Below are 57,265 nucleotides of genomic sequence, written 5' to 3'. Positions count from 1 at the left end.
GCCGGAGCGATGCTGACGCCTGAAGGACGAGAAATTCTTGAGCAAACCCGAAGCATACTATCTGATGTGATGGCCCTACAAGAAACACACAATCGGATGAAATCCGAACTTTCAGGAAGTTTTCGCCTTGGCTCATCCCCAACGCTGGGGCCCTATCTGTTGCCGCGCGTTTTTCTGCATTTGCATCAGAACCATCCGGATCTGAGATTGATCGTGCGTGACGGCCCCCCCTCAGAACTGCTGCAAGAACTGCTGAGCGGAATGCACGACGTTATTCTGACGCAACTGCCGGTGAAATCGGCCGATGTTTTTGTTCAGCGATTACTGCGAGAGCCTCTTCATCTGGCTGTGGCCCTCAGCCATCCACTGGCAAAAAAGGAATACGTAGAAGACGAAGATCTAAAGGGGGAAAACGTTTTGGTCCTGTCGCGGCGCTTCACCCTCCACAGCCAGATCGAAAACCTGACCAAGGAGGTCGGCGCAAATCTGCTGTATGACTATGAAGGCACCAGTTTGGATGCCATTCGTCAGATGACCGCTATGAATATCGGAATCTCATTCCTTCCATCACTTTATGTGGCGTCCGAAGTGCCCAAATTTGGCGGGGACGTGGCACTTGTGCCCTATCGGCCCGGCCGCCTGAATAGGTCGATTGGCCTTGTCTGGCGCGCCTCCAGTGGCCACCATCGCGCATTCAGCTTTATCTCAGACGCCATTCGCAGCGTTGCCAAGACAGATTATCCTGGATTGGTCAGCGTTGAAAAATAGTGGTGTTGACCTCTGGCCTCAAGCTACCGCATTAAGCAGCTGTACAATGGCCAGATCTAGCCAGCCGTTCTGTAGATGGTAAACAACTCTTTTGGTTCAGCCACGCCCCGCAACATATAGCGACCGACCGAGATCAGATCCTGATCGCAGGGATGGGCCGCGCGGGCTACATCGTCGGAAATCAGGATTCGCTGCCCCAGTGACCTGTGCATCCCCGCGATTCTCGACGTCTGGTTGACCGCCGGACCAATCACCGTGAAATCCAGCCGACTTTCGGAGCCGATGTTTCCATAGAGGATCTCACCAGAGTGCAATGCAAGCGTATAGTTCGAAACCGGTTGACCCCGTGAACTCCGCTGAGTGTTCAATTCGGCCATGCGCTCTTGCAGCATGGTCGCCGCAGCCAGCGCGGCGCGGGCATCGGCATCGATCTCGCCGACATCAAACATCGCCATGACACCGTCACCCATGAACTTCAGGATGTTGCCTTCGCATTGATGAACAACATCGACCACCACACCCAGGTAGTCATTTAGCATATCTATGACTTCGATCCCTGGCATCTCTTCTGACAGGCTGGTGAACCCTTCCAGATCGAAGTTCCAGATCACCGCATCAATCTGCTGCAGTGACCCGCGACGGATTTCACCGGACAAGACCCGACGACCGGCATCGCGCCCCAGATAAACCCGCATCAAATCTTTCGATACCCGCGCGTTCGAGGCTGACTTCAGAGCCAGCCCCAGATGCGGTAGCGCCGTATTGATCACATCCAGATCATCGTCGCAGAATCCTTCCGGCGCATTGCTGGACCAGGACATCAAGACGCCGTCGATTGCCTCTTTCGCATCATAGGGATTGCGTTGAGCCGGCACATCAAAGCTGATGCCAGTCGCGTAATAGTCCGTGGCTCCGTTTTCCCGCAACTCGTTTAGCAGAGGAAAGCGGCTGGGTTCGTTCTGGTCGACCAGCCGTTCACGGATAGCATCGATATCTTCGTGCAATACGGCATATAGCGGACTTTGTGTCCAAACTTCACTGGGCTCTTCGGAATACTCGAAGGTTTCCAGATTACTTCCTTTGCTGCGGTACCAGCTATAGCCCGTTCCGCCATAGACGGGATGCAAGGCCGGTTGCGCCGCATGAAAGCGCATCAAGGGCACACCAAGATCAACCAAACGGGTGCAATACCCGTCCAAAAGTTCTTGTTTGTCGGCCCCTTCCAGGCCTCGGGTCACCAACCAATCTATCAGATCATGGGATTTTGCCGTTGGGGAATCCGGCGCTGTCATGTGTCGTTCCTGTGTCCGTTATGACGTTGATCTGGGGGCAGCTGTACCGGATTACCAGTACCCTAATCCATTCCGGCCAGACGTCGCAGCATCATGCGCAGCAAAGCGGCCTCACCCGTGGTGAAACGCGATGCCAGTTTCTGATCATAATCCTGCGCGATACCGCTTAACTCGCGATAAACCTTCTGGCCAGCCGAGGTCAGCGATAGCCGCTCAACCCGCCGGTCACTTTCATCCCGCAACCTTTGCAAATATCGGCGCTGTTGCAATCGGCTGACCGCACGGCTGACCTTGGTTTTGTGGATTTTGGCACGCTCAACAATGTCGCGTGCGGTCATCTCACCATGATTGCCAAGATGAAACAGCACCCGCCATTCGGTGCGCAGCATTCCGTAGCGATCCTTGTAAACGCGCTGAAACTCAAGCGAACTTTCCTCGGCCGCCTGATTCAACAGGAACGGCAGGAAATTTCGCAAATCAAACTCATCTTTTTGGTCATTTTTAGGCTGGGTCATCCTTGTTAGTTACAAAATCAACTATTATTCGACAAGTGACAAGTTGAAGGATCACCGGAGACGAGATGAGTTTTGATATCTGGATCACCTATGTGGCGACGGTGTTGCTGCTGATGAGCACACCGGGGCCAAGCCAGTTGCTGATGCTGTCGAACTCGGCAACCAATGGGCTGCGGCGAGGTTTTTTTACCGCTGCGGGTGATTTGACGGCCAATTTCTTTCAAATGTTGGCCGCCGGTCTGGGTCTGGCTGCCCTGATCGCCACGTCCGGGACCGCCTTTACCGTGATCAAGTGGTTGGGCGTGGCCTATCTGGTCTATCTCGGCGTCAAGCAAATCGTGAAGGCACGCGTTGCCGAAACCAACGATGCGCCACGTGCCAGCCGCAAGGCGCTCTGGATGCAGGGCTTCATCACCTCTGCCGCGAATCCCAAGGCGGTGGTGTTCTTCGCCGCTCTGTTTCCGCTGTTCATCGATGGCGCGCTGCCATTCTGGCCGCAATTCGCCATCCTCTCGGCCACATATCTGATCATAGACGGGTTGTTTCTGATGGCCTATGGCTCCACTGCCAGTTGGCTGGCCCGGCGCCTGCAGGGGCCGGCAAGGCATTGGCTCGACCGGATCGGTGGCAGCTTCATGATATTGGCGGCAGCCCTGCTGGGCTTCAAATCCCTGCGCGCCGCCTCGTAACCGAAAGACATAAGGACGCAATATGCCTTTGAAGAAATCTTGGGTCGCATCGGCCAATTCCGCCGACCACCCCTTCCCGCTGAACAACCTGCCTTATGGCGTGTTCTCGACCGAAACCACCGAGCCCCGCTGCGGCGTCGCCATCGGCGACATGATCTTCGACGTGACTGCTGCCGAGGCTGATGGATTAATCGCGCTGTCGGATGAGCCGCTGTTCGATCTGCCCTTCTGGAATCCTCTGATGGAAGAAGGCCCTGCCGTATGGGCTGCATTGCGCGACCGCCTATCTACGCTATTGGCTGAAGATTCGGACGAACAGCACAAGATTGAAGGTCTGCTGATCCCGCAAGACGAGGCCGAGATGCACATGCCCTTTGCCGTCAGCGAGTACACCGATTTCTACGCGGGCCGCCACCATGCCCAGAACGTGGGCACCATGTTCCGCGGCCCGGAAAACGCGTTGCCGCCGAACTGGCTGCACATCCCCATCGGCTATAACGGCCGCGCGTCGTCTGTTGTCGTTTCAGGCACGGATATCCGTCGCCCCTGGGGTCAGTTGAAATCGCCCGATCAGGACCTGCCTGCTTTCCTGCCCAGCCGTCGATTTGATATCGAACTAGAGATGGGTGCAATCGTGGGCACACCGTCTGACGGCCCAATTTCAGTGCAGGAAGCCGATGACAACATCTTTGGCTATGTCCTGCTAAACGACTGGTCCGCACGCGATATTCAGGCCTGGGAATACCAGCCGCTGGGGCCATTTCAGGCCAAGGCGACCGCGACCTCGATCAGCCCCTGGATCGTGACCAAAGCGGCGCTGGAACCGTTCCGCTGCGATACGCCCGACCGTGAGTTTGCCCTGCTGGACCACCTGAAGGATTGCGGCCCGATGCTCTATGACATCGATTTGGCCGTGACGATGGCGCCCGAGAATAAAGACGCCACGACCATCGCACGGACCAATTATCGCGAGATGTACTACTCGGCGGCGCAGCAGTTGGCGCATCACTCGACGTCTGGGTGTCCGATGAACACGGGCGACCTGTTGGGGTCCGGCACCATTTCGGGACCGAACAAGCCAGAGCGCGGATCACTTCTGGAACTCAGCTGGGGCGGGAAAGAGCCGCTGACGCTGGACACAGGCGAGACCCGCACCTTCATCGAGAACGGCGACACGCTGACCCTGACCGGCGCAGCCAAGGGCGACGGCTATTCCATCGGGTTCGGCGATTGCACCGGCACTGTGCTGCCCGCACTCGAAAATCCATTCGCCAGAGATTGATGCAGGTCCAGTCCGCATATTCAGAGCGCGCTCTGCCAGTCCTTAACGGCCTCGATGGGATAAAGCAGCATCAGCACGTTCAGCGTCAGACCATCGCGGATCAGCGTGGTGGTCAGGATCTCGAATCCCAGCGCAATGGTGACCGTCATCCAGATCGGCAGGCGACGCGCCAACCAGAACCCCAGCATCATCGCGCCAATATCGGCGATCGAGTTGACGACACTGTCGCCGTAGTAATCCAGCGAGATCGTGACCGCGCGGTAGTGTTCGATCACGGCATTGGTGTTCTCGGAAATCTCCCACGCGACTTCTATCAAGGTGGCGATGAACAACCGCCAGCCAACGGCAAGGCGGCGCGCCACCAGCCACAGAAGACCGTAAAACAGAAAGCCATGAATGATGTGGCTGGGCGTGTACCAATCGGTCAGATGCTGCGAGCTTTCGGAACTGAAGGTTTCACCATGCCACAGCTTGACATAACCGCATTTGCAAATCGGTTCGCGGCCCATCCACAGCAGGATGATGGCGCAGGCAATGACAACACAAGCGGTTGCCCAATAAGGCAAAAATCGACGTTCAAACATATGGCGACAACATCATCAAAGCCAGTCGCTGTCCAGAAGGGAAATCACTGATATGGCCAAGGCATTTGCGTCCCAGGGGGACACGTCGGAAAAGAAAATCAGCTTCACCGAGGTGGGCGAAGGGCTCTATGCCTTCACCGCCGAAGGCGACCCGAACTCGGGCGTGATCATCGGCGATGACAGCGTTATGATTATCGAGGCACAGGCGACCCCGCGTCTCGCCAACAAGGTGATCGAATGCGTGCGGTCGGTGACTGACAAGCCGATCACCCATGTGGCGCTGACCCATTACCACGCAGTACGCGTGCTGGGCGCGAGCGCGTTTGGTGCGCAACAGATCCTGATGTCGGATATGGCGCGCGCAATGGTGGTTGAACGTGGTCAGGAAGACTGGGACAGCGAATTCCAACGCTTCCCGCGTCTCTTTGAAGGACACGAAAGCATCCCCGGCCTCACATGGCCCACCACCACCTTCAGCGACACAATGACGGTTTATCTGGGCAAGCGCCGGATCGACTTGATGCATCTGGGCCGCGCCCATACGGCAGGTGATATCGTCATCCATGTGCCCGATCAGAACGTTATGTTCACCGGTGACATCGTCGAATACCACTCGGCCTGCTATTGCGGCGACGGGCATTTCAGCGACTGGGGCGACACTCTGGACGAAATCAAGTGGTTCGACGTAGACGCTATCGCGCCGGGGCGCGGCGACGCTCTGGTCGGTAAAGACATGGTCAACGCGGCCATCGAAAACACCCGCGATTTCGTAGAAAGCACCTACCGACCGGCCGCCAAGGTTGCGGCGCGCGGCGGCAGTCTGAAAGAAGCATGGGACGCCGTGCGCGCAGAATGCGACCCAAAATTCGCCGACTATGCGATCTACGAACACTGCCTGCCCTTCAATGTTGCCCGCGCCTATGACGAGGCCCGCGGCATCGACACGCCCCGTATCTGGACCGCCCAGCGCGATCTGGAGATGTGGGAGGCCCTTCAGGGCTAAGAATTCCGGGCCGGATTTGATCCAGATCGTGGCGGCCCGGATTTGACGGTGAAACTCTAACGCAAGACCTCCGGCGCAACTGTGCCGGGGAACAGATGGGGTGCGCCCGATGCGCCAGAAATGGGAGAGAGAGAGTGAACAAGATTTTTGAAGTTCCACTTTATGCCTACGAGGCCAGCCCGGATCAATCCGCGCCAGCGCCCGTGCGTCACAAGGTCATCGTTGTTGGGGCTGGTCCGGTGGGTCTGGCCGCCGCCATCGATCTGGCCCAGCAAGGGGTCGAGGTGCTGGTGCTGGACGACAACGACAAGGTCAGCTTCGGCAGCCGCGCCATCTGTTTTGCCAAACGCCCGCTGGAAATCCTCGACCGACTTGGTTGCGGGCAGCCGATGGTCGACAAAGGCGTTCTTTGGAACAAGGGCAAAGTGTTCTTCGACGAACGTCAGGTTTACGAATTCGACCTGCAGCCCGACAGCGGCGATCAGCGCCCGGCCTTCATCAACCTGCAGCAATACTATTTCGAGCAGTTTCTGGTCGACCGCGTCCGCGAATTGCAAGCGCAGGGTGCACCGATCGAAATCCGCGGCCGCAACAAGGTCGAAGCCGTTGGAACCCACCCCGATCACGTCAAGCTTGAGGTCGAAACGCCCGAGGGATCATACACCATCGAAGCGGATTGGGTCATCGCCTGCGACGGCGCGGGCTCACCCATGCGCGCCATGATGGGTAAGGATTTTGTGGGCCGCGTGTTCGAAGACAACTTCCTGATCGCTGATGTGATTATGGAGGCCGATTTCCCCTCGGAACGCTGGTTCTGGTTCGATCCGCCGTTCAACAAAGGCCAATCTGCGTTGCTACATAAACAACCCGATGGCGTCTGGCGCATCGATCTGCAACTGGGATGGGATATCGACAAGGAACGCGAAAAGCGCCCGGAAAACGTGATCCCGCGCCTCAAGGCCATGCTGGGCGAGGAGGTAAATTTCGAGCTGGAATGGGTCAGCATCTACACCTTCCAGTGCCGCCGGATGGAGCAATTCCGCCATGGCCGCGTGATCTTTGCCGGTGACAGTGCCCATCAGGTCAGCCCGTTTGGCGCACGGGGCGCAAACTCGGGCGTGCAGGATACCGACAACCTGTGCTGGAAACTGAAACTGGTGATTGACGGCAAAGCGCCTGAGTCGCTGCTGGACAGCTACGATCAGGAACGCATTCACGGTGCGGACGAAAACATCCTGAACTCGACCCGCTCGACCGATTTCATCACCCCGAAATCGCAGATGTCCCGCATCCTGCGCGACGCGGTGCTGGACTTGAGCGAGCACTATGACTTCGCCCGCCCGATGGTGAATTCTGGCCGCCTGAGCGTACCTTGCGTCTATGACGGCTCGTCGTTGAATTCGGCGGATGCGTTGAACGGGCCGACGCAGACGCGTCCCGGAGCGTCCTGCCCCGATGCGCCTTTGGGTGACGGCTTTCTACTGCCTAAACTGGCTGGACAGTTCACGCTGCTGACCATCGACGCCGATGCACCAGATGAGATCGAGGTCGATGGCATCATCGTCAAACGCCTGGCACTCTCGGTCAAAGACGACCCGACCCTGACGCTGAAGCGCCGCTATCTGGGCGATGCCAGCGGAGCGGTCTATCTGATCCGTCCCGATCAGCACGTGGCCGCCCGCCGCGACACCTACGAAGAAAATGCATTCCGGCACGCGGTGCGCCGCGCCACAGGCAAGGAGTAAGCGACATGGCTGATCTGATCCTCTCATCCAATCTGACCCAGGCAGACGATTTCTATGCCGATCTGGTGGCCGCCCATGAAGGGCTTGAGAAAGCCGAAAGCGATGCGTTCAACGCGCGCCTTGTGCTGGTTCTGGCAAACCACATCGGCGACAACGCGGTGCTGAAGCAGGCGTTGGACGCCGCAGCCCTGAAACAGGAGTAAGCCCATGAAAATCGAACAGATTCACCACGTCGCCTATCGCTGCAAGGACGCGAAAGAGACCGTTGAATGGTATGGCAAGATGCTGAACATGGATTTCATTCTGGCGATTGCCGAAGACCATGTGCCCTCCACCCATGAACCTGATCCCTACATGCACCTGTTTCTGGATGCCGGAAATGGCAATGTGCTGGCGTTTTTTGAGCTGCCTACCAAGCCGGAAATGGGGCGCGATCCCAACACGCCGATTTGGGTGCAGCACATCGCATTCAAGGTGAAGGACCGTGATGAGCTGATCGCATTCAAGGACCATCTCGAAGCCAACGGCGTCGAGGTTCTGGGTGTCACGGATCATTCGATCTTTCATTCGATCTATTTCTTCGATCCGAACGGTCACCGGGTGGAACTGGCTTGCCCCGACCCCGAGGAAGAGGCCATGCTGGCCCGGCTGGATTCGGTCAAATGGGATATGCTCGAAGAATGGTCGCGCACCAAACGAGCCCCTCAGCATGCCGACTGGCTGCATGCCAAGGAACTAAGCAAAGGCTAACCATCGTATGTCCGAAGTGGTTCTGTTTGATTACTGGCGTTCGTCCGCCAGTTACCGGGTGCGGATTGCACTGAATCTGGCTGGGATCACCTACCGCCCGGTCGTCGTGGATCTGGTGAACGGGGCGCATCGCGCCCCGGATCATTTGGACCGCAACCCGCAAGGTCTGGTCCCGGTGCTGGATATCGATGGGGTTCGGTTGACCCAATCGCTGGCGATCCTCGATTATCTGGATGAGACCCGCGAACTGGGTCTGTTGCCAACCGATCCGGCCAAGCGAGCCGCGGCGCGGGCATTGGCGCACAGTATCGCGGTGGATATCCATCCGGTCTGCAATCTGTCGGTTGCCAAACATGCCACCGCGCTCAGCCAAGGTGCAGGCGACATGCCCGGCGACTGGATGCGTCACTTCATCCGGCCGGGCCTGCTGGCGTTTGAAACGCTTCTGGGTGGCTTTGATCAATCCCCGTTCTGTACCGGCGACACCCCCGGTCTGGCCGATATCTGCCTGATCCCGCAGCTTTATAATGCGCACCGGTGGGAAGTTGATCTATCCGATATGCCACGCCTGACAGCAGTCGAGGCCGTCTGTGCCGAGCATTCGGCCTTTGCCGCAGCCCATCCCGACCTGCACGCTCCGCTCTGAACCGGCGCACAGAGTCTGTGTGGCAGTGCGGGTGCACAAATCCTCGCGCCGTCCTTAGGTTTCTGCGCAACGACAGATGGAGAACCCCATGCCCAAGATCACCGGCTACCACGCCCATGTCTATTTCGACGCCGACACTCAGGACACGGCACGGCAGGTCTGTGAAGAGGCCGCGCGTCTGTTTCCCGCTGTCCAGATGGGCCACATGCATGCGCTCAATGTTGGCCCGCATCCGCGATGGAGTTGCCAGCTGGGCTTTCCAGCCGAAGCCTTTGATCAGGTCTTTCCCTGGCTGATCCTGAACCGGCAAGGGCTGACCATTTTCACCCATCCAGAAACCGGCGATCACTTGGCCGATCACCGGGATCGCGCTATATGGATGGGCGAGATGCTGCCGCTTGATTTGTCGATCTTCGATTAACCCAATTCACGCGCCCGGTCGCGCAGGATGAACTTCTGAATCTTCCCCGTCGACGTCTTGGGCAACGCCCCAAACACAACCGTCTTGGGTGCTTTGAAATGGGCCATATGATCCCGGCAGAAGGCAATAATTTCAGCTTCATTCGCCTCTGCCTGCGGTTTCAATTCAACAAATGCACACGGCGTTTCACCCCATTTCTCATCCGGGCGGGCCACCACCGCCGCCTCCATAACAGCCGGGTGTTTATAAAGCGTATCCTCAACCTCGACCGATGAAATATTCTCGCCGCCCGAGATGATGATGTCCTTGGACCGATCCTTCAGCGCGATGTAGCCATCCGGGTGCATCACGCCCAGATCGCCCGAGGCAAACCACCCGCCTTTGAAGGCTTTGTCGGTCGCCTCGGCGTTCTTGAGATAGCCCTTCATGACAATGTTGCCCTGCATGAATATCTCACCCATGGTTTCGCCATCCGAAGGAACAGGCTCCATGGTTTCAGGGTCTGCGACCATCAAGCCAGACAATGCCACGTATTTCACACCCTGACGCACCTTGAGCGCGGCGCGGTCTTCTGCACCCTTGTCGTTCCATTCGTCCTTCCACGCGCAGACGACGGATGGACCATAAGTCTCGGTCAACCCATAGACATGGGTAACCTCGACACCCATCCCTTCCATCGCTTCGATCACCTTGGCCGGCGGCGGAGCACCAGCGGTCATCGCCTTAATCTGCTGCGTGAAATCCTTGAGGTGATCCGGTGCATTGGCCAGCATGTTCAGCACGATCGGCGCGCCGCAGAAATGAGTTACGCCCTCTTCTCGGAAGGCGCGATAGATCGGTTCGTCCCGTACGGCGCGCAGGCAGACGGAGGTGCCCGCATTGGCCGCCATCGTCCACGGGAAACACCAGCCGTTGCAGTGGAACATCGGCAAGGTCCACAGATAGACCGAATGCTGCGGCATCCCCCAGGTCAGAATGTTCGATGTTGCATTCAGCGCCGCGCCGCGATGGTGATAGACTACACCTTTGGGGTTGCCGGTGGTGCCCGAGGTATAGTTCAGCGTGATCGCGTCCCATTCATCTACGGGCAAAGACCAGTCGAACTCTGGATCACCCTCGGCCAGCAGACCCTCATAGGTCAGATCTCCCAATCGCTCGCCACCGTCAAAACTGGCGTCTTCGATGTCAATCACCAGAATGTTGTGATCCACCTGCGCTAACGCCTGTTTCACGACGCCTGAAAACTCGGGATCGACCAGCAGAACCTTGGCTTCGGCATGGTTCAGAATGAAGGCGATGATCGGCGCATCCAACCGCGTGTTGATCGCGTTCAGCACCGCCCCTGCCATGGGCACGCCAAAATGCGCCTCATACAGCTCGGGGATATTGGCCGCGATGATCGAGACTGTATCGCCCACGCCTACGCCACGCGTAGTCAGCGCGCTGGCCAGACGTCGGCTCCGCGCATAGGTTTCTGCCCAGCTATACCGGCGCTCGCCATACACAACGGATGGGTAATCCGGATACACTGCCGCCGTCCGCTCAAGATAGCTCAGCGGAGACAACGGCGTGAAATTCGCCGGGGTTTTATCCAGATGTTGCTGGTAGATAGGTGTGGCTGTCATCCGGCGATCCTCCCAAACTCGTCAGATTGTCGTATTGAGCACAAAGTTTACGTCATAACAAACCCGTATTAATACGCGTTTGAGCTACACTGGAGATATCCTATGGGCTAATCTGGCCCTACTTCACGCGCACCATTCGCGTTGATCTGCAGTATCACGTCACTTTGCGCCCGCCGGGACCTACTGATTCCCCGCGCGCCCCACTTTTGAAAGGACATGTCATGGACGGCACGTTCAACGAAAACGATCTTTCCCGCGTCGTCGAAGCCGACCGCGCCCACCTCTGGCATCACCTGATCCAGCACAAGCCGTTTGAGACCAACGATCCCCGTATCATTGTCGAAGGCAAAGGCATGCGCGTGTGGGACCAAAAGGGCAAAGAGCACCTGGATGCCGTATCAGGCGGTGTCTGGACCGTGAACGTGGGCTATGGCCGCGAATCTATCTGTAAGGCGGTTTATGACCAGCTGATGAAGCTGTGCTACTTCGCCAACACCGCAGGCTCGATCCCCGGTTCGAATTTCGCGGAAATGCTGATCGACAAGATGCCGGGCATGAGCCGCGTGTACTACACCAATTCAGGTTCTGAGGCGAACGAGAAGGCGTTCAAGATGATCCGCCAGATCGCGCACAAGAAATATGGCGGCAAGAAAACCAAAATCCTGTACCGTGACCGCGACTATCACGGCTCCACCCTGGCGACCATGTCGGCAGGTGGTCAGGACGAGCGCACCGCGCAGTACGGTCCCTTTGCACCCGATTTCGTGCGCGTGCCTCATTGCATGGAGTACCGCAAGCACGAGCTGGACGGCGCACCGGAAGAGAACTTTGGCGAATGGGCTGCAGATCAGATCGAAGAGGTCATCCTGCGCGAAGGCCCCGACACTGTTGGTGCCCTGTGCCTTGAGCCCGTGACCGCAGGCGGTGGCGTCATCGAAGCGCCTGAAGGCTATTGGCCCCGCGTGCAAGAGATCTGCAAGAAATACGACATCCTGCTGCACATTGACGAGGTTGTCTGCGGCGTAGGTCGGACCGGCACGTGGTTCGGCTACCAGCAGTACGGCATCAAGCCGGACTTCGTGACCATGGCCAAGGGCGTTGCCTCGGGTTATGCCGCGATCGCCTGCATGGTCACCACCGAGGAAGTCTTTGACATGTTCAAAGACGACGCGGCAGACCCGATGAACTATTTCCGTGATATCTCGACCTTTGGTGGCTGCACTGCCGGTCCGGCGGCAGCGGTTGAAAACATGCGCATCATTCAGGATGAAAACCTGCTGCAGAACTGCGTCGACATGGGTGATCGCATGATGGGCAACCTGCAGGCGCTGATGGAAAAGCACAAAGTCATCGGCGACGTGCGCGGCAAGGGTCTGTTCCTTGGCGCTGAGCTGGTGACCGATCGGGCCACCAAGGACCCGATGGACGAAAAGCGCGTTCAGGCCGTTGTCGCAGATTGTATGGCGCAGGGCGTCATCATCGGTGCCACCAACCGCTCGATCCCCAGCCGCAACAACACGCTGTGCTTCTCACCGGCGCTGATCGCGACAGCGGACGACATCGATCAGATCACCGACGCCGTAGACGGCGCGCTGGGGCGTGTGTTCGGCTGATCTAGGCAACGAACTACCATTGAACCACATGAAACCCGCCAAATTTCGGCGGGTTTCTTTTCATGAGGACATCAGCCAAGCGTATGAGCTGATGCCAAAGATACTCAATTTTCATTCAAATGGCGGGAAAGAGTCCAAATTGGCCCTGAGCGCCGACGTTTTTTGCTGATGAAACGTCCCAAAATATCCATCTCAAAACTTACCTGCGTCCTATATTTCAGGAGGTTGGGAGGGAAATCGAATGGCGACGCACGGGTATTGTCTGTGTAAAAGAACGAGCTGGGCCTACCAGGGCGGTCAAACATGGGCATGCTATTGCCACTGCGATGATTGCCGTCGGAATTGTGCCGCGCCGGTGGTTGCCTGGTTAGGCGTGCCGATAGAGAACTTTGAATGGACCGGCGATAAACCCGGCACTTATGAAAGTTCCAAAGGCGTTTTCAGGCACTTTTGCGGGACGTGCGGATCACCTATTGGATTTGAAGCCGATCATTATCCGGGTGGTATGCACCTTTACGCAGCGTCGCTCGAAAACCCGGAAGATTTCAAACCGACTTTTCACGTCAACAAGCAAAGCAAATTGCCTTGGCTGCAAATGACTGATGATCTCGACGCGTTTGAAGGCACATTGCTACACACCCCTAACGACCCAGACGGATATCGTTAGATGAGGAAGCCAACTGGTTTTCAAGTGGCTGCTTTGCGCTGCCCTGCAGTCATTGATCATGTGTCAAAGTAAACATACCCGCCCCCGAACACACGCACCCGGATGACAGCGGCACGTCGGGCGCTCGGCTTCACCGTACCAGCTACCGGCCGGGGCGCGGAGAGCTCAGATTACTCACCAAAATTCGGATAGATAAACCCGTTCACCGGGTACGAACTGCCGTAACTGCCCGGCCGGCTTTCAACCCGGACAAGCGTCCAATCATTGTTTTTGGACACGTCCCTCACGCCCATCTGCAACGACACCTTATTCCGGAGCCAGTTTGCGTGGTTCACAATGACTTCCCGCTCGGTGACAATATCGGACACGACAGCCACATGTCCCAGGGGCATCCCTCTGGTGGCCCGAAACGACATCACCGCACCGACCTCCGGTTCATTACCCCGGTCAAATCCATTGCGGGCCTTGCCCCACCAATCCTTGGCATTGCCACGAATTTCGATGCCGCTGAGGTTGCGTGCGTAGGGCACGCACCACACCCTTTGTCCCAGCGCATGTTTTCTTGAGACCTCTTGCAACGCCATGGCCTGACGTTCGGGATCCAAGTCCACCTCATTCGGATTCTTAGCACAGGCCGAGATCAGACTGAAAAGTCCCAAAACAACGACAATTCGCGCGACGCCGGGCAGGCGCGACCAGATCGTATCGGTATTGCGTGCGTTGTACTGCAAGAAGGTTCTTTGCCGGTTTGAGTGGTGAAGCAGTTTTAATAATATCTTTAAGAAAAAGAAAAGAGCCCAGCTGCTCCCCGGCAGAATATTGCCAGTTCCTGCGCCACATTCCGGCCGTTGGCCGAGCGTGCGGTCACTTATGCAACAGGTTTCCTCCCTGTGCCGTCCCTGGGATTCCTGGCAGGCGAAGAGCCCGGCACAAGGTCACCTGACACATGAGCGCCAACCCGTCCCGCAGGTCGACGATCAAGCATCCGCTGGACAGTCGGGTTAGGCAGAATTACTTTGGCCGCAACTCAATCCAACAGGAGGTTTGTATCGGATGTCCAGGACAGTCTCGATCGCGGCAACTTCAATTCTGTTTTTGTCAACAGCAGCCTATGCACAAGACCAATGTGCGGCTGGCAAAACGCTGACAGACGGCAAATTCACCATCGCAACGGGCAACCCGGCCTACTATCCGTGGGTGATCGACGACGCGCCAGAAAGCGGCGAAGGGTTCGAGGCAGCCGTTGCTTATGCCGTGGCTGAAGAAATGGGGTTCGCGGCCGATGATGTGGTCTGGGTCCGATCCTCGTTCGATGAGGCGATCCAACCCGGCGCCAAGGAATTTGACGTCAACATGCAGCAATACTCGATCACGCCCGAACGGGATCAGGTGGTCGATTTCTCTACCCCTTACTACACCGCCCCGATGGCAGTTCTGGTCAGCCCCAATTCGACCGACACTGCCCCGACGCTTGAAGCGCTGAAAGGTTTGCAATGGGGGGCCGTTGGCTCGACCACGGCGGTGCCAAAACTGGCCAGCATCATCCAACCTGACAGTGATCCGCTGCTTTATGGTGACAATGCTGACGTTAACGCCGCCATGTCGGCCAACCAGATCGATGCGGCCCTGTTCGACCTGCCCACCGCCCTGTTCCTGAGCGCAGTGATGATCGAAGGCTCAAAGGTCATCGGTCAGTTCCCGGCGGATGAAAATGATAATCCGGATCATTTCGGCATGTTGATGGAAGAAGGCAACCCGCTGAAAGCCTGCGTGGACGAGGCGCTGGCGGCACTCGCAGCTAACGGCAAACTGGCCGAAATCGAAGCCGTATGGCTGCAGGACACCACTGGTGTCCCTCTGATCAAGTAACATGGCAGATCATAAGGCGGCGGGGATGACCCGCCGCGAACGGTACGAGGCGCACCAACGACGCAGGTCGTTGGTGATCGCCACGATAAGCACGGTCACAGTTGTGGCCGCGATTTACTTTCTGGTGCCGCTGGCTCCGGGCTGGTCGAAGGTTCAGCAGAGCTTTTTTAACGGCGAGACGCTTGTCAAAACCTTCCCGAAACTGCTTGAGGCGTTTCGGATCAACGTGATGATCTTTTTGTGGTCCGCACCGGCGATCGCCGTGCTTGGCCTGTTGATTGCCTTGGCGCGGGATGCCAAATCACCTGCCCTGTTTCCGCTGCGCATCTTTGGCGCGGCGTTCACCGACATTTTCCGCGGCGTGCCAGTGATCCTGACGGTCTATCTGATCGGCTTCGGCATTCCGGGGCTCGGCCTGCCGCGCCCGTGGAATTCGCCTTACATATGGGGCTCGCTGGCGCTGATCCTGACTTACTCGGCCTATGTGGCTGAAATCTTCCGCTCAGGCATCGACAGCGTCCACCACAGCCAGCGCGCCGCCGCATTGTCGCTGGGTCTGTCGGAACGGCAAGTGATGCGCGACGTGGTGTTGCCGCAGGCGATCCGCAACGTGGTGCCCTCACAGATGAACATGCTGATTGCGCTGCAAAAGGATGTCTCTCTGCTCAGCTTTATCGGCCCGGTCGAGATCTTCCGTCAGGCGGGGGTATTCAAATCGCTGCTGGCGAATTTCACCCCCTATGTGGGCGCGGCGATCATCTTCCTGATCGTCACCATCCCCGCCACACGCTACGCCGATCACCTGATGGCCCGCCAAATGCGAGAGAGGCGCTGATGCCAAAACTGGAACTTCAGGGCGTGGTGAAACGCTTTGGCGACCGCACGGTCTGTGACGGGATTAATCTCACTGTTGATGAGGGCCAAATGGTTTGCTTGATCGGCGCATCCGGGTCGGGCAAGTCGACTCTGCTGCGTTGTATCAACCTGCTGGAACCCATCGAAGACGGCGCGATCTTTCTGGATGGCGAGGATATCTCGATCCCCGGTCTGAACCCGCAATCGGTGCGTGCCCGGATCGGAATCGTGTTCCAAAGCTTCAACCTGTTTCCGCATATGACCGCGCTGGAAAATGTCATGCTCGCCCCCCGCCGGGTGCGCGGACTGACGCGCGCCGAATTGCAGCCCGAGGTCGAAGCGCTGTTTGCCCGGTTCGGACTGGCCGACCGGATGCACAACTATCCCGACCAATTGTCGGGCGGGCAGCAGCAGCGCGTCGCCATCGTACGCGCCTTGGCCATGCAGCCCGAGGTCATGCTGTTTGATGAAATCACCTCGGCCCTCGACCCTCAACTTGTGGGCGAGGTGCTGGATGTTCTGCTGATGCTTAAGAAACAGGGCATGACGATGATGATGGCCACGCATGAAATGGGCTTTGCCCGCGAGGCCGCCGACAAGATCTGCTTCCTAGACAGCGGTCGGATCATTGAAGAAGGCCCGCCCGAAGCGGTGTTTGACCACCCGACACACCAGACCACACAAGCCTTTTTGGCGCGGGCGTTGAAGTAAGCGCCTGGGCTCTGAATCCCTGACAATCTGGCCCTCAAGGACTCGACTCTTTGAGGGTCAAGAACATATAAGAACAAATATAGAACATTTGGGGGTTTTATATGTTCGGCGGGATGCAGCGCCGCATCGTTTCACTCTGGTTTCCCCGGCTGGCAAGTGACCGGGCTTTGCGTGTGCGCCCGGTCGATGGGCCGTTTGTTCTGACGCTGAAACAGAACAATGCAAACCGGGTGTATTGCCTGAATGTACAGGCCCAGCGGCAGGGCCTGCACAGCGGCATGCCCTATTCTGATGCCCGCGCCTTTTGTCCCGATCTGCAAAGCCATCCCGCCGACCCGCAAGGAGATCAGCGGTTTCTGCACGCCCTGCGCCGCTGGGCCACGCGCTATTGCCCCTGGGTCGGGCTGGAAGGTGAGGATGGGCTGGTTCTGGACATCACAGGATCGGCGCATCTTGCGGGCGGGGAAGAGATGATGCTGACCGATATGCGCAGGCGTCTGGCCCGGGCCGGGCTGGCGGTGCAGATCGGTCTGGCCCCGACACGCGGCGCGGCCTGGGCCTTGGCACATTATGGCGAGGGGGTCGCAACCCAAGATACGCTGAAGGCCATCCGCGCCCTGCCGGTGGCAGCGCTGCGGCTGGATGAGGATACCTCGGTCGCGCTGCAACGGCTAGGCCTGCGCCGGATTGGTGAGCTGGCGCAAACCCCGCGCGCGCCGCTGACACGCCGCTTTGGCCCCGAGGTACTGATGCGGCTGGATCAGGCTTTGGGGGATCAACCTGAACAGATCACCCCGTTGGCCGATCCGCCCCATTACGGCGTGCGCATGACCCTGCCCGAGCCCATTGGCCTGCTGTCCGACATGATGGCCGGGGCGGAACGGCTGCTGGAACGGCTCTGCGACAAGCTGAAAGCGCAGGAAATGGGCGCGCGCAAGCTGTGCATGACCTTGCGCCGGGTGGATCAGGATCATCAGCAGGTCGAACTGCGGCTGGCCCGCCCCTTGCGTGATCCATATCGCATCCTGCCCCTGTTCGAGCGTGGACTGGCCGAGGTGGATGCAGGCTTTGGCGTCGATCAACTGCGGCTGGAGGCCACGCTGGTGGAACCCCTGCCCGTGCGCCAGATCAGCCGCGCCGCAAGCCGGGGCAAGGATCAACTGGATGACCTGATCACCCGCATCGGCACCCGGATCGGGCTAGAACAGGTCCATCGCCTGCTGCCTGCGCAAAGCCATATCCCCGAACGCAGCTTCATCATCTCGCCCGCCGCCTATTCCGACCCCGCAGGCGGGTGGGTCGCCCTGCGCCCCCGCCCCCTGCAGCTGTTTCCGCCGGAACCCATCGCCGGATCAGGCCCACACCCGCCGCGCCGCTTTCGCTGGCGGCGCATGTCGCTGAGCACAGGCCGCTCAACCGGCCCCGAACGCATCTGCCCCGAATGGTGGCTGGAAGATGAGAACTGGCGCACGGGCCTGCGCGATTACTGGCAGGTTGAAACCCGACAGGGACGACGGTTGTGGTTGTATTACACGCCGCAAAATCCGGGCTGGTTCGTGCATGGGGAATTCGCATGAGTAAACCGACCCCGCCCAGCTCGCACGCGCAGGACCCCGGCTATGCCGAGCTGGGCGTGACCACCAACTTCACCTTCCTGACCGGAGCCTCACACCCAGAAGAGCTGGTAACCCGCGCGGCAGAGCTGGGCCTGAAGGCCATCGCGATCACCGACCGGAACTCACTGGCCGGGGTGGTCCGGGGCTGGAGCGCATTGAAAGAGCTGCGGCGCGAGGCGGAAGGCGCGGTTCAAATCCGCTCGCAACACCGCCTCGATTCCTCGTCCCGGCAAGAGGTCGGGCATGTGCAGCCGATCGACAAACCGGATGTGCCCGCCCTGCCCAAGCTGATCGTCGGCTGCCGTCTGGTTCTGCGCGACAGCGCGGTGCACTGGCTGGCCCTGCCCCGCGACCGCGCCGCCTATCAGCGACTGACCCGCCTGCTGACGCTGGGCAAACGACGGGCCGAGAAAGGCGACTGCCATCTGGATCTGCAGGACATGCTGGCGGCCTGTCAGGGGATGATCCTGATCGCGCTGCCTCAGGCCGGGTTGAAACAGGCCATCCCCGATATTCAGACCGTCCGGCGGCAATTCCCCAATGCGGTGTTTCTGGGGGCGGTGCCGCGTTATGACGGCAGTGATCGGGCCTATCTGGCGGCCTGTGCGCAGGCGGCACTGCGGGCCTCGGCCCCCATGGTGGCGGTAGGCGATGTGCTGATGCACCGTGGCAACCGCCGCCAACTGGCCGATGTGCTGACCTGCATGCGCGAACACATCACGATTGACCAGATCGGCACCCGCGCCCTGCCCAATGCGGAACGGCGGCTAAAAAGCTATGCGGATATGGCCCGGCTGTTTCAGGACCACCCCGGCGCGCTACGCCGCACGCTGGAAATCGCCGACCGCTGCAGCTTTGACCTGAGCGAGCTGTCTTACGAATACCCAGACGAGATCGCCAGTTCTGAGACCCCGCTGGCGCGGCTAGAACGTCTGGCGCGCGAGGGGTTGAAACGGCGCTATCCGGGTGGCCCGCCCGAGCGTGCGCTGCAATTGATGCAGAAAGAGCTGGCGCTGGTCGCGGATCTTGATTTCCCGGCCTATTTCCTGACCGTGCATGACATTGTGCAATTCGCCCGCTCGCAGGGCATTCTGTGTCAGGGGCGCGGATCAGCCGCCAATTCGATCCTGTGTTATCTGCTGGGCATCACCGATGTCAGCCCCGACATGATCGCCATGGTGTTCGAGCGTTTTGTCTCGAAATACCGAGGCGAGCCGCCGGATATCGATGTGGATTTCGAACACGAGCGGCGCGAAGAGGTGATCCAGTGGATTTACGAGCAATATGGCCGCCACCGCGCGGGTCTCTGTGCCACGGTCATCCATTTCCGATCCCGCGCGGCAATCCGCGAGGTGGGCAAGGTAATGGGTCTGTCTCAGGACGTCACCGCAGGTCTGTCCGGCCAGATATGGGGGATGAGCAATGGCGGCGTTGATGCCGAGCGGCTGCAGGAACTGGGCCTCGACCTCAAGGACCGGCGCCTGATGCAGACCGTCCGCCTGATTGGCGAGATCATCGGTTTCCCCCGCCACCTGTCGCAACATGTGGGCGGGTTTGTCATCACCAAAGGGCGGCTGGATGAGCTATGCCCGATCGAAAACGCCGCGATGGAAGACCGCACCGTGATCGAGTGGGATAAGGACGATATCGACGCGCTTGGCATTCTGAAGGTGGATATATTGGGGCTGGGGATGCTCAGTTGCATCCGCAAGGCGTTTGACCTGATGCAACAGCACAACAGCGAAACCCTCAGCATCGCGACCGTCCCGCAAGAGGACACGGCGACCTATGACATGCTCTGCGCCGCTGATGCGGTGGGCGTGTTTCAGGTCGAAAGCCGGGCACAGATGAATTTCCTGCCCCGGATGCGACCGCGCGAATTCTACGATCTGGTGATCGAGGTTGCCATCGTCCGCCCCGGCCCCATTCAGGGCGATATGGTGCAACCCTATATCCGGCGGCGCAACGGGCTGGAGAAATCCGAACCTTTCGGCCCCGCTTTGGAAGAGGTGACGCGGCGCACGCTGGGCGTACCGCTGTTTCAGGAACAGGCCCTGCAAATCGCCGTGGTTGGTGCAGGGTTTTCGGCGGAAGAGGCCGACCACCTGCGCCGCTCCTTGGCCTCGTTCCGGCGCATGGGGACCATTGGCACATATCGTGACAAGTTCATCGCAGGGATGCTGAACAATGGCTATACGCCCGAGGTCGCCGACCGCTGCTTTGGCCAGATCGAAGGCTTTGCCGATTACGGCTTTCCCGAAAGCCATGCGGCGGCCTTTGCGATGCTGGCCTATGTCTCGGCCTGGATGAAATGTCATCACCCGGCGATCTTCTCCTGCGCGCTGCTGAATTCACAGCCCATGGGGTTTTATGCCCCGGCCCAGATCGTGCGGGACGCGCGCGAGCATGGGGTCGAGATTCGTCCGATCTGCGTTAACACCTCGACCTGGGATAACCTGCTGGAACGCCGTGCTGACGGGGCGCTGGCCCTGCGGCTGGGCTTTCGCCAGATCAAAGGGTTCAAGCAGGAGGATGCGGATTGGATCGTGGCTGCGCGCGGCAATGGGTATCCGGACCCCGAAACGCTGTGGCTGCGGGCAGGGCTGCGCCCCGATGTGCTGACCCGTCTGGCCGAGGCGGATGCGTTCTCCGGCATGGACCTGACCCGGCGCGACGCCCTGTGGCATGTCAAAGCCATCCGCAGCCGAACCGCCCTGCCGCTGTTCAATGACCCCATCGATGGCGAGAGCATCAACGAGCCGCAGGTCAACCTGCCGGTGATGCATCTGGGCGAGGAGGTTGTCGAAGACTACGTCTCGACCCGTCTGACCCTACGCTCGCACCCGATGGAGCTGTTGCGCCCGTCCCTGCCCGGCCTTGTGCCGCATGCCACGCTGCAGGACATCCCGCTGGGCCGCTACAGCGTCTGCGGGTTGGTGATTACGCGCCAGCGGCCGGGAACTGCCTCGGGCGTGATCTTTCTGACGCTCGAGGATGAAACCGGGGTCAGCAATGTGGTTGTCTGGCCCAAGGTCTATGAACGGTTTCGCCGCATCGTGATGGGCGGGCGGTTGCTGCAGGTTCGCGGGTATCTGCAGCGCGAGGGGATCGTCGTGCATCTGATCGCGCAGGAGATCACCGATATGTCGCATAAACTGTCCGAGCTTGGGCATCCGCTGGATGAGGCCATCGGCATCACCCAACCGCAAGCGGATGACACCCCGCGCCCTCGGCAGAACGGCCCAAGCGCCCGCCATCCGCGCGAACAGGCCAAGCGTCTGTTCCCAAGCCGGGATTTTCACTAGAACCCGCGCCAACATAAGGCCAGTTTCAAAGAAACATCTGGCTAACGTGATCCGGTCACCTCTTTCCCTTGCCCTTGCCCGCAATATGTTGCACCACACACGGGTTCAAACCCGGTGAACGGGCCAAAGGATAAGGACAAGGCGCATGGCTGACGGATCGATCGACATCAACGCAAAACCCACCGAGGACATTTCGGTTCGCGAGGTGTTTGGCATTGACAGCGATATGGCAGTCAAAGGCTTTGCCGAACGCAGCGACCGCGTGCCGGTGATCGATCCGACCTACAAGTTCGATCCCGAGACCACGCTGGCGATTCTTGCGGGCTTTACCCATAACCGCCGGGTGATGATTCAGGGCTATCACGGCACCGGGAAATCGACCCATATCGAACAGGTTGCCGCCCGTCTGAACTGGCCTGCCGTGCGCGTGAACCTCGACAGCCATATCAGCCGGATCGACCTGATTGGTAAGGACGCGATCAAACTGCGCGACGGCAAGCAGGTCACTGAATTCCACGAAGGCATCCTGCCCTGGGCGCTGCGCAACCCCGTTGCCATCGTCTTCGACGAATACGACGCGGGCCGTGCGGATGTGATGTTCGTGATCCAACGCGTGCTGGAGCATGACGGCAAGCTGACCTTGCTGGACCAGAACGAGATCATCACACCGAACCCGAACTTCCGCCTGTTTGCGACCGCCAACACCGTCGGTCTGGGCGACACCACCGGCCTCTATCACGGTACACAGCAGATCAACCAGGCGCAGATGGACCGCTGGTCGCTGGTTTCGACGCTGAACTACCTCAGCCACGATGCGGAAACGATGATCGTGCTGTCGAAAGCGCCGCATTACAACACCGCCGAGGGGCGCAAGACCGTCAGCCAGATGGTCACCGTCGCTGACCTGACCCGGACCGCCTTCATGAACGGTGATCTGTCCACCGTCATGAGCCCCCGGACCGTGATCAACTGGGCCCAAAACGCAGAAATCTTCCGCAACATCGGCTATGCCTTCCGCCTGTCGTTCCTGAACAAATGTGACGAGCTAGAGCGCCAGACGGTTGCTGAGTTCTATCAGCGCTGCTTTGATGAGGAACTGCCGGAAAGCGCGGCGAGCGCGAGCTTGGGCTAAGCAATATGAATTGCGCCCTCCGGGGCGCAATGCCTCCGGCGGAGGTATTTTTGGCCAGATGAAGGGGGATCCGGTTTCGCATTGATGCGGCGGGTCACTGCAACACAAAGGGCGATTGAACATGGTGCAGAAGAACGACAATCCTGCTGATCCGTTCAAGAAGGCTCTGGCCGAGGCTACTAAAGTTATGGCCGACGACCCCGAATTGTCGGTGAGCTACACTGTTGATCCATCGGGCCTGTCGGGCGAGTCGATGCGTTTGCCGCAGGTCTCACGCCGGATGACGCGCGAAGAGGTTCTGTTGGCGCGCGGAACGGCAGACGCGCTAGCTTTACAACGCAAATATCATGATGACGCGACCCATGCGCGATATGCCCCTCCAGGTGATATGGCGCGGGATCTTTATGAGGCGATGGAGACCGCCCGGTGCGAGGCGATGGGTGCGCGGGACATGCCCGGCACCGCGTCGAATATCGACGTCAAGATCGGGCATGAGGCGATCCGGCGCGGCTATGATCAGTGCAAACAGCCTGCGGATGCGCCATTGGCTGTGGCGGCGGGCTATCTGATCCGGCATCTGGCCACGGGCCGCGACATGCCGCCTGCCGCCGAGAATGTCATGAACCTGTGGCGCGGATTTATCGAGGAACAGGCCGGCGGGACGCTGGAAAATCTTGACGAAATCCTCTCGGACCAGGCCGAATTTGCCAAATTCGCCCGACAGATGATCAAAGACCTGGGTTACGGCGATCAGCTGGGTGATGACCCGGATGAACTGGACGACGAACAGGAAGATCAGGCCGAAGATGACGCCGAAGAGCAGCCCGATCCCGACAGCACCGGGCAGGATGATCAGGACGAACAGGACGCCGATGCAACCCCTGAACAAACTCAGGAAGAACAGCAGGACCAGTCTCAGGCTCAGGTCTCGATGGACGAGATGGCCGAGGATGAGATGGGTGATGAGGCTGAAATGCCCGAGGGCGAGGCTCCGCTAGAACCGCCAGCCCCGCCACCTGCGTCCGAGGCGGACCCGGATTACAAGGTCTATCTGAACACCCACGACGAAGAGATCGCAGCTGAAGATCTGGCCGAACCGGCCGAGCTGGAACGCCTTCGCGCCTATCTGGACCAGCAGTTGGAGCCCTTGAAGGGCGCGGTCAGCCGTCTGGCTAACAAGTTGCAACGCCGCCTGCAGGCGCAGCAGAACCGGTCTTGGGAGTTCGACCGCGAGGAAGGCATTCTGGATGCCGGACGTCTGGCGCGCGTCGTGGCCAACCCGACCACGCCACTAAGCTTCAAGGTCGAAAAAGATACCGAATTCCGCGATACGGTGGTGACGCTGCTTCTGGACAATTCCGGCTCGATGCGGGGCCGTCCGATCTCGATTGCCGCGATCTGTGCAGATGTCCTGGCGCGGACGCTGGAACGTTGCAACGTCAAGGTCGAGATCCTGGGCTTTACCACCCGGGCCTGGAAAGGCGGTCAGGCGCGCGAGGCGTGGCTGAACGATGGCCGCCCGCAGCAACCGGGGCGTCTGAACGATCTGCGCCACATCATCTACAAGGGCGCCGATGCCCCATGGCGTCGCGCGCGACCCAATCTGGGGCTGATGATGAAAGAGGGCCTGCTGAAGGAAAACATCGACGGTGAGGCGCTGGAATGGGCGCATCGCCGGATGCTCGCGCGGCGTGAGGCCCGCAAGATCCTGATGGTGATCTCGGATGGCGCTCCGGTCGATGATTCAACGCTCAGCGTGAACCCGGCGAACTATCTGGAAAAACACCTGCGCGACGTGATTGCGATGGTGGAAAAACGCAAGATGGTGGAATTGCTGGCCATCGGGATCGGCCATGACGTGACGCGCTATTATGACCGCGCCGTGACGATCACCGATGTCGAGCAGCTTGCAGGTGCTATGACCGAGCAGTTGGCCGCACTGTTCGACAGCGACCCGCGCGCCCGCGCGCGCGTGATGGGGATGAAGCGGGCCAGTTGACGGCCCTGCTTCGACAGTGCAGACTTAGTGCCATCCAAGCCAGTTTTTGCACCGCTGAAGGCGACTTTGCTTATGGTGGCGTAACGGATAGCGCATAAGCGCTATGTCGAAGGGCAGGAACATCATTCGTTCTCCTGTTTATCTGCTTGGATAGTGTCCCAACCCTGTCCGGCCTGCTTGTAGCTGGTCCTGAGATACGCCCTAGAAACCCTTGAGATTGTTGTTGAACCTTGTCGTTCCGCGAGAAACGGAGTGTATTTGCCCCATGCGCTATGAGTTTGCAGACTGTATTCTGGATGTGGATCGACACGTCCTGACCCGCCGGGGTGAGCCCGTCGCAATCGAACCTCAGGTATTCGATCTGTTGGTCCTCTTGGCCCAGCACCCAGGTAAGCTGGTGCCCCGGGACGAGATCATCGCGCGGGTATGGAGTGGCCGCTTTGTCTCGGATTCTACCATCAGCGCACGAATTGCAGCAGCGCGTAAAGCAGTCGGCGATGATGGCAAAGCGCAACGGATCATTCGGACAGTCGTACGGCGCGGGTTGCAAATGGCGGCGGATGTTACCTGCGAAGCCGACACCAGTTCAGGCGTAGAAAACCATACGCAACGGCTGCGTTACGCGCGCGGTGCGAAGGGCCGCGCTGTTCCATACACGCTTTCCGGTGATGGGTTGCCGGTGCTGCGCATCGGTTCGGTCGTGCACGATCTGGAGGCGGAATGGCGCATCCCGTCCGAGCGTACCCGGTTACAGGACATGGCAAACCGTTTCCGCCTGTTACGCTACAACAAGGACAATGACGTCGGCTCAAACATCGATCATCAGGCGGTGTATGACCGCAGAATAGAAGAAATCCTGACCGTCGTGAATGCAGCGGGGTTTGACCGCTTTTCCATTCTCGGTGAAATGGGCGGCACCTTCCCTGCCCTACACTTCGCCGCAAGGCACCCCGAGCGGATTGACAAGCTGATTATCTCCGGCGGATGGGCAGAAGGGCGAGATTACCGGGAAGATACCAAACAACCCGACTCGATCCGGTCACTGATCGCGGAAGGCTGGAACACGCCGGGCAGCGGCTATGCTATGGGCGCTGAATTCAGCTATTTTCCAGAAGGTCCGCTGGATAGCGTTCGGCACATGGTCAATGAATTGCAGACACTTTATTCAAGCGAGGAAAGACTTCACTACCGTGACATCGCCAATAGCACCTCGGTGTTGCAACTTCTTCCGATGGTGCAATGCCCCACTCTGGTTCTGCACGGGCGGCACACAGCCGTTCACCCCCTGTCCGAGGCGCGCAAACTGGCGGCTGGAATCCCCAATGCCTCGCTTGTGATCCTTGAGACCGGCAACCAGATACCATTGCCTGGAAATGAGGCCTACAACCCGTATATCCACGCCATTCAACGCTTTCTTGAGACAGAAGAATAGTGTGCGCCGGGGCGCTGGACATTTCCTACCGCAGGCCGCAGGTTTGCGCGCAGCAAGACCGACGAATGAGGCCGCCCATGTTCCAGAGTTTCGAAGTGACCGCACGCCCCGAGCAAGGCCCACCACGACTGGCCGCTTTGCGGGACGAGCTGGCGCGCGAAGGCCTGCAGGGCTTCCTGATCCCGCGTGCGGATGCACATCAGGGTGAATATGTGGCCCCTCGGGATGAAAGGCTGGCCTGGCTTACCGGATTCACCGGTTCTGCGGGGTTTTGCGCGGCGCTCACGGACATTGCCGGGGTTTTCATCGACGGGCGCTATCGCACTCAGGTAAAGGCCCAGGTCGCACAGGATTACACGCCGGTCCCATGGCCAGATGTCAGCCTGAGCGCGTGGTTGAAAGAGCAATTGCGAAATGGCGGCAAAGTCGGGTTTGATCCGTGGCTCCACGCTGCAGGACAGATTTCGTCTGCACAGAAAGAGCTTGAAGGCAGCGGCGTCGAACTGGTGCGCTGTGATAACCTTGTAGACCGAATTTGGGCGGATCAACCCGACCCTCCGATGAATCCTGTCAGGGCACATCCGATTGAATTTGCAGGTGAAAGCGCCGAGAGCAAAATCAAGCGCCTCGCGAGTGAACTGCAGAGCGCAGATCGCGCGGCAGCGGTGATCACCTTGCCGGATTCGATCATGTGGCTGTTGAACATTCGCGGCGCGGACATCGCATACAACCCTGTGGCCCATGGCTTTGCCATCCTGCACGGTGATGGGCGGGTGGATCTGTTCATGGCCGCTGCCAAACTGACCGGGATCGGGGATCATCTGGGCCCGCAGGTCACCCAACACCAACCCGACGCGTTCCTGACAGCGGTTGAGGCACTTGAAGGCAAGGTACAGGTCGATCCGGGAACGGTTCCGCAGATCATAGCAGATGCGTTGGGGGACCGTATGGTCGATGGCGGCGATCCCTGCGCCCTGCCCAAAGCCCGCAAGAACCCGGCCGAAATCGCAGGCACGGCCGAGGCACATCTGCGAGATGCCGCAGCGGTGATCGAACTGCTGTGTTGGCTAGACGCGCAGAAGCCCGGCACCCTGACCGAGACACAGGTAGTAACGCGGCTGGAAGAAAGCCGCCGCCGGGACAACGCGCTGCAGGATATCTCATTCGACACCATCGCGGGCACCGGGCCGAACGGGGCCATCATGCATTATCGCGTGACCGAGGAAACCGACAGCAGGCTGGAAAACGGTCACCTGCTGGTGCTGGACAGCGGTGGGCAATATCTGGACGGCACCACCGATATCACCCGCACAATTGCAATCGGCGATGTTGGGGATGAGGAGAAGGCCTGCTTTACACGCGTCCTCAAAGGCATGATCGCCATGTCGATGCTACGCTGGCCTGTTGGCTTGGCAGGACGCGATATCGAATGCGTAGCGCGGCTGCCGCTGTGGCTGGCCGGGCAGGATTTCAACCATGGGGTTGGTCATGGGGTCGGTACCTATCTCAGCGTGCATGAGGGCCCTCAGCGCCTGTCTCGGGTCAGCCATGTCCCGCTTGAGCCGGGTATGATCCTGTCGAACGAGCCGGGATATTACCGCGAGGGTGCTTTTGGCATCCGGCTTGAGAACCTTGTCGTAGTGGAAGAGGCCCCAAACCTGCCCAGCGGTGACGATGAACGCGCCATGCTGAACTGGCGTACGCTGACTTATGTCCCAATCGACAGGCGTTTGATTGTAGTCGATATGCTGACACGAGAGGAACGTGCTTGGCTGAACGCCTATCACCGCGACGTCGCGGAAAAAGTCCGGCCAAGGCTGGGCGACGCCGCTCAACTGTGGTTGGATGCCGCAACCGCACCGGTCTGACACCGGATTGTTACATAGTTTGGGCAGAGGAGAAGCCCTGACACGACGAGGGAAGGAACAGGAATGACAGACACCATCACGATCCGCAAAGCACCGGGCAAATGGAGCGTCCGTTCAGGCGGCGCGATTTTGGGTGAAACCAACAACGCGCTGGAACTTCTGGAAGGCGACAAAGACCCGGTTATCTACTTCCCGCGTGCGGACATTGCGATGGCCTTTCTGGATCGGACCAACAAAGTCACCCAATGCGCAGGCAAGGGAGACGCCACGCATTTCTCGATCGTAAACAAATCCTCAGTCACCGAAAACGCCGCTTGGAGTTATGAAAACCCGATCGACGCGGTGGCCGAAATCAAGGATCACTTGGCCTTTTATCCCGCAGACTCGATCAAGGTGGAACAACTCTGATCCAAGTATCCGCGCAGGACCGGATCGATCTGCAAAACGGCGAAAATCCTCAGAACCTGCCCTGTCCACAATGTTGCGAGGTGACCATGACAAAGCGTCTATTGAATTCCGCAGGCACGATTGCGACCCTGACGATGGCCTTTTCAATGGCCCTGCCCGCCGCAAGCTCTGCCAACACCGGTCTGGCCAATCCCGCGGCAACATATTGCATCGCGCAAGGCGGGCTCTACGGTATCCATAACGGTCCGGACGGTCAGAGCGGTATCTGCCAATTGCCCGACGGCACCCGGATCGATGCCTGGACCTATTTTCGTGAACACCATGCGGGCGCGGATGGCAGCAAGCCGGTCGGCCTTGCAAATCCCGCCGCCGTGTACTGTGGCTCAATTGGAGGCGAATATGACCTGACCACGTCTCGCTGCGCACTGAGCGACGGTACGTCCGCCGATGCATGGGAGCTGTACCGCAAGGCACATGAAAAAACGCATCAGGTGGTGAACCCAGCAGCAGCCTACTGCCTTGAGATCGGCGGCAGCTACAAGATCAAAGACACTGGTTCGGGTCAGGTAGGCATATGCACCAAGCCGGACGGCACCTCGCAGGACGCATGGGCCCTGTTCCGTGCGGAAAATCCCGAGTGATCCGATCCGGTAATCAAGCCCGACATCCACACCCAAAATGAACCTGAAGCCTCGATTGAGCCGCAGTTTATCGACGATCAGAGCGCGTGTTAGTGACCGTTTTGCGACAGCCTGATCGCGTCCATTAAGTCGCCTTGGCTAATTTTCAGGTTTTCCTGCGACGGAAGCACATCATCTGGCTGTAGATTTCACTAGGATTTGCCTTCCTCGCTTTCGATGAAGGGTTCGAGATTCACGAAAGTCTGGACAGGGCATTTCACCGCTTTTTCGGGATTGCACAAACCAGCCTGACCGACCGGATCGACGACATACCTGATCTCCGGATTTGCCCTTCAGACCGCATCCTTGGTGCTCGATGCCGTTACAAATGACAGCGCCTTGTTTCCGTGAGCCGATATCCCCGGGGCCAATGTTCTTGATGTAAAACTGCCCCTTCGCACGCTTGAAGAACTTGAAAAACTGATGCCCGAGGTGGAGTTCCTTGCCTGTTTCGTTCAGGTTCTTCGATAGGTCAAATCGACCTCTGATCAGCCATTCGATGCAATCTCTGCACCGGCGGCCGAGAAAACCTGCCAACAAACACCCCCCTGCCTCGAAACAGTAAGTCGCAACATAGGTTTCAGAACCACCCGCGCCGCGATTGCAGTAGCCCTGGACGATCTGCTGTTCTAGTGTCGCGCAGCGACCAGATACAGGACTTGGGAATGAAAATCGCCACCGCCGCCTACGACCTCGATTGGCTCGATAGTTGGGCTCAATATGAAGACAAGCTTGAGGCATGGGTTTCCGAGGCCGCAGGACAAGGTGCCGACCTTCTGGTCTTTCCCGAATACGGCGCAATGGAGTTGTCGACGCTCGACGGCCCTAAGGTGGCCGGCGATCTCGAACGCTCAATCCGGGCGGTTTCCGACCGGATGGAAGATGTACAAGTTGTGCATTCGCGCCTTGCAAAGATGTATAACACATACATTCTGGGGGCTTCCGCCCCGGTCATCGACGGACCAGGGCGCCCGGTGAACCGCGCAGTGTTCTACGCTCCTGACGGTCGTCTCGATCATCAGGACAAGCAGATCATGACACGGTTTGAACGCGAGGCCTGGGACATCGCCCCGGGCGGTTCGTTGAAACTGTTTGATACCGCATTGGGTAAAATCGGCGTTCTGATCTGCTATGACAGTGAGTTCCCTCTCTTGGGTCGGGCCCTGAGCGAGGCCGACTTGATCCTCGTACCATCCTGCACCGAAGCCCTGTCCGGGTATTGGCGTGTGCGGATCGGCGCCATGTCTCGTGCCCTTGAAAATCAATGCGTTACGGTAATGTCATCGTTAGTTGGCGGCAATGAATGGTCCGAAGCAGTCGACATGAATACCGGCATGGGTGGCGTGTTTGGCCCGCCCGATATCGGGTTCCCACCGACGGGAGTGCTTGCCGAGGGCACGCTGAATACCGCCGGCTGGACCTATGCCGAGGCCGACCTGTCCACAATTGCAAACGTCCGCGCAGACGGGTGGGTGTTGAACCGCACGCACTGGACCGAGCAAGACGCTCGGGTCGATTCAGTCACAATATCACCCCTTTAGGTGACTTCGCCCTTGAAATAAGGCCGAAATAGGCTCATTTAAGCGCACGATCTGCAGATTCTGCAGGTGCAACCTAATGATGGAGACAACATGGCCAAGGAAGATACGCTCGAATTTCCCGGTGTCGTGAAGGAACTCCTGCCTAATGCGACGTTTCGGGTCGAGCTGGAAAACGGCCATGAGATCATCGCACATACGGCAGGCAAGATGCGCAAGAACCGCATCCGTGTTCTGGCCGGCGACAAAGTTCAGGTCGAAATGACCCCATATGATCTGACCAAGGGTCGGATCAACTATCGCTTCAAGTAACGCTTCGTACATGGCGTTTATCCTCGGATCGGGCAGCCCGCGGCGGCTGGACCTGCTGGCGCAGCTTGGCGTTCGGCCCGATGCGATCCGTCCGCCGGATATCGATGAAACGCCGCTGAATGGCGAACTGCCAGCCCCCTATTGCAGCCGCATTACCCGGCAAAAAGTTCAAGCTGTTCAAGCTGATAGCGATGATATCACCTTATGTGCTGACACTACGGTCGCACTGGGTCGCCGCATTCTTGGCAAACCCGAAGACGCGGGACAAGCTGCAGAGTTTCTGCACGCCCTGTCCGGCCGACGCCATCGGGTGATCACTTCGGTCGCTGTGCGGAGCGGGGCTAAAATCCTCCAGCGTGATGTGGTTTCTCAGGTAAAAGTGAAACGTCTGTCCGACAGCGAAATCAATGCCTATCTTGCGACGGATGACTGGCAGGGCAAGGCCGGAGCCTATGCAATACAAGGTCCTGCCGGTGCGTTCATCCCGTGGATTTCAGGCTCGTTCACCGGTATTGTCGGCCTACCCCTGTCCGAAACTGCTGCACTGCTGCAAGGCATCGGCTATCCCTTATATCGCGAGGTTTCATGAAGGGTCGTACCATCATTCTGGATCATATTCAGGGACGCGAAGCTGCAGCTCTGATGGTGGATGGTGTTCTCGACGATTTCCTGATCGCCACAGATGCCCCTGCGCCAGGTACGATCTACCGCGCCCGCGCCGATCGCCCGGTCAAAGGTCAGGGCGGCATGTTTCTCACCACACCCGACGGCCCGGCTTTTCTGAGGCAAGTCAAAGGGTTGGCACCCGGCGCTTTGCTACTGGTGCAGGTGACCGGATATGCCGAGCCCGGCAAAGCCATACCCGTCTCGAACCGTATTTTGTTCAAAAGCCGCTTTGCGATCGTGACACCTGACGCGCCCGGCCTGAACATCTCGCGCCGTATCCGTGATGAAGATATGCGCGACCAACTTCTCGAAATCGCGCATGAGCAAATGGGAGACAGCACGCACGGCCTGATCCTGCGCTCGTGCTGTCAGACGGCGGATGCAGATGAAATCGCTGAAGATATCTCTGCCATGTTGGCACTTGCCGAGCAGGTATTGGCTGATACGGGCAGTGAACCAGAATTGCTGAGCGAGGGCGATGGTCCGCATATCCTGGCCTGGCGTGATTGGACGGACCCGGCCGAGGTCGTGACCACATCCGGCGGATTTGAGGACCACGGTGTCGTTGATGCGCTCGATACAGCAAAGGGGGTTTCCGAAACGCTTCCCGGTGGAGGACACCTCTATATCCAACCGACCCGCGCGCTGGTTGCGGTGGATGTGAACACCGGCGCCGACACATCTCTCGCAGCGGGAACCAAAGCTAACTTCGCCTGCGCCAAAGCCCTGCCGCGCGCCCTGCGCGTGCGCGGGTTGGGGGGGCAGATCACTCTGGACCTTGCACCGATGCCCAAGAAAGACCGGAGGGGTTTCGAATCAGCCTTGCGGTCGGCATTCAAGTCCGATCCTGACGAGACGATCCTGGCCGGTTGGACCCCGCTTGGCCATTTCGAACTACAGCGCAAACGTGGTCGTATCCCATTGACGGAGATCCTGAAATGAGCTGCCCGATCTGCGGAGAAGATACCCAGCAGGCCTTTCGACCATTCTGCTCCAAACGCTGCGCGGATATCGATCTGGCAAAATGGCTAAACGGTTCTTATGCGGTGCCATCGCAACGTGAAGAACACGCCGAGACGACCTCGGAACCAACCGAAAGCCCCACGTCCCTCCCGCATTGAAAAAATGTCAAAAAGCCTCTGGACACCGCCTGTGGCAAGTCATAGAAGGCCTCCACCCAATGGCAAACGCCATTCCCGTGCCCGGGTAGCTCAGGGGTAGAGCAGTGGATTGAAAATCCTCGTGTCGGTGGTTCGATTCCGCCCCCGGGCACCATTCCCAACAGGTAAACTTCTGTTTCCCTTCAGCTTTAACCGGAGCTGATCAAGGGCGTAGTACATGCTGGAGAACAAAACCGTTCCCTTCTCATTTGTGAATGCAGAGGTCTTCTACTTCACACGACGGGTCCCGAAAGACCTCGATCACCACTAGCTGCGGAGAAGTGTTGCTTTCCGGCGATCTCCGAGCGACTCAATGCGATGGCTGAACTCGTGAGGCTGGGGATTCCCGTCTCGGCGAGGCTGCAGCCGCTTGTACCGGACAACGAAGAAGACGCGGCAAGACTAATTCGCGGATTCGTGGATTGTGGTGCGAAACACGTTTCGGTCGAGTAATTGAAACTGCCTATCGAAAAAAATGTTTCGCAGTCAAAAGTGTTGGAAAGAGTTCTTCCGTGCGCCCGAAAAGACTACCAATCACGGCAAGCGGTTCGCGCAGCTAGGGAGTATGTGCTACCGCCTTAGCACAAGATTGAAGGCCACGAGTATCTATCGACAACCGCCAAGAAACATGGATTAATCTATGGCTATGCCGATAACGAGTTTTTGCTTCGCAACCCCTTTCGCTCTTGCTTTAATGGTGCAGATTTGTTCCTGAGGGGCTCTGGGTCGCTAACATCACGCATTTCATTGTGGTCAAGATAGCCATAGCTCAGCCCAAAACTCAGATCCGCAGCACCTAATCCTAACGAAAATTGACGGCATGATCTGCACCTCTCAGACCTAGTTATCACCCATACGTCGATCCATGTCATGCCTATTGCTTCACCAACGCAGGTCCATCTAGCGCGGGGGACGATCTAAATACTGAAGATTATTAGTGCGATCAATTTACACCTTTAACCGCAGAATAAAGTCGGCGAAATTTCATCAACCGCTCGGAAAGTGCAGCCATTTCAACGGGTTCAAACCTTTCGGTTGTGGGCGGCTGATATGCCAAATCGGCTTTCGTCAACGCGCCGAGACCACACGCCGCGAGCCGGGCTGCGCCATATGCCGGACCGGAATCCGCCCCATCAGATCGTACAATGGGTTTTCCAATCACCGTTGCGATCAAACCAAGCAACAATTCTGATCGGCTGCCGCCTCCTATGGCGGCCAATTCGGGCAGGTCGTCAATTGTGTCACCAAAACTGAGCGCTGCATCGGCAAAGCTAAACGCAATTGCCTCAACTACAGAGCGGCAGATGTCAGCACGTGTTGTTGAATCCTCCAGTCCAAAGAAACTGGCCCGAATACGTGGGTCTCCGTGCGGGCTGCGTTCACCCGTCAGATAGGGCAGAAAAATAGGAACGCGATCACCGTTGACCGTTTCAGCAAGCGCGACAACTTCGGTAGAAGTCAGCCCCAACTGATCCCCAATCCATGAAATGGGCCTTGCCCCGTTCAGCATCGCAGCCATTTGATACCAACGATCGGGCAGCGTGTGTGCAAAAGCATGAACATAGCTTTCAGGGTTAGGCTTATAACTTCGATTAGCCACAAATAGCTGACCGGATGTCCCAAGTGAGATGAACCCACGCCCTGGCTCGGTAGCACCCAATGACACCGCCCCTGTTGCCGCGTCCCCTCCTCCAGCCACGACGGGAATACCGGGTTTCAGCCCTGTCTCTGCCGCAGCACGTGCGGTCACTTTCCCAACAACCGTTTGACCGTCGAATACTGGCGGTAACCAGTCGGGCTTTACAAATGTGGCTTCGGTGACAGCGGCATTCCATTTGCGCGACGCCTGATCGAGCCACATTGTTCCGGCCGCATCGGACGTATCGGTTGCCAATTCTCCATGCAGGCATAAGCCGATGTAGTCTTTGGGCAGCAGGATATGGGCAAGTCGATCGTAATGTTCGGGCTCATGTTGTCTAAGCCATGCAATCTTAGGTGCGGTAATGCCTGGCAAGGGCAGGACACCCGCAATCTGTCCAATCTTTGGTTCGGCCGCACGCAGTTCATCACACTCGCGTGCTGATCTGCTGTCATTCCAAAGGATCGCCGGGCGGATCGGACGCAGATCGCGGTCCAGCAAAACGGCACCATGCATTTGACCGGACAATCCGACGGCCTTGATTTCGGACAATCCAATTCGGCCTACAAGTTGGTTCAAAGCGTCTACTGTCGCCTTCCACCAAAGGTCCGGGTGCTGCTCAGACCAGCCGGGCTGGGGTGAAGATGTCTGTATCCCCACCGAAGATGTCGCGAGAATCCGGTCCCTATCCGCGTAGGCAAGCTTGACAGCCGAAGTTCCGATATCGATCCCGAGATACACTCAAACCCCTCGCCCCGTTCAACTACTCGGAGACCGTCTGGCTATTGATTTTTTAGCGCGCGCAAAGAATATGTAAAGATACGATAAGATCAAGGCGGCTATGATCCGCAGGCAGACTAGCATGACCAAGATTAAGAACATGGAAGAGTTCGCAGCCCTCAGCGGCATTTCGCGGCCCACAGTATCCAAATATTTCCATGATCCCGAAAGTGTTCGCCCGACGACAAGGGCGCGCATCGAAGAAGCGCTCGAACGGTTTGATTACCGCCCTAACATTTATGCGGTGAACCAGAACCGAAAGCTGACCAAGAATATCGGCATCGTCGTACCCTATTTGTCTGACCCTTTCTTTGCAGAAATCGCACGGTATCTGGAACAATCCTGCATCGCGGCGGGCTATCGACCGTCTCTCTTCAGCTCACATGGCGAGCAAAAGCTCGAGAACGAAATTCTGGACGGCCTGCAATCCCTGAAACCCGCCGGGGTTTTGCTAGCCCCTTTGGGGCGTATCTCGGACCGATCCGCGATCGAGAAATTCTGTGCCAACGTGCCAACGGTCTTATTTGACAGTAACCTGGATGGTTTGGGGGCTGCCTTTGTTGGATCGGACAATTTCAGTTTTGTGTCACAAACTGTCGAATACATGACCCGCACGGGCGAACCGCCATCTTTCTTTGAAATGCGTACGCCTGCGAATCCGAACGCCAACAAACGTCGAAAAGCCTATGTTGAGGTGATGGAGCGTCTCGGGTTCGAGCCTCATATCATCAAAGTCGACGGCATAGGCTGGGCATTTGAAGAAATCGGTCACAGGGGCGCGTTGAAAGTTCTGGACGAGCGCCAATTGAGGACGAATTCAGTTCTATGCAGCAATGACCGACTCGCAATTGGCTTTCTTGCGGCCTGTTACGAACAGGGGATTCGGGTCGGACGCAAGAACGATTGCACGCTGCGCGTGGCCTCAAACGACGATCATCCGTTCGCAAAATTCACCTGCCCTTCTCTGACCACAGCTGCGCATGACTACGACAACGTAGCCGGAAGAAGTGTCGAAACGCTGTTCGAACTCATTGAAAATGGGGGAGAATTTGAGACACGAACAGAAACCCTTTTCCCTGCGCGGCTCGTATTAAGGAATTCGGCATAACTCGATAATCTTAACGCGCGTAAAGTTTTTATTGACGGCGCGACAATTTACGCTCTACGCTCTCTGCACGACATCCAAGCTCAGGGAGGACAGGGATGTATCTGAAGCACGCACTTCGCGCGGCGACTGCATTGACATTCGTCGCTACGGCCGCAGCCCACGCGCAATCTATCACGATCGCCACCGTGAATAATGGCGACATGATCCGGATGCAGGGCTATACTGACAAATTCACCGAAGCGACCGGTATCGACGTCGAATGGGTAACGCTGGAAGAGAACGTGCTGCGTCAGCGCGTCACCACCGACATCACGACCAAGGGCGGTCAGTTCGACATCATGACCATCGGCATGTACGAGACGCCCATCTGGGGCGCGAATGGCTGGTTGGTTCCGCTGGATGGTTTGTCCGAAGACTACGATGTCGGGGACATTCTGCCCGCAATGGCGGGGGGCCTAAGCCATGAAGGGACGCTGTACGCAGCGCCATTCTATGGTGAAAGCTCGATGATCATGTACCGCACTGACCTGATGGAACAGGCCGGCCTTGAAATGCCCGACGCGCCGACCTGGCAATTCATCCGCGAAGCTGCCGCTGCGATGACGGATCGGGACAATGACATCAACGGCATCTGCCTACGTGGCAAGGCTGGTTGGGGTGAAGGCGGCGCCTTTATCACCGTGACAGGCAATTCCTTCGGCGCACGCTGGTTTGACGAGGATTGGAAGCCCCAGTTCGATCAGCCGGAATGGAAAGAAGCGCTCACTTTCTTCGTCGACATGATGAATGAATCTGGCCCGGCAGGCTTCGCCACCAATGGGTTCAATGAAAACCTGTCGTTGTTCCAGCAGGGCAAGTGTGGCATGTGGATCGACGCAACCGTCGCGGCATCCTTCGTGACCAATCCTGACGACTCGACAGTGGCAGACAAGGTTGGTTTTGCACTGGCACCGAACTCGGAAGGCGTAGATAAACGCGCCAATTGGTTGTGGGCCTGGGCGCTAGCGATCCCAGCGGGCACGCAGCAAGAGGACGCGGCAAAGCAATTCATCGAATGGGCGACCTCGAAAGACTACATTGAGTTGGTGGCCGAAAATGAAGGCTGGGCCAATGTGCCGCCGGGCGCGCGAACCTCGCTCTATGAGAACCCGAACTACAAGGAAGTTCCCTTTGCGAACATGACCTTGGAGTCGATCCTGATGGCCGATCCACAGAATTGCTGCGCACAGCCGACGCCATACACGGGTATCCAGTTCGTCGCGATCCCCGAGTTTGCCGGTATCGCTACGCAAGTAAGTCAGGAGTTCTCGGCAGTTTATGCCGGACAGCAGTCAGTGGACGAAGCACTCGCCAAAGCGCAGGCCTTCACCACCGAAGAAATGGAAGCCGCAGGCTACTGAGGCATCCCTCCCCGGCGGGCGGGCAGAGGTCTGCCCCCCGCTCTACCCTTCCACAACTCGCGTTTTTCTCGCAGGCTTTGGTTATGCCTGAACAGAGAGGGTTTGCGTCATGGCAACTCAACATTCCCGATCCGTCGCGCGCCTGATGATGGCACCCGCAGTGGTCCTGCTACTTGGCTGGATGCTCGTGCCCCTGACGATGACGCTGTATTTTTCCTTCAAGAAGTATCTGCCCCTTCGCGGTGGCGACTTGGGCTGGGTCGGGTTCGACAACTATGTCCGGTTCGTCTCGTCCAGCTCCTTCTGGCCCGCGGTGCAAGCGACGTTGATGATCGTAGGCGGCGTCTTGGTGATCACCGTAATTCTAGGCATTCTACTAGCGATGCTGCTGGATCAACCCATGTGGGGTCAGGGCGTTGTCCGTATCCTCGTGATCGCTCCCTTCTTTGTCATGCCCACGGTGTCTGCGTTGGTGTGGAAGAACATGTTCATGGATCCTGTGAATGGGTTGCTGGCCCATCTATGGCGCTTTTTCGGGGCCGAGCCGATCTCATGGCTATCCGAGGCCTCGATGACTTCGATCATCATGATCGTCTCATGGCAGTGGCTACCCTTCGCGACACTGATCCTGCTGACCGCAATTCAGTCACTGGACAGTGAACAGCTGGAAGCAGCCGAAATGGATGGTGCGCCAGTCCTGAAACGCTTTTATCACATCGTCCTGCCACATCTGAGCCGCGCGATAACCATCGTGATCCTGATCCAGACGATCTTTCTTCTGTCGATCTTCGCCGAAATCTTCGTGACCACCGGCGGCGCCTTCGGCACCCGAACCCTCACCTACCTGATATTCCAGCGCGTGCTGGAAAGCCAGAATGTCGGCCTTGGATCAGCCGGAGGTGTCTACGCCATCATCCTTGCCAATATCGTTGCCATCTTCCTGATGCGCATCGTTGGCAAAAACCTGGACGCGTGAGGAGGAACCACCATGGCCCGCGCCGTCACATCCCGTCGTAAATCGCTGAACACCGCCCTTGCCTGGGCCGTTGGTCTGCTGATCTTTTTCCCGATCCTCTGGACGATCCTGACCAGCTTCAAAACCGAGGCTCAGGCGATCGCCAGCCCACCGCTGTTCCTGAACTTCGATTGGACGCTCGAGAACTATGCAATCGTACAGGAACGCTCGGATTACATGCGGTTCCTGTGGAATTCGGTGATCATCGCAGGTGGATCAACCATTCTGGGCGTGATCATCGCAGTGCCCGCAGCATGGGCCATGGCCTTCGTGCCGTCCAAGCGTACCAAGGACATCCTGCTGTGGATGCTGTCCACCAAGATGCTGCCCGCGGTGGGTGTTCTCTACCCGATCTATCTGCTGTTCATCCGGTTGGGTCTACTGGACACGCGCGGAGGGCTGGTCGTGGTGCTGATGCTGATCAACCTGCCGATCATCGTCTGGATGCTTTACACCTATTTCCGTGAAATCCCCGGTGAGATTCTGGAAGCCGCCCGGATGGATGGTGCCACGCTGAAAGAGGAAATCCTCTATGTGTTGACACCCATGGCCGTGCCCGGCATCGCCTCGACCGTGTTACTGAACTTCATTCTTGCCTGGAACGAGGCATTCTGGACGCTCAACCTGACTGCCGTTGACGCAGCGCCGCTTACCGCATTCATTGCCAGCTATTCCAGCCCCGAAGGCCTGTTCTTCGCCAAGCTCAGCGCGGCATCGACCATGGCGATCGCACCAATCCTCATCCTTGGCTGGTTCAGCCAAAAACAACTTGTCCGCGGCCTGACTTTCGGCGCTGTGAAATAAGGAAGACGACTATGGGACGTATCCAACTCAAGTCAGTGACCAAAAGCTTCGGTGACATAGAGGTCATTCCACCACTAGATTTGACTATCGAGGACGGTGAATTCACCGTCTTCGTCGGGCCCTCTGGTTGTGGCAAGTCCACGCTGTTGCGGCTCATTGCGGGGCTAGAGGACATCACTTCGGGCTCCATCGACATTGATGGCGCGGATGCAACCGACGTACCGCCCGCCAAACGTGGTCTGGCAATGGTGTTCCAGTCTTATGCTCTGTACCCGCATATGAGTGTGCGCAAGAACATCGCCTTTCCCTTGCGTATGGCCAAGCTGGATCAGGCCGAAATCGACAAGCGGGTCGAAGGCGCAGCAAGCGTCCTGAACCTGAGCGATTATCTCGACCGCCGCCCGGGGCAACTTTCCGGTGGGCAACGCCAGCGCGTTGCCATTGGTCGCGCCATTGTTCGTGAGCCCGCGGCATTCCTGTTCGACGAGCCCCTTTCAAACCTAGACGCCGCGCTGCGCGTTGGCATGCGGCTGGAGATCAGCGAACTGCACGAACGTCTGGCGACAACGATGATTTACGTGACGCACGATCAGGTTGAAGCCATGACAATGGCCGACAAGATCGTCGTGCTTCAGGCCGGTGTGATCGAACAGGTCGGCAGCCCGCTTGAATTATATCGGACGCCGCGCAACTTGTTTGTTGCAGGGTTCATCGGCTCGCCCAAAATGAACTTCATCGAAGGACCAGAGGCGGCGAAACACGGTGCACAAACAATCGGTATTCGCCCGGAACACATCGCGGTTTCGGAAACTGAAGGTGAATGGTCCGGGATCGTCAGCGTTTCAGAACACTTGGGATCGGACACCTTTTTTCACGTCCACGAGACCGGACTGGCCGAAACCATTACCGTCCGCGCAGATGGTGAGGTCGGCTTCCGCCATGGGGATCGAATTCACCTGACACCGCGTGCAGATGTCATCCATCGGTTTGATGCGAAAGGCTTGCGGATCGAATGACACGCTTGGCAGGCAAAACCGCCCTGATCACCGGGGCTGCGCGAGGCATCGGATTGGCCTTTGCCAAAGCTTATGTTGCAGAAGGCGCGCGTGTTGCCATTGCCGACATCGACATCCAGCGTGCGAAAGACGCCGCCGCAGAATTGGGTCAGGTTGCATTCGCCATCGAGATGGACGTGACAAACCAAGAAAGCATAGATGAGGCCGTCGCAAGAGCCGCTACACATTTCGGCCCTATCGACATTCTGATCAACAATGCGGCAATCTTCACCGCCGCCCCAATCGTTGAGATTGAGCGGGAAGACTACAACCGCGTGTTTGACATCAACGTCTCGGGTGCTTTGTTCACGATGCAGGCGGTCGCCCGGCACATGATCGAGCACGGGACCAAAGGTCGGATCATCAACATGGCATCTCAGGCTGGGCGAAGGGGGGAACCTTTGGTCGCAGTTTACTGCGCCAGCAAGGCGGCGATCATATCGCTGACCCAATCGGCGGGGCTGAACCTGATCGCTCATGGGATCAACGTGAACGCAATTGCTCCGGGTGTTGTTGATGGCGAGCATTGGGATGGCGTTGATGCGTTCTTTGCAAAACATGAAGATAAACCGCTCGGCCAAAAGAAACGCGAAGTGGCGGCAGCTGTTCCCTACGGGCGGATTGGTCGCGCAGAGGATCTGACCGGGATGGCTGTGTTTCTGGCCTCTGACGAAGCCAGGTACATTGTCGCCCAGACATATAACGTCGATGGCGGAAACTGGATGAGCTGATGAATCCTGTGGCAAACGCAAATCCTGCAGTACATCTAAGGCGAGATAACCTTTCAAACCTGCCGACAACTGTCAGGACCCCATCTTACAGGTGCTCGGACCTGACGCCCGGCATTGTCCATATCGGTCTCGGGAATTTTCACCGCGCGCATCAGGCTTGGTATATCCACCAGTTGATGCAGCAAGGTCAGGCCCACGACTGGGCAATCATCGGAGCCGGTGTGCGAAGCTACGATTCCGAGATGCGAGGGCGTCTGCTGGCGCAGGACTGCTTGACGACATTGATCGAACTGGACCCGAAAGGGATGTCCGCCCAGGTAATTGGTCCGATGATCGACTATCTTCCGGTCGAGGCAGGCAATGCAGCGTTGATCCGCAAGATGTCCGAGCCTTCCATCAAGATTGTGTCTTTGACAGTGACCGAAGGTGGATATTACCGAGATGCCAACACGGGTGCCCTCGACACAGATCACCAAGAAATTCTTCATGATGCAGCAAATCCAAACCAGCCGTGCACAGTATTCGGTGCGATCATTGCGGCGCTCAAGCAGCGCAGGGCGCAGGGCATCAAACCCTTCACCGCGCTGAGCTGCGACAACCTTAAGGATAATGGCGTGATCCTGAGGAACTGTGTTGTCGGTCTAGCACGCCTGTCTGACCCTGCTCTGGCCGACTGGATAGACCAGAACGGCGCATTCCCCAATTCAATGGTGGATTGCATCGTGCCCGCTACAACAGACCAAGTGATATCACAATGCCACGCACTTGGCGTCGATGACCAAGCACCCGTATCGCACGAGAACTATCGCCAATGGGTGATCGAGGACGATTTCTGCGCCGGGCGCCCACCCCTGGAACAGGTCGGCGTCACGCTGACCCGTGATGTCCAAAGCTATGAGACGATGAAACTGCGCATCTTGAACGGCGGTCACCAGTTGCTTGCTAATGTCGGCGAAATACTGAATGTCCCGACAATTTCGGATTGCATGCAGGACCGGGATATCTTGGCGTTTTTCAGAAAGGTCCAAGAAGAAGAAATTCTGCCTCATGTCGCAGCCGTCCCCGGAGCGACTGCAAATGAATACCTTGAGCAAGTTGAGACGCGATTTGCAAATACGGCCATTCACGACACGACGCGCCGGGTTGCTTTCGATGGATCGGCGCGACACCCCGGGTTCTTGCTGCCGTCACTTCGTGATGCACTTGCGGCAGGCTCTTCCATAAGCGGGCTCGCGCTGGCCGAAGCTTTCTGGTGTCGGATGTGTGCAGGATACCGTGAAGATGGCTCCGAAATCGCCCCCAATGACCCCCAATGGGAGAGTCTACAGAAAGCTTCGCTGGCGTCCAAAGACGATCCAGAACTCTGGGTCGGCCAGCAACACTATAGCGATGCTTGCGCCCTCGGCGCAGACTTTCCCAGAGCTTTTGCCTTCTGGCTAACTACGATCTGGAAACACGGCAGTCGGGCAGCTATCGCGGAATATATCAATCGCAGTTGAGCCCTTTTCTGAACGCGCTTTGCAGAGCAGTGTCAGTCTCCGATAAGAATATCGAGCGACACAGTATTCAGCCATTCGGCCTTAGCGAAGCCGTCGATTTTGATACGACCCCAATACCCACTACGCGCAAGTTTTGCGATTTTCGCCTATAAGTTCTTCCATCATGTCCACGCATCCGAGAAGATGTCATCGAATTTAAGCGCAAACCAAGTCGGCGGAGAGCCCTTAAAGGATCAAAATGAGCGACGCCTCATTTAACGCACAGGTCGTGTAGCGGCCCTTCATTCGTGTTATCAATTGTGTCAACCAGAGGATTGGTTGCTTTTTTCGACAACAGTTGCCTGCTTAGACGAGATACTGCTTAAACTAAAAAAAATCAGAATTACTTCGCTTTGCGTCGATGAATAAAATAGTCAACAAGTGCGAGACCAGAACATCAGCCCAACCTTCTATTTGCTTCGTCACGGCGAGACCGAATGGAACTCCCAAAAACGGAGGCAAGGACGTCGGGACTCGCCCCTGACCGAACGAGGCATTCGTCAAGCATTGGCAAACGCAAGTAAACTACGAAGCCGCCTTTTTTTCGATCATTCGCTTACAATATTTTCGAGCCCGCTTGGCCGAGCTGCACAGACAGCATCAATCGTGATCAAGGAACTAGGTCTGCCGCCAGAAATCATCGAGTACGAGACCAGTTTGGTGGAATGCAGTTTCGGGCAATGGGAAGGATTGACTGAAAAAGAGATCACTCGACAGTTTCCCAAGGAATGGGAAGCGCGATGCTCTGATCGCTGGAATTATCCACCCCCGGGTGGAGAGTCCTATGCTGACGTGCACAATCGTGTTTCCTCATGGTATTCGAGCAGCTCGTTCGAAGGAACAGCAATAATTGTTGGCCACGGACTAACATCCCGCGTGTTTCGAGGAATATTCCTGGGCCTATCCGCACAAGAGGTATTTGAATTGAACGAACCTCAAGACGGCTTCATCAGGTTGCAAGACGGACATTCAGCCTACATTGAACACTAAAGCTTCGTTGATTGGGCATTTGTCCCGAGTATCCGGTTTTCCGTTGGTTGCAGGTCCAAATTATTATCTCGATGAAGCGGGGGATATCGGCTCATTCACCGCAAATTCAATACGACACTGAGTTTTCACAAACTGCGCCCCTCTAGTTGAATGCGCCACTTCAAGGATAGATTTGTTTTTCTCGGTATGTTTTTTGTTAGTGTAACACACTGTTCACGCCGACCTCTCCAAGCGAAGCAATTTCTGCTGCACACTGATCTTAATCGCATCCATTGGCCAGCCTTTCGGCATGATCCAATGCGGCTACCTAACAATTGCACGGTACTTTAGACGATGGTTCTTTTGCAAATTTAGGCTAGTTGATGTGTCTGATCCTTCCCAACTGCAACTGAAAAGAACATGAACGGCGTCAGCTTTTGTGGCGCGGTGCTCACCGGCAATCGACACTCCACCTCATGCCCAAATCCGACAGATGCCTTTGAACCCGCCCAGGATAATCAGATACAATTGCATCCACGCGCAGGTCGATCATTCTGCCTATTTCTTCGTGCGAATTGACCGTCCACACGGCAACACATAGGCCCAGTTCTTTTGCGCGCGCCACATTTTCAGCCGTTACATCCGTGTAGTATGGGCACCAAAGCGAACCGCCTGCTTGCTTGACCAAATTTGGAATTTCATCACGACGACCACGAAAGTCAGGGCAAACCGCTTTCGAGGAATCCTCACCAACATCCGCCGCGTTTTCCGGAAGCTGCGTCAGGTAGGAAGACGGCATGTCAGGAGCCTGCCGCTGACACTCCTCCAACAGGTTCCAATCAAAACTGTGGAGCACCGCGCGCGAAGACAATCCTTTGTCACGTACTTCTTGAAGAACCCGCCCGACAAATTTCTTCCTATAAAGCGCATCGTGAGCCAAATCCGGATCCGACTTCAGTTCGAGCATCAGATAGGCATCACCGTATTTTGGATCATCAACCAAATCCAGCAAATCGTGCAACTTTGGAACACGGATGCCATCCAGTAGAGCCTGGTCCGGAAACCGTTGGCCATAAGCCGAATGACCATCCAACCGCCCGATATCAAATTGCTGGATTTGCTCGAACGTCAATGACGAGACCTTCGGCTCTTCTCCGGTCAGAAACAGGCCATTTGCGTCACGAAAGCTGGGAGCATGCAGCCGATGGTTGTGGGTTATGACCGGTACGTCATCGGCCGTCAGGACAACATCAAACTCAAGCAGCGGGACGCCGATAGAGAGCAAAAAGTCAAAGCCAATCATACTGTTTTCGGGCAGCACACCCCGCGCACCTCGATGCCCCACAACCCGGATCAGGTTTTTGCCACCACGAAAGGCTTCAACCTGTGGAAAGACCATCAGCCTTCCAACCTCTTGCCGGATGAATGGTCAAACAGATGCATGTGCTCTGAGGCAACTGAGAACCGCATGCTCGGATGCCGGCCTTCTATTGGGTGGACACCCGGAAGGCTTATCGTGATCGCGTCGCCTGCATCCGTGAGCTGGCCATGCAACAAGGTGTTTGCGCCTAGCGGTTCCGCCATCTGAATAGCGGCTTCCAACGGACCATTGTTGTCCAGAAACAGATGCTCTGGTCGGATTCCAAGCTTTAGTGGGGTATCAGGCCCCGTGGATGGACCAATCTCTAAGCCCCCTATCTTAACCGTTCCGTTTTCACGCTGAGCATCAAAGATATTCATTGCAGGGCTACCAATAAACTGAGCCGCGAAAAGGGTTCCTGGTGTTTCATATACCTCCAATGGCGTCCCAATCTGCTCAGCGATGCCTCCGTTCATCACGATCATCCTGTCTGCCATCGTCATCGCTTCGACCTGATCGTGAGTCACGTAAAGCGATGTAATTCCAAGCTTTTCCTGAAGCTCGCGGATTTCTAAACGCATCTGAACACGCAGCTTGGCATCAAGATTTGAGAGTGGTTCATCAAACAGGAAAACCGCTGGCTCGCGAACAATTGCCCGCCCCATTGCCACCCTTTGGCGTTGACCGCCTGAAAGCTGCCGGGGTTTGCGGTCCAACAAAGCTTCCAGCTGCAACAGTTTGGCGGCCTCGGTCACCTTCTGGTCAATCTGGTTCTTTGGAAGCCCCGCGATTTTCAGCCCATACCCCATGTTCTGGCGCACCGACATATGTGGGTAGAGCGCATAATTCTGGAACACCATCGCGATATCGCGATCCATAGGCTCTTTGTCGTTGGCTCGTTCTTCTCCAATCCGGATTTCACCGGACGTTACGGTTTCAAGGCCTGCAACCATTCGCAAAAGCGTGGATTTTCCGCAGCCCGAAGGGCCAACAATCACGATGAATTCACCGTCCGCGATATCTATGTCGATGCCATGGATAACGTCCGTCGGGCCAAAGCTCTTTTTGACATTCTCTAAGTTTACTGTTGCCATTTTTTATTTCTCGCTATCGACAAGGCCGCGGACAAAGAGCTTTTGCATAGACACCACTACGATGACCGGCGGGATCATTGCCAAAATCGAAGTGGCCATGATGACCGGCCATTCAGCTACGTCGTCGCCGGATGGGAACATCTGTTTGATACCCATCACGATGGTGTTCATTTCAGGATCGGTAGTGATGAGCAGCGGCCAGAGATATTGGTTCCAACCGTAGATGAACAGGATCACGAATAGCGCTGCGATGTTGGTCCGGCTCATGGGCACCACAATATCAATGAAGAACCGCATCGGACGGGCTCCATCTACTCGAGCAGCTTCGGCCAGTTCATCTGGGATCGTTAGAAAGAACTGACGGAACAGAAACGTCGCCGTGGCAGAGGCGATCAAGGGGAAGATAAGCCCATAGTAGCTGTTGAGCATGCCGAACCCGGCAACAACTTCGAATGTTGGAACAATTCGGACTTCAACCGGAAGCATCAGCGTCAGGAAGATCAGCCAAAAGAACGTCGTCCGCCCGGGAAAGCGAAAGTAGACAATCGCAAAGGCAGAAAGCAGTGAGATCACGATTTTGCCCACCGCAATCCCAATCGCCATCACGAGGCTGTTGAACAGCATGGTGGCGACAGGGACATTCACACCAGAAAACAGCGCGGCCTTGTAGTTTTCCCAGAACTGATCACCGGGAAGAATTGGCATGGGTGGCGATACGATTTCCGGCTGGGTCACAGTCGACGCCACGAATGCCAGCCAGATCGGGAAAAAGATGATTAAGACGCCAAGGATCATCATGGCATGGGTCAACCAGATCCCCATGCCACGTTTTTCGACCATTCCGTGTTGTTGGGCTGCCATCAGTAGTGCACCCTTTTTTCCACGTATTTGAATTGGATGACGGTCAGCAGACCAACGACAATAAGCAGGATGACGGACTGAGCGGAGGACGAACCGAGATCTTGTCCAACGAACCCATCCGAGAAGACTTTGTAGACTAGAATGGTCGTCGCCTGCTGTGGGCCACCGCCAGTGATCGTGTGGATGACGCCAAAGGTCTCAAAGAATGCATAGACAACATTCACCACCAACAGGAAGAACGCGGTTGGTGACAAAAGCGGCAGCACGATTGTGAAGAACCGGCGCCAGAAGCGCGCGCCGTCAATTGCCGCAGCCTCGATCACCGATCTTGGGACCGACTGCAGCGCTGCAAAGAAGAACAAGAAGTTATAGCTGATACGCCCCCAGGCTGAGGCTACAACCACCAGGCCCATGGCCTCGGTGCCGTTCAGAACGTGGTTCCAGTCATAACCAAGCTGGCCGAGGTACCACGACACGACACCAACACGCGTGTTGAACATGAACAGCCACAGCACGCCTGCAACAGCGGGGGCAACGGCGTAGGGCCAGATCAGCAGCGTCCGGTAAACACCCGATCCTTTGATCAGGCGGTCCGCTATGACCGCCAGAAACAACGCCGGGATCATTGAAAACAGAGTGACGAGCGTCGAAAACACCGCCGTCGTCACGAAAGAAGCACGGTAGAATTTATCGCTCAGCAGGAATTCAAAGTTGCCGAACCCCACGAATTGGGACGACAGCCCAAAGGGATCAGGTATGAACAAAGACTGCCAAACCGCCTGACCGGCCGGATAGAAAAAGAAAACGGCGGAGATCATGACCTGAGGGGCGATCAGAGCCAATGGCAGAAGCCAGCCGCGAAAGGTGACGCGTTTTTCCATCCCGATAAACCACCGAATAGAGAAGATGCGGGCCCGAAACAGGCCCGCATCGAATTAGGACTTATTGATTGGCAGACTCGAACCGGCGCAGCAGGGCATCGCCGCGTTCTTTCGCACTGTCCATTGCTTCCTGAGCGGTCTTTTCACCGGACCAGACAGCCTCGAGCTCTTCGTCGATGATGCCGCGAATCTGGTCAAACGACCCCAGACGCAGACCCTTCGAATTCGCAGTCGGCTCTTTGGCGGTCATCTGTATGACAGCAATGTCAGTACCTGGGTTTTCTTCATAGAAACCAGCATTTCGGGTCGCGACGCCAGCTTCGGCGGTGATTGGAAGATACCCTGTGTTCTGGTGCCAGTTCGCCTGAACGTCCGAAGACGACAGGAAGCTCAGGAATTCACCGACACCTTTGTATTCTTCAGGATCGTGACCCTCCATCACCCAAAGCGAAGCGCCACCAATAATGGTGTTTTGCGGCTCGCTTACGACCGCCTCCCAATAGGGCAATGGGCGCACGTCGAATTCGAACTCAGCCTCAGAGCTAATGCCGGCATAACCTGCCGAACTTTCGGTGAATAGCGCGCATTCACCTGCCCGGAAGTTCGCGCCACCTTCGTTTCTGCGGCCAGTATAGATGAATTTACCATCTTTGGCCCAGTCACCCATCGCGGTCAGGTGCGCCACCTGCGTCGGTCCATTCAACATCAGTTCGGTATCAAGACCGGCAAATCCATTATCCTTCGAAGCGAATGGGACGTCGTGATAGGCCGAAAGGTTCTCAAGGTGGATCCAGCTTTGCCAAGCAGTGACCAGCGGACAGTCTTCACCCCCAGCCTTAAGCTGGTCAAGAACGTCACCAACTTTTTCCCAGGTCGACAAATCCGTGTCAGGGTCAACACCCGCCGCTTCCATAGCATCGCGATTGACCCAGAGAACGGGTGTTGACGAGTTGAAGGGCAGCGACAGCATGTCCCCGTCAGTGGTCGTATAGTAGCCTTTGACGGCACCAATGTAGGCATCAGGATCGAATGATGCACCGCTTTCAGCCATCACTTCATACACTGGTTTGATAGCCCCTTCGGCCGACATCATGGTTGCCGTGCCTACTTCGAAAACCATCAGGATATGTGGTTGTTCACCTGCTCGGAAAGCAGCAATACCCGCATTCAAGGTTTCCGAATAGTTGCCTTTATGGCTTTCTACTACAGTGAACTCATCTTGGCTGGCATTGAACTCTTCAACCTGAGCCTTCACAAGATCGCCCAGTCGACCGGTGAAGGCATGCCAGAACTGAATTTCGGTTTGCGCCATAGCCGCCACCGGCGACAGAGCAGTTGTTAAGGCGAGAGCGCCTAGAAAATTCTTTTTCATGATTCCTCCCATGCATCAGGGGTTGATGCTTCGTTGAATACCGACCGCAACGCGTAATCAGCACACATGACGATTTCACGACGTTAACGTTACAATTTTATAATTCAAGCATTTAATTTTTGAGAAAAACATAACATTACATTATAAACCAACCAGGGAAACAACGAACCAGGTTCAAAATATGAGTCAAACTTTGCGGATCCGGCAATTGGAAGCGCTCATGGCCGTTTCCACTAATGGGTCGGTCACTGCTGCGGCAACGGATCTTGGGATAAGTCAGCCCGCAGTCAGCAGACTGCTTTCTGATTTGGAAAAATCACTTGGCTTTCAGCTTTTTGATCGCCGCGAAGGTCGCTTGGTGCCCTCGCAGGAGGTACGATATCTGCAACCCAGCGTAGAGCGCGTTCTGGAATTGATGAAGCAAATCTCGGATGTCAGTCAGGACATCACACAGCGCAAAGCGGGTCACATCCGCGTCGCTTGCTTACCGGGATTCGCCACAAGTCATCTTCCCGATGTCGTCGCCAAGTTTTTGCAGGATCGGCCCGGCGTCACCCTGACGATTGAACCAGACCGACCGGAACGGATTCTCGAGTGGATGATAGGTGAGCAGTATGATTTCGGGATCACGGACAGCTTTAACGGTCACCCGGCCGTTGAAAGCAGAAACATCAATGTCCGCACAGTTTGCGTGTTTCCCACCGGAAATGAATTGGAAAGCCTCTCTGAGGTGACACCAGCGGATATTACAGATGCTAAAATTATCCATACACGACGCGACAGCGACTTTTTTGTGCGGCTTTCCAAAGCGTTTCAGAGCGCCAACGTAGAGTTGAATTCCCACATCGAAGTCAGGCAGTTCACCGCAGCTTGTGAGTTGGCACTAAAAGGTGTCGGAGTTTCCGTGGTAAGCGAGTTGGACGCCGTCCAGTATTCAACGCGTGGATTGAGCTATAGGCCGTTCAAGCCATTGCTTCCTCATACACTATCGCTTGTGCGCCCAATATTGAAACAACCGTCACTAGTGACACTCGAATTCATCGAACAGTTTCAAGAAAGCTTAAAACCGTTCAAAGCCCAATGAGCCCGTCAAAAAACTACGGCACATGAAAGAGCCTTTGCGCTGCCGACAAATCACCTACCCCTTTCTGCATAAGAAACATCAGAGTTTTGAGACCTCTGGGCATCATCCGGATCCAGCGCCAAAGCGATACACACCATTCAGCCATGATCAGTTAAACAGCCATAAATTTCGCAAAGGAGCATCAATGGCAAGCTTCCTAATCCTTGCTCGCCAAAGTCCATTTGACCGCGCAAATAGCATTCGTCTGACCAACGTGCTAGCGCTGCAGTAAGAGGCAGGCTTATCGTAGTGCAGGTTGATCGAAATGCGGGGACCGATGTTATCGAAGGTTTAGATTGAACAACGTAAACGCACCTATGCTGAACCAGCGCACTGTACACGAAATGATCGAGCCAGTTCAGATGCAGGTTTTACGCAGCACCAACAAAACTGTGTCCAGATAGTTCAGTTTCTCCGATCATTGGCCACCCTTAAACTTCCGCCTCTAGAGCAAGGAGCAGAATAATGGACATAAGACCACTGACAGGCGGTTTGGGAGCTGAGATCATGGATGCTGACATCCGCGACAGTACCCAGTTTGAAGATATTCACGCCGCGTTTGCAAAGTACTCTGTGATCGTCGTCAGAGATCAGCAGGTCAGCCCAGACGATCACCTGGAATTTGCCCGTCGCTTCGGTCCGATCAATGTCAATCGATTCTTCAGACCTGTCGATGGCCATCCTGAGATCGCCATGGTGCTTAAGGAAAAGGATCAAAGAGAAGCGGTCGGCGAAGGATGGCATACCGACCATTCGTACGATCAAGAACCCGCCATGGGTTCTATTCTCCATGCCATCGAAATGCCGCCATACGGCGGGGACACGCTTTTTGTTTCAATGGGCGCAGCCTATGACGCACTGTCCGTGCCGGTGCGCCAGTTTCTGCATGGGCTTACAGCCATTCATTCATCTCGGCATGTCTTTGGTGCAGCTGCGCAAGAAAGCGAGGCTGCAACGAGCGGGCGTCTGAGCAACGCAGAAAACGCCGTTCAAGACGCACGCCATCCAGTAGTCATCACGCATCCCTTGAGTGGGCGTCGCGGATTATTCGTGAACCCGGTGTTTACCACGCATATCGAGGGCCTCTCTCGTGAGGAGTCTGATGCAATCCTTGACATGCTCTATGAACATTGCAAACAACCTGAATTCCAATGCCGCGTCCGATGGCGGACTGGAGACATCACCATGTGGGACAACCGAGCGACATGGCACAAGGCCATCAACGACTATCACGGATTTCGACGCCTGATGCATCGAGTAACTGTGGAAGGCTCAGCTGTTTCCGCCATTCAGCCAACATAGAATACAGCCCCGAGGGTGCGCAAAATTGCCTATGGTGTGAGTTCGGACCATTAAATTGCCAATGTCGCGAATGCCTGATTTGACGGACCCAACCGTCACAATGGCAACCTCAAGCAAATGGTGGGTTCGGGCTGTTCTCGATTTTGGTGTTTGTGCCCGGAAGGACAAATTGTTGCTGAACCGCAATCAGCAGCGGGGAGCTGTCCCAATCAGGTTCCCCATAGTAACCGACGCCGGCTTTCTAGAAATTGCTCAAGTGCAAACAGGCAAAGCCTGATTTCAAGCAGAATTCGTCAGGGACCGAAGCCCCTGACAGATGTTGAATTTACCAGGTTGAGTCCGGGTCAACTTTGAAAAGATGCTCCATAAACACGCGAGTGACGGCCTGCAGTTTATCGGTGCGCGCGTGGTCGCGTTGCAGTTCGGCTGGAACCACATTCCATGTTATAGGTTCAACACCAGCCTCGATCATGCGGCGCATGCCGTTTGCGTGGCTGGTCTGAGTGATCGATCCAACGGCATCTTCCGGAACGTAGACGTCATATCCGGCCAACTCGGCCTCAATCGCGGGATAAGCCAGACATACATCCGTCCAAAGACCGCCCATTATCAGCTTCTTTCGGCCCGTTGCTTCAACTGCGGCTACAAATTCAGGCTCTTCCCAAGCGTTCACATTGGTCCGGTCAACAAATACCGCGTTCGGGGCCAGTTCGCGCAAATCTTCGATCATAGGATCATAGCCGTTCAATCCTACGGCTACATGGCTGAATATGATCGGGATGTCGTAGATCACGGCGGTCTTTATCAGACCCGTGGTATTGTTGATCAGCTCTTCGTGGTTGATATTCTTAACCCCAGCCAAAATCGGCGGCTGGTAGTCGATAAGGATCAGCGCCGAGTTGGTCGGTGACAGAAACGGGTCATTATCTGCGGCTCGGACAGGCGTACCTTGATAGCCGTCTGGGTATGTTGCGACACCATCCACTGTTTTGATCATAGGTATTTCTGCGGTTGCTGGGAGTGCTACGGCGCTGATCGTCAAGCTCAGGGCTGCGGCGAACGGTTTGATGAAAGTGGTCATGGGAGCATCTCCATTAATGATGGGGGTTCAACCGTGCACATGCTCGGCGATCAGTCGCGCGACAGATGGTCCGGGACCAACAAGTTCCAGGACATTACGATCCGGATCGCGGATGAAAATTGTCTTGGTACCGCGAAATTCTCGACGGCCTGTGATGGCTATGCTGTGTTCGGTAACAAAGGCCTCGGTTGCTTCGGCGTCCCTTACCTTGACGGCCAGGTGCGTGATGCCGGGAAACTTCTCGACCTCATCCATCAAGACGTTTTCACCAGCTTTTGCTGTAGCGGGGCCTAACAGGTTGATGTTGATCCCGGACGGATGCAGCATCACCAACGGATGGCCATGGTCATAGCCGCCATCCGCGATCAACTCGAATCCCAGCAACTCATAGAAGGCGACTGATGTATCGCGGTCGCTGATGCGGATACCAATGTGATCGAAGTTTCTTATATCCAACATGGTTTGGCCTTTCATTACACTGCAACCAATGTAACTATACTTGTGTTGATGCTTAATAGCTCATCTGGAAGGTAATTTATTCCAAATGGATCATAATAAGGATTTGTTCGACGGCGTGGTTCTGTTCTGCACAGTAGTGGAACAGGAAGGCATGAGTGCCGCCGCAAAACTGCTGGGCCATACGCCTAGCCATGTCAGTAAAGAAATCGGACGGCTTGAGGCCCGGCTTGGCGCCCGGTTATTGAATCGGACCACGCGTCGGATCAGCCTGACGGAATCCGGGCGCATATACTATGAAAACGCCCGCCGGATTGTGGATGACGCCCGCGCCGTACAAAACAGGTTGCATTCCATCGGCGACAGACCCTTTGGAGAGCTTCGGATGAGCGTTCCTGTGGTTTTTGCACATGGATGGCTGAACGATCGGTTGCCCGAATTTCTGCGGCGATACCCCGAAGTTGATCTGAACATTGACATATCCGAGCGCCGGGCCGACATGATCGGTGAAGGCATCGATCTGCTGGTGCGCATCGGTGATTTGCCTCCGTCCGATTTGATTGCACGCGAACTTTTTCGCACACAAGGTCTTACAGTGGCTTCCCCCGCCTATCTGAAACGAAACGGCACGCCCCGCCACCCCGATGACCTAAAGGGGCATCAACTAATTGATTTTTCGTTTCACGGGGCCACCCAAAACTGGACCTACCCAGGACCAGATGGTGAGGCAATCGCGGTTCCAATCGCTCCTCGTATTCGATGCAACGATGGTCATACCGAAAAGGTGCTGGCCCTTGCTGGTCGTGGGATTACACGTCTGCCTCAGCTCTCCTGTCAGGCTGAACTGGATGCCGGGGCATTGGTGGCGATCTTACCCGATTTCAGCCCGCCTTCTATCGGAGTCCATGTGATCTATGCCAGCCGCGACAACCTGCCCGCAAAGACCCGCGCTATGATCGATTTTCTGGTCGAAATGAGCGGCTGAAGTCAGGTGCCGCCGAAGTTTCAAAGTCCTTCGTTTGCTGTGAGCAGTCTTCTTGCGGACAGTATCGCGCCTTGCAGCAATGTCTGATTTGATCAACCACGTCATAGTTTTACTTACGCCACGATAGGCAGCAATGAGCTGACTGATGGGAAATAATGGGTAGAAAACTGCAATCATTACATCTTTCCCGCAATTCCTAATCTGTCGAAACATGGAATCCGGCAGACAGGGTCATTGAACACGTTCAAGCGTCGGGCTTAGTTGAGCCAACGCGTTGACCACGCCAAACAACTCTTTTTCGAATGAAAGCAAGGCATCGGACTTCGCATCCACGATCGGGTAAAGCAGGCCAAACGTCATCCAGCGTTCAGGCGTCACCGGTACAAGTGCTAGTTTGTCCGAATTGGTTTGGGCGACGACCAACTCGTCCGCAACAGTTACACCAGCACCCTCTGCAACAAGCGAGCACGCGAGTTGAGATGCTGCCACTTCGCAAGTTTGCTTTGGTGTGACACCAGCAGAGTGAAAAATATCGTCCAACTGGTCGCGCAACAACAGACCGTGCATCAAGCGTATGATAGTTTCTTCCGCGAGATCACTCGCCGTAATTTCTTCTCGGATGGAAAGAGGATGATCCAATGGTAAGACCGCTTGTGCTCTCACTCTCAACAAAGGTTTAGTGACAATGCCCGGATGATCGACGGGCAAAGCACCAATACCGATATCGTATTCTCGTCCGGCCAACCATTTCCCCGCTTCACGTCTTGCCCGGACATCAAGGTTGATATTGGTGCCGGGGCTGGCCTTCATGAATCGCGCTACGGCCGGGGCTGACAGCGACTGCGCAATTCGGGGCATGGTTACAATCCTCAGAGTTTCCGTGCGACCTGCCCGGATTTCGGCAGCGATCCGAGGAACTTCATCAAGGTTGTCCAGGATACGGCCTGCCTCGCGGTAGAACGCCAACCCTTCGGGTGTTGGGGTCAGATTGCGGCCGCTGCGGTCAAACAGCGTCAGCTTGAGTTCGGCCTCGAGCCCCGAAATCAAGCGGCTGATCGCAGGCTGGCTAAGGTGCAGAATCTCGGATGCGGCAACCAGCGAGCCTTCGGACAATGTTGCGCGAAAGGCGCGTAGGGCCTTGATGTTCATCAATCCATACTTTCAATTTTTGCAAGAGTAGATAACATATTTGCATTTTTTACAATTGATGTTTTCGCGTAATTTGATCCCAAGCGAATTTGGGAGGTTACTCATGAAACGCAGAACGCTTCTTGGTGCTGTTATTGCCGCCATAGCCGTCACCACGACTGCCACCGCAACCTTTGCAGCGGATTGGCCAAAACGACCAATCAACCTGGTTGTTCCCTACAAGGCCGGGGGCGGTACTGACGCCTATGCCCGCGCCATCTCGGCCGCGGCGGAAGGTACGCTGGATGTGCCCGTTGTTGTGGTCAACAAGCCGGGGTCGGGCGGCCTGAATGGGGCCAATGCGGTGGTTGGCGCACGGCCCGACGGGTATACTCTGATGATGACATCCGGAGGATCGTTCCTTTTGTCGACGATGACCCGAGATACTGACATTGATGCATTGGAGAGCTTCGATTTTGTCGCTCAGGTAGGACAATTGCAGACGTCGCTTATGGTGCCAGTCAACAGTCCGTATCAGACCGTTCAGGATTTAATTGACGCGGCCAAGGCCAATCCCGGCGAGCTGCGTTGGGCACACTCGGGGCGTGGTGGATTCCACCACGTCGGTGGGTTGGGCTTTCTGGCCAGTAACGGGATTGACGCCCAGGATGTGCCGTTCAAAGGCGGCGGGCCGACCCGGGCTGCCCTGATCGGCGAGCAGGCTGATTTCGGGTTCCTTGGCGTTCAGCAACTTGCTGGTTTTCAAGAGCAGTTGAGGGCACTGGCCGTCAACAGTCAGGAGCGGGATGGGATCATGACTGATGTCCCCTCGTTTGGTGAGCTGGGCATTCCATTCGCTGCAGTATCATCCCCAGTGATCGTCTTTGCACCTAAGGGCACACCGGTAGAAGTGATTGCTGCGTTGGAGACCGCGCTGGAAGAAATTGCCGCCAAGCCAGAATTTGCGGAACTCCTTGCCTCACGCGGAACCGGCCCGGTCTACCAGAATGGAGCGGACGCAAAAACAACCCTATCCGCAATGAAAGAGGACGCCACTCCCTTGGTCCAAAGCCTGACCAACTAATGTCCTCATGGTCGGGTGAACAATGGTCACCCGACCCCCTTGTTCATGTTGATATCTCGGAGGAAAGACATGCGTGCCTATGCAGAAGGTCTGGTGCTTGCCCTCATCTCAATCTTTGCAATCTGGGAGGCCTGGCAAGTACCGGCCGCATCTCCGGGCGATACATGGGCCGGGATTGTGCCATTCTCCGCCGCTCTCGCTCTACTTGCTCTGTCCGGTGTTATGGTGTTGAGCGCAACGCGCCAGACGGCGGGTGATACAAGTGACGATCAAGACAGCAACGCGACTTTACAGATCATAGGTCTGTTTATCATCGCTATGCTGTACCAGCAGTCGTTCCGCTGGTTC

General features: G+C 56.7%; 54 protein-coding genes and 1 tRNA gene (2 of these 55 running past the window's edge). 41 read left to right on the top strand and 14 right to left on the bottom strand.

The genetic code is table 11. From position 1 onward, the window contains the following. Window positions 1–768, top strand: partial view of a hydrogen peroxide-inducible genes activator gene (locus tag ACR0DE_RS05310; protein WP_480752253.1) — the 3' portion only. The gene continues 171 nt to the left of window position 1, outside the view; only the last 768 of its 939 coding nucleotides appear in the window; its start codon lies beyond the left edge, outside the window; the stop codon is at window positions 766–768. Between the two features lie 56 nt (window positions 769–824). Here ACR0DE_RS05310 and ACR0DE_RS05305 read toward each other — a convergent pair whose 3' ends face one another. Together ACR0DE_RS05305 and ACR0DE_RS05300 are read right to left on the bottom strand one after the other, a co-directional pair. After that, on the bottom strand, window positions 825–2,060 hold the full coding sequence (locus ACR0DE_RS05305; RefSeq protein WP_170392675.1) for an adenylate/guanylate cyclase domain-containing protein: 1,236 nt from the start codon (window positions 2,058–2,060) through the stop codon (window positions 825–827). A 62-nt stretch (window positions 2,061–2,122) separates the two neighbouring features. Further along, window positions 2,123–2,575 (bottom strand): MarR family winged helix-turn-helix transcriptional regulator, encoded by a 453-nt coding sequence (locus ACR0DE_RS05300; RefSeq protein ID WP_480752252.1) that lies wholly within the window; start codon window positions 2,573–2,575, stop codon window positions 2,123–2,125. 65 nt (window positions 2,576–2,640) lie between these two features. Here ACR0DE_RS05300 and ACR0DE_RS05295 point away from each other — a divergent pair, with 65 nt between their 5' ends. Together ACR0DE_RS05295 and fahA are read left to right on the top strand one after the other, a co-directional pair. Continuing rightward, on the top strand, window positions 2,641–3,264 hold the full coding sequence (locus ACR0DE_RS05295; protein WP_480752251.1) for a LysE family translocator: 624 nt from the start codon (window positions 2,641–2,643) through the stop codon (window positions 3,262–3,264). Between the two features lie 22 nt (window positions 3,265–3,286). Then, entirely contained in the window at window positions 3,287–4,546 is a 1,260-nt protein-coding gene (gene fahA, locus ACR0DE_RS05290) for a fumarylacetoacetase (RefSeq protein ID WP_223116952.1), read from the top strand. Window positions 4,547–4,566: 20 nt separating this feature from the next. Here fahA and ACR0DE_RS05285 read toward each other — a convergent pair whose 3' ends face one another. Next, entirely contained in the window at window positions 4,567–5,130 is a 564-nt protein-coding gene (locus ACR0DE_RS05285) for a DUF2585 domain-containing protein (protein ID WP_170402422.1), read from the bottom strand. A 52-nt stretch (window positions 5,131–5,182) separates the two neighbouring features. Between ACR0DE_RS05285 and ACR0DE_RS05280 the strand changes: the two genes are divergently transcribed. The 6 genes from ACR0DE_RS05280 to ACR0DE_RS05255 all read left to right on the top strand — a co-directional run bounded on the left by ACR0DE_RS05280 (window position 5,183) and on the right by ACR0DE_RS05255 (window position 9,695). Beyond that, window positions 5,183–6,133 (top strand): MBL fold metallo-hydrolase, encoded by a 951-nt coding sequence (locus ACR0DE_RS05280; RefSeq protein ID WP_480752250.1) that lies wholly within the window; start codon window positions 5,183–5,185, stop codon window positions 6,131–6,133. Window positions 6,134–6,267: 134 nt separating this feature from the next. Next, window positions 6,268–7,878, top strand: coding sequence for an FAD-dependent oxidoreductase (locus ACR0DE_RS05275; RefSeq protein ID WP_480752249.1), 1,611 nt, complete (start codon window positions 6,268–6,270; stop codon window positions 7,876–7,878). Window positions 7,879–7,883: 5 nt separating this feature from the next. Beyond that, window positions 7,884–8,081, top strand: coding sequence for a DUF2783 domain-containing protein (locus ACR0DE_RS05270; protein WP_170392682.1), 198 nt, complete (start codon window positions 7,884–7,886; stop codon window positions 8,079–8,081). A 4-nt stretch (window positions 8,082–8,085) separates the two neighbouring features. Continuing rightward, complete coding sequence (locus tag ACR0DE_RS05265; protein WP_170392683.1) at window positions 8,086–8,628, top strand: VOC family protein; 543 nt, start codon at window positions 8,086–8,088, stop codon at window positions 8,626–8,628. Between the two features lie 7 nt (window positions 8,629–8,635). After that, the gene (maiA, locus tag ACR0DE_RS05260) at window positions 8,636–9,274 is read left to right on the top strand and encodes a maleylacetoacetate isomerase (protein ID WP_480752248.1); all 639 of its coding nucleotides are present in this window, start codon (window positions 8,636–8,638) and stop codon (window positions 9,272–9,274) included. Window positions 9,275–9,362: 88 nt separating this feature from the next. Continuing rightward, window positions 9,363–9,695 (top strand): DOPA 4,5-dioxygenase family protein, encoded by a 333-nt coding sequence (locus ACR0DE_RS05255; RefSeq protein ID WP_480752247.1) that lies wholly within the window; start codon window positions 9,363–9,365, stop codon window positions 9,693–9,695. Here ACR0DE_RS05255 and ACR0DE_RS05250 read toward each other — a convergent pair. Next, window positions 9,692–11,320, bottom strand: coding sequence for an acyl-CoA synthetase (locus ACR0DE_RS05250; RefSeq protein WP_480752246.1), 1,629 nt, complete (start codon window positions 11,318–11,320; stop codon window positions 9,692–9,694). The genes ACR0DE_RS05255 and ACR0DE_RS05250 overlap by 4 nt on opposite strands. A 221-nt stretch (window positions 11,321–11,541) precedes the next feature. Between ACR0DE_RS05250 and ACR0DE_RS05245 the strand changes: the two genes are divergently transcribed. Continuing rightward, entirely contained in the window at window positions 11,542–12,933 is a 1,392-nt protein-coding gene (locus ACR0DE_RS05245; protein ID WP_170597484.1) for an aminotransferase class III-fold pyridoxal phosphate-dependent enzyme, read from the top strand. A gap of 241 nt (window positions 12,934–13,174) precedes the next feature. Further along, window positions 13,175–13,600, top strand: coding sequence for a GFA family protein (locus ACR0DE_RS05240; RefSeq protein ID WP_480752245.1), 426 nt, complete (start codon window positions 13,175–13,177; stop codon window positions 13,598–13,600). Window positions 13,601–13,770: 170 nt separating this feature from the next. Here the strand turns inward: ACR0DE_RS05240 and ACR0DE_RS05235 are convergent, their stop codons facing one another. Beyond that, the gene (locus ACR0DE_RS05235) at window positions 13,771–14,331 is read right to left on the bottom strand and encodes a CHAP domain-containing protein (protein WP_480752244.1); all 561 of its coding nucleotides are present in this window, start codon (window positions 14,329–14,331) and stop codon (window positions 13,771–13,773) included. Window positions 14,332–14,653: 322 nt separating this feature from the next. Here ACR0DE_RS05235 and ACR0DE_RS05230 point away from each other — a divergent pair, with 322 nt between their 5' ends. The 17 genes from ACR0DE_RS05230 (at window position 14,654) to ACR0DE_RS05150 (ending at window position 33,266) form a co-directional block, all read left to right on the top strand. After that, window positions 14,654–15,469: an ABC transporter substrate-binding protein gene (locus ACR0DE_RS05230; RefSeq protein WP_480752243.1), complete on the top strand. Its 816-nt coding sequence runs from the start codon at window positions 14,654–14,656 to the stop codon at window positions 15,467–15,469. A 1-nt stretch (window position 15,470) separates the two neighbouring features. Next, a complete protein-coding gene (locus tag ACR0DE_RS05225) occupies window positions 15,471–16,304 on the top strand; it encodes an amino acid ABC transporter permease (protein WP_010437538.1) in 834 nt (277 codons plus the stop codon). Continuing rightward, entirely contained in the window at window positions 16,304–17,035 is a 732-nt protein-coding gene (locus ACR0DE_RS05220; RefSeq protein WP_170662949.1) for an amino acid ABC transporter ATP-binding protein, read from the top strand. Before ACR0DE_RS05225 ends, ACR0DE_RS05220 begins: the two co-directional genes overlap by 1 nt. A 101-nt stretch (window positions 17,036–17,136) precedes the next feature. Then, complete coding sequence (locus tag ACR0DE_RS05215) at window positions 17,137–18,612, top strand: Y-family DNA polymerase (RefSeq protein WP_480752242.1); 1,476 nt, start codon at window positions 17,137–17,139, stop codon at window positions 18,610–18,612. Next, complete coding sequence (locus ACR0DE_RS05210) at window positions 18,609–21,956, top strand: error-prone DNA polymerase (RefSeq protein ID WP_480752241.1); 3,348 nt, start codon at window positions 18,609–18,611, stop codon at window positions 21,954–21,956. The genes ACR0DE_RS05215 and ACR0DE_RS05210 overlap by 4 nt, the downstream gene beginning before the upstream one ends. A gap of 145 nt (window positions 21,957–22,101) precedes the next feature. Continuing rightward, a complete protein-coding gene (cobS, locus tag ACR0DE_RS05205; RefSeq protein ID WP_010437533.1) occupies window positions 22,102–23,088 on the top strand; it encodes a cobaltochelatase subunit CobS in 987 nt (328 codons plus the stop codon). Between the two features lie 121 nt (window positions 23,089–23,209). Continuing rightward, window positions 23,210–25,087, top strand: a complete 1,878-nt coding sequence (cobT, locus tag ACR0DE_RS05200; RefSeq protein WP_170513326.1) for a cobaltochelatase subunit CobT — start codon at window positions 23,210–23,212, stop codon at window positions 25,085–25,087. Window positions 25,088–25,352: 265 nt separating this feature from the next. Beyond that, window positions 25,353–26,519, top strand: coding sequence for an alpha/beta hydrolase (locus ACR0DE_RS05195; protein ID WP_480752240.1), 1,167 nt, complete (start codon window positions 25,353–25,355; stop codon window positions 26,517–26,519). A gap of 77 nt (window positions 26,520–26,596) precedes the next feature. After that, window positions 26,597–28,387: an aminopeptidase P family protein gene (locus ACR0DE_RS05190; protein ID WP_480752239.1), complete on the top strand. Its 1,791-nt coding sequence runs from the start codon at window positions 26,597–26,599 to the stop codon at window positions 28,385–28,387. 63 nt (window positions 28,388–28,450) lie between these two features. Next, window positions 28,451–28,795, top strand: coding sequence for a DUF427 domain-containing protein (locus ACR0DE_RS05185; RefSeq protein ID WP_170392698.1), 345 nt, complete (start codon window positions 28,451–28,453; stop codon window positions 28,793–28,795). Between the two features lie 86 nt (window positions 28,796–28,881). After that, window positions 28,882–29,436 carry a DUF333 domain-containing protein gene (locus ACR0DE_RS05180; RefSeq protein WP_170392699.1) on the top strand — a complete coding sequence of 185 codons (555 nt, stop codon included), beginning with the start codon at window positions 28,882–28,884 and terminating at the stop codon, window positions 29,434–29,436. Between the two features lie 704 nt (window positions 29,437–30,140). Beyond that, window positions 30,141–31,016, top strand: coding sequence for a carbon-nitrogen hydrolase family protein (locus ACR0DE_RS05175; RefSeq protein ID WP_170402459.1), 876 nt, complete (start codon window positions 30,141–30,143; stop codon window positions 31,014–31,016). 90 nt (window positions 31,017–31,106) lie between these two features. Continuing rightward, window positions 31,107–31,325: a translation initiation factor IF-1 gene (gene infA, locus ACR0DE_RS05170; RefSeq protein WP_005978431.1), complete on the top strand. Its 219-nt coding sequence runs from the start codon at window positions 31,107–31,109 to the stop codon at window positions 31,323–31,325. Window positions 31,326–31,335: 10 nt separating this feature from the next. Further along, window positions 31,336–31,914, top strand: a complete 579-nt coding sequence (locus ACR0DE_RS05165) for a Maf family protein (RefSeq protein ID WP_170392701.1) — start codon at window positions 31,336–31,338, stop codon at window positions 31,912–31,914. After that, window positions 31,911–32,933 carry a ribonuclease E/G gene (locus ACR0DE_RS05160; protein WP_480752238.1) on the top strand — a complete coding sequence of 341 codons (1,023 nt, stop codon included), beginning with the start codon at window positions 31,911–31,913 and terminating at the stop codon, window positions 32,931–32,933. Before ACR0DE_RS05165 ends, ACR0DE_RS05160 begins: the two co-directional genes overlap by 4 nt. After that, window positions 32,930–33,112 carry a DNA gyrase inhibitor YacG gene (locus ACR0DE_RS05155; RefSeq protein ID WP_480752237.1) on the top strand — a complete coding sequence of 61 codons (183 nt, stop codon included), beginning with the start codon at window positions 32,930–32,932 and terminating at the stop codon, window positions 33,110–33,112. The genes ACR0DE_RS05160 and ACR0DE_RS05155 overlap by 4 nt, the downstream gene beginning before the upstream one ends. Before the next feature lie 79 nt (window positions 33,113–33,191). Continuing rightward, a tRNA-Phe gene (locus tag ACR0DE_RS05150) sits at window positions 33,192–33,266 on the top strand. Between the two features lie 828 nt (window positions 33,267–34,094). Here the strand turns inward: ACR0DE_RS05150 and xylB are convergent. Then, window positions 34,095–35,531, bottom strand: coding sequence for a xylulokinase (xylB, locus tag ACR0DE_RS05145; protein WP_480752236.1), 1,437 nt, complete (start codon window positions 35,529–35,531; stop codon window positions 34,095–34,097). Window positions 35,532–35,652: 121 nt separating this feature from the next. Between xylB and ACR0DE_RS05140 the strand changes: the two genes are divergently transcribed. From ACR0DE_RS05140 to ACR0DE_RS05105, 8 genes are all read left to right on the top strand, one after another. Then, complete coding sequence (locus tag ACR0DE_RS05140; protein WP_170565216.1) at window positions 35,653–36,678, top strand: LacI family DNA-binding transcriptional regulator; 1,026 nt, start codon at window positions 35,653–35,655, stop codon at window positions 36,676–36,678. 95 nt (window positions 36,679–36,773) lie between these two features. After that, window positions 36,774–38,078, top strand: coding sequence for an ABC transporter substrate-binding protein (locus ACR0DE_RS05135; protein WP_170392705.1), 1,305 nt, complete (start codon window positions 36,774–36,776; stop codon window positions 38,076–38,078). Between the two features lie 109 nt (window positions 38,079–38,187). Continuing rightward, window positions 38,188–39,054, top strand: a complete 867-nt coding sequence (locus tag ACR0DE_RS05130) for a carbohydrate ABC transporter permease (protein WP_170392706.1) — start codon at window positions 38,188–38,190, stop codon at window positions 39,052–39,054. A gap of 12 nt (window positions 39,055–39,066) precedes the next feature. Then, window positions 39,067–39,897, top strand: coding sequence for a carbohydrate ABC transporter permease (locus ACR0DE_RS05125; protein ID WP_010443328.1), 831 nt, complete (start codon window positions 39,067–39,069; stop codon window positions 39,895–39,897). 11 nt (window positions 39,898–39,908) lie between these two features. After that, window positions 39,909–40,913 carry an ABC transporter ATP-binding protein gene (locus ACR0DE_RS05120; RefSeq protein ID WP_480752235.1) on the top strand — a complete coding sequence of 335 codons (1,005 nt, stop codon included), beginning with the start codon at window positions 39,909–39,911 and terminating at the stop codon, window positions 40,911–40,913. After that, on the top strand, window positions 40,910–41,683 hold the full coding sequence (locus tag ACR0DE_RS05115; RefSeq protein ID WP_480752234.1) for an L-iditol 2-dehydrogenase: 774 nt from the start codon (window positions 40,910–40,912) through the stop codon (window positions 41,681–41,683). The genes ACR0DE_RS05120 and ACR0DE_RS05115 overlap by 4 nt, the downstream gene beginning before the upstream one ends. After that, the gene (locus tag ACR0DE_RS05110) at window positions 41,683–43,182 is read left to right on the top strand and encodes a mannitol dehydrogenase family protein (RefSeq protein ID WP_480752233.1); all 1,500 of its coding nucleotides are present in this window, start codon (window positions 41,683–41,685) and stop codon (window positions 43,180–43,182) included. Before ACR0DE_RS05115 ends, ACR0DE_RS05110 begins: the two co-directional genes overlap by 1 nt. A 420-nt stretch (window positions 43,183–43,602) precedes the next feature. Further along, window positions 43,603–44,211 (top strand): histidine phosphatase family protein, encoded by a 609-nt coding sequence (locus ACR0DE_RS05105; RefSeq protein ID WP_480752232.1) that lies wholly within the window; start codon window positions 43,603–43,605, stop codon window positions 44,209–44,211. Window positions 44,212–44,641: 430 nt separating this feature from the next. Here ACR0DE_RS05105 and ACR0DE_RS05100 read toward each other — a convergent pair whose 3' ends face one another. The 5 genes from ACR0DE_RS05100 to ugpB all read right to left on the bottom strand — a co-directional run bounded on the left by ACR0DE_RS05100 (window position 44,642) and on the right by ugpB (window position 49,758). Beyond that, window positions 44,642–45,589, bottom strand: a complete 948-nt coding sequence (locus ACR0DE_RS05100) for a glycerophosphodiester phosphodiesterase family protein (RefSeq protein WP_480459740.1) — start codon at window positions 45,587–45,589, stop codon at window positions 44,642–44,644. Continuing rightward, window positions 45,589–46,644 carry a sn-glycerol-3-phosphate ABC transporter ATP-binding protein UgpC gene (gene ugpC / locus ACR0DE_RS05095; RefSeq protein ID WP_480752231.1) on the bottom strand — a complete coding sequence of 352 codons (1,056 nt, stop codon included), beginning with the start codon at window positions 46,642–46,644 and terminating at the stop codon, window positions 45,589–45,591. Before ugpC ends, ACR0DE_RS05100 begins: the two co-directional genes overlap by 1 nt. Window positions 46,645–46,647: 3 nt before the next feature. Continuing rightward, complete coding sequence (gene ugpE / locus ACR0DE_RS05090; RefSeq protein WP_155150595.1) at window positions 46,648–47,484, bottom strand: sn-glycerol-3-phosphate ABC transporter permease UgpE; 837 nt, start codon at window positions 47,482–47,484, stop codon at window positions 46,648–46,650. 20 nt (window positions 47,485–47,504) lie between these two features. Beyond that, on the bottom strand, window positions 47,505–48,386 hold the full coding sequence (gene ugpA, locus ACR0DE_RS05085) for a sn-glycerol-3-phosphate ABC transporter permease UgpA (protein WP_480752230.1): 882 nt from the start codon (window positions 48,384–48,386) through the stop codon (window positions 47,505–47,507). A 61-nt stretch (window positions 48,387–48,447) separates the two neighbouring features. Beyond that, window positions 48,448–49,758 (bottom strand): sn-glycerol-3-phosphate ABC transporter substrate-binding protein UgpB, encoded by a 1,311-nt coding sequence (gene ugpB, locus ACR0DE_RS05080; RefSeq protein ID WP_170392713.1) that lies wholly within the window; start codon window positions 49,756–49,758, stop codon window positions 48,448–48,450. Window positions 49,759–49,939: 181 nt separating this feature from the next. Between ugpB and ACR0DE_RS05075 the strand changes: the two genes are divergently transcribed. After that, complete coding sequence (locus ACR0DE_RS05075) at window positions 49,940–50,842, top strand: LysR substrate-binding domain-containing protein (protein ID WP_480752229.1); 903 nt, start codon at window positions 49,940–49,942, stop codon at window positions 50,840–50,842. 504 nt (window positions 50,843–51,346) lie between these two features. After that, entirely contained in the window at window positions 51,347–52,183 is an 837-nt protein-coding gene (locus tag ACR0DE_RS05070; RefSeq protein ID WP_480752228.1) for a TauD/TfdA dioxygenase family protein, read from the top strand. Window positions 52,184–52,508: 325 nt separating this feature from the next. Here ACR0DE_RS05070 and ACR0DE_RS05065 read toward each other — a convergent pair whose 3' ends face one another. Together ACR0DE_RS05065 and ACR0DE_RS05060 are read right to left on the bottom strand one after the other, a co-directional pair. Beyond that, a complete protein-coding gene (locus ACR0DE_RS05065; RefSeq protein ID WP_170597516.1) occupies window positions 52,509–53,264 on the bottom strand; it encodes an isochorismatase family protein in 756 nt (251 codons plus the stop codon). A gap of 27 nt (window positions 53,265–53,291) precedes the next feature. Next, a complete protein-coding gene (locus ACR0DE_RS05060; RefSeq protein WP_480562545.1) occupies window positions 53,292–53,723 on the bottom strand; it encodes a VOC family protein in 432 nt (143 codons plus the stop codon). A gap of 85 nt (window positions 53,724–53,808) precedes the next feature. On the opposite strand from ACR0DE_RS05060, the gene ACR0DE_RS05055 reads away from it, so the two are divergent. After that, window positions 53,809–54,705, top strand: coding sequence for a LysR family transcriptional regulator (locus tag ACR0DE_RS05055; protein ID WP_480752227.1), 897 nt, complete (start codon window positions 53,809–53,811; stop codon window positions 54,703–54,705). A gap of 231 nt (window positions 54,706–54,936) precedes the next feature. Here ACR0DE_RS05055 and ACR0DE_RS05050 read toward each other — a convergent pair whose 3' ends face one another. Next, entirely contained in the window at window positions 54,937–55,854 is a 918-nt protein-coding gene (locus tag ACR0DE_RS05050) for a LysR family transcriptional regulator (protein ID WP_170818911.1), read from the bottom strand. A gap of 103 nt (window positions 55,855–55,957) precedes the next feature. Here ACR0DE_RS05050 and ACR0DE_RS05045 point away from each other — a divergent pair, with 103 nt between their 5' ends. Next, entirely contained in the window at window positions 55,958–56,917 is a 960-nt protein-coding gene (locus tag ACR0DE_RS05045; protein ID WP_170597523.1) for a tripartite tricarboxylate transporter substrate binding protein, read from the top strand. 69 nt (window positions 56,918–56,986) lie between these two features. Beyond that, window positions 56,987–57,265, top strand: the 5' portion of a protein-coding gene (locus ACR0DE_RS05040; RefSeq protein WP_480752226.1) for a tripartite tricarboxylate transporter TctB family protein. Its footprint extends 189 nt past the window's final position; 279 of the gene's 468 nt are visible here — the first part of the coding sequence; it begins with the start codon at window positions 56,987–56,989; the stop codon falls past the right edge of the window.

The sequence above is a fragment of the Ruegeria sp. C10 genome, from assembly GCF_056537805.1.
The sequence above is the reverse complement of the archived record's forward strand: the minus strand, read 5'-3'. Positions and strand labels throughout refer to the sequence as shown.

Coding starts and splice junctions, on each gene's coding strand:
- ACR0DE_RS05185 (WP_170392698.1), top strand. CDS start 28,451: ATGACAGACACCATCACGATCCGCAAAGCACCGGGCAAATGGAGCGTC.
- ugpA (WP_480752230.1), bottom strand. CDS start 48,386: ATGGAAAAACGCGTCACCTTTCGCGGCTGGCTTCTGCCATTGGCTCTG.
- ACR0DE_RS05125 (WP_010443328.1), top strand. CDS start 39,067: ATGGCCCGCGCCGTCACATCCCGTCGTAAATCGCTGAACACCGCCCTT.
- ACR0DE_RS05045 (WP_170597523.1), top strand. CDS start 55,958: ATGAAACGCAGAACGCTTCTTGGTGCTGTTATTGCCGCCATAGCCGTC.
- maiA (WP_480752248.1), top strand. CDS start 8,636: ATGTCCGAAGTGGTTCTGTTTGATTACTGGCGTTCGTCCGCCAGTTAC.
- ACR0DE_RS05140 (WP_170565216.1), top strand. CDS start 35,653: ATGACCAAGATTAAGAACATGGAAGAGTTCGCAGCCCTCAGCGGCATT.
- ACR0DE_RS05250 (WP_480752246.1), bottom strand. CDS start 11,320: ATGACAGCCACACCTATCTACCAGCAACATCTGGATAAAACCCCGGCG.
- ACR0DE_RS05285 (WP_170402422.1), bottom strand. CDS start 5,130: ATGTTTGAACGTCGATTTTTGCCTTATTGGGCAACCGCTTGTGTTGTC.
- ACR0DE_RS05115 (WP_480752234.1), top strand. CDS start 40,910: ATGACACGCTTGGCAGGCAAAACCGCCCTGATCACCGGGGCTGCGCGA.
- ACR0DE_RS05245 (WP_170597484.1), top strand. CDS start 11,542: ATGGACGGCACGTTCAACGAAAACGATCTTTCCCGCGTCGTCGAAGCC.
- ACR0DE_RS05100 (WP_480459740.1), bottom strand. CDS start 45,589: ATGGTCTTTCCACAGGTTGAAGCCTTTCGTGGTGGCAAAAACCTGATC.
- ACR0DE_RS05070 (WP_480752228.1), top strand. CDS start 51,347: ATGGACATAAGACCACTGACAGGCGGTTTGGGAGCTGAGATCATGGAT.
- ACR0DE_RS05160 (WP_480752238.1), top strand. CDS start 31,911: ATGAAGGGTCGTACCATCATTCTGGATCATATTCAGGGACGCGAAGCT.
- ACR0DE_RS05225 (WP_010437538.1), top strand. CDS start 15,471: ATGGCAGATCATAAGGCGGCGGGGATGACCCGCCGCGAACGGTACGAG.
- ACR0DE_RS05265 (WP_170392683.1), top strand. CDS start 8,086: ATGAAAATCGAACAGATTCACCACGTCGCCTATCGCTGCAAGGACGCG.
- ACR0DE_RS05195 (WP_480752240.1), top strand. CDS start 25,353: ATGCGCTATGAGTTTGCAGACTGTATTCTGGATGTGGATCGACACGTC.
- ACR0DE_RS05060 (WP_480562545.1), bottom strand. CDS start 53,723: ATGTTGGATATAAGAAACTTCGATCACATTGGTATCCGCATCAGCGAC.
- ACR0DE_RS05155 (WP_480752237.1), top strand. CDS start 32,930: ATGAGCTGCCCGATCTGCGGAGAAGATACCCAGCAGGCCTTTCGACCA.
- ACR0DE_RS05135 (WP_170392705.1), top strand. CDS start 36,774: ATGTATCTGAAGCACGCACTTCGCGCGGCGACTGCATTGACATTCGTC.
- ACR0DE_RS05280 (WP_480752250.1), top strand. CDS start 5,183: ATGGCCAAGGCATTTGCGTCCCAGGGGGACACGTCGGAAAAGAAAATC.
- ACR0DE_RS05065 (WP_170597516.1), bottom strand. CDS start 53,264: ATGACCACTTTCATCAAACCGTTCGCCGCAGCCCTGAGCTTGACGATC.
- ACR0DE_RS05110 (WP_480752233.1), top strand. CDS start 41,683: ATGAATCCTGTGGCAAACGCAAATCCTGCAGTACATCTAAGGCGAGAT.
- ugpE (WP_155150595.1), bottom strand. CDS start 47,484: ATGGTCGAAAAACGTGGCATGGGGATCTGGTTGACCCATGCCATGATG.
- ACR0DE_RS05075 (WP_480752229.1), top strand. CDS start 49,940: ATGAGTCAAACTTTGCGGATCCGGCAATTGGAAGCGCTCATGGCCGTT.
- ACR0DE_RS05215 (WP_480752242.1), top strand. CDS start 17,137: ATGTTCGGCGGGATGCAGCGCCGCATCGTTTCACTCTGGTTTCCCCGG.
- ACR0DE_RS05190 (WP_480752239.1), top strand. CDS start 26,597: ATGTTCCAGAGTTTCGAAGTGACCGCACGCCCCGAGCAAGGCCCACCA.
- ACR0DE_RS05175 (WP_170402459.1), top strand. CDS start 30,141: ATGAAAATCGCCACCGCCGCCTACGACCTCGATTGGCTCGATAGTTGG.
- ACR0DE_RS05230 (WP_480752243.1), top strand. CDS start 14,654: ATGTCCAGGACAGTCTCGATCGCGGCAACTTCAATTCTGTTTTTGTCA.
- infA (WP_005978431.1), top strand. CDS start 31,107: ATGGCCAAGGAAGATACGCTCGAATTTCCCGGTGTCGTGAAGGAACTC.
- cobS (WP_010437533.1), top strand. CDS start 22,102: ATGGCTGACGGATCGATCGACATCAACGCAAAACCCACCGAGGACATT.
- ACR0DE_RS05165 (WP_170392701.1), top strand. CDS start 31,336: ATGGCGTTTATCCTCGGATCGGGCAGCCCGCGGCGGCTGGACCTGCTG.
- ACR0DE_RS05240 (WP_480752245.1), top strand. CDS start 13,175: ATGGCGACGCACGGGTATTGTCTGTGTAAAAGAACGAGCTGGGCCTAC.
- ACR0DE_RS05055 (WP_480752227.1), top strand. CDS start 53,809: ATGGATCATAATAAGGATTTGTTCGACGGCGTGGTTCTGTTCTGCACA.
- fahA (WP_223116952.1), top strand. CDS start 3,287: ATGCCTTTGAAGAAATCTTGGGTCGCATCGGCCAATTCCGCCGACCAC.
- ACR0DE_RS05120 (WP_480752235.1), top strand. CDS start 39,909: ATGGGACGTATCCAACTCAAGTCAGTGACCAAAAGCTTCGGTGACATA.
- ACR0DE_RS05300 (WP_480752252.1), bottom strand. CDS start 2,575: ATGACCCAGCCTAAAAATGACCAAAAAGATGAGTTTGATTTGCGAAAT.
- ugpB (WP_170392713.1), bottom strand. CDS start 49,758: ATGAAAAAGAATTTTCTAGGCGCTCTCGCCTTAACAACTGCTCTGTCG.
- ACR0DE_RS05255 (WP_480752247.1), top strand. CDS start 9,363: ATGCCCAAGATCACCGGCTACCACGCCCATGTCTATTTCGACGCCGAC.
- ACR0DE_RS05270 (WP_170392682.1), top strand. CDS start 7,884: ATGGCTGATCTGATCCTCTCATCCAATCTGACCCAGGCAGACGATTTC.
- ACR0DE_RS05295 (WP_480752251.1), top strand. CDS start 2,641: ATGAGTTTTGATATCTGGATCACCTATGTGGCGACGGTGTTGCTGCTG.
- ACR0DE_RS05220 (WP_170662949.1), top strand. CDS start 16,304: ATGCCAAAACTGGAACTTCAGGGCGTGGTGAAACGCTTTGGCGACCGC.
- ACR0DE_RS05305 (WP_170392675.1), bottom strand. CDS start 2,060: ATGACAGCGCCGGATTCCCCAACGGCAAAATCCCATGATCTGATAGAT.
- ACR0DE_RS05050 (WP_170818911.1), bottom strand. CDS start 55,854: ATGAACATCAAGGCCCTACGCGCCTTTCGCGCAACATTGTCCGAAGGC.
- ACR0DE_RS05210 (WP_480752241.1), top strand. CDS start 18,609: ATGAGTAAACCGACCCCGCCCAGCTCGCACGCGCAGGACCCCGGCTAT.
- ACR0DE_RS05180 (WP_170392699.1), top strand. CDS start 28,882: ATGACAAAGCGTCTATTGAATTCCGCAGGCACGATTGCGACCCTGACG.
- ACR0DE_RS05130 (WP_170392706.1), top strand. CDS start 38,188: ATGGCAACTCAACATTCCCGATCCGTCGCGCGCCTGATGATGGCACCC.
- ugpC (WP_480752231.1), bottom strand. CDS start 46,644: ATGGCAACAGTAAACTTAGAGAATGTCAAAAAGAGCTTTGGCCCGACG.
- cobT (WP_170513326.1), top strand. CDS start 23,210: ATGGTGCAGAAGAACGACAATCCTGCTGATCCGTTCAAGAAGGCTCTG.